Raw genomic sequence first — 54,334 nt, 5'->3', positions numbered from 1 at the left:
GCCCACAATTCAGCCCCGCGAACAGCCCCGACGAGGCGCCGCCCTTGCGGGTGAAGAAGCCATGCGTCGTGCCTGACAGCAGCGGATGGGTCAGTATTTCAAGCGTCGTCTGCATGGGCCTCCAGCGCCTCGAAACCGGGCACGGGCGGGGCGCCCGCGGGCCAGAACGCGATGGCCTTGAACAGGTGACCCATTTCGGACGGGTCGGTCAAGCGTCGAAGCGCCTGCAGCGCGCCCGCGTCCCCCGCCTGCGCCAGCCGTGCCGCCCGGGCGGGTGCGCCAAGCGCCGCCAGCCAGTCGCCCTGCCGCACCGGACGCGAGACGACCGCCCCGCCCCGCAGCCCCGCCGCCGCCAGCGCGGCGAAATCGACATGGGCGGTCAGGTCGGCCTCTCCGGGCCGGGCCAGGGGGTCCTCGGGGGCGTGGTTGCGCAGCGCCTGGAAGCTGTCGCCATAGCCGTTCCAGCCGCCGTAATCGATCAGGATCGCCGCCCCGCCCTGAGCGGCGATGCGCCGCGCCAGCGCCTCGGCGAAGGCGGCGCCCTCGGGGCAATCCTCGACGATGTCGCCGGGCTGGCCGGGGCGGTTCAGGGGGACGACGGGCCCCAGGCCCATGCGCAGGCCGGTATCGGACAGGCCGACCATGCGCTCGCGCCAGCCCTCGGGGGTCATCTGGAACTGCCGGATCGGCAGGGCGTCGATGAACTCGTTTCCGATCAGGAACAGGGGGTTGTCCGGCAGATCCTCGATTCCGTCGAGATGCCGGACATCGCCCAAACGCTCCCTCTGGACCTGCCGCAGATGGGGCGAGGCCTCGATCAGCGCCATCTGGGCCGCCTCCGCCATGCCCGGCACGACCCGGATCGCGCGCAGCATGTCGGCCATCAGCGTGCCGCGCCCCGGCCCCGGCTCGGCCAGGGTGAAGGGCGCGGGCCGTCCCTGATCCAGCCAGGCCTGCGCCAGGGCCAGCCCGCACATCTCTCCGAAAAGCTGATGGATCTCGGGGGCGGTGGTGAAATCGCCCGCAGCCCCGAAGGGATCGCGGGTGGCATAGTATCCGTGGCGGCTGTCCATCAGGCAGAGGCGCATGTACTCGGCCAGGCTCATCGGCCCGGTGGCCCGGATGCGCGCCGCGATGATCCCCGCCAGCGGCGTCATGCCGTGCGCGGCGGCCGGGCGCGGGCCCGCCAGATCAGCGCCAGCCCGATCAGCACCATCGGCAGCGACAGCACCTGCCCCATGGTCAGCCCGATCACTGGCCCGCCCAGCACATGCCCAAGCGGGTTGTCGGGCGTGATGAACTGCGCATCCGCGACCCGGAACAGCTCGACGAAGATGCGGGCAAGGCCATAGCCCGCCAGGAAGATCCCGAAGGCCAGCCCCAGGCGCCGCAGCCCGCCCGCGCGCACGACAGCCCACAGGATCAGGCCCAAAGCCAGCCCCTCCAGCCCGGCCTCGTAGAGCTGGCTGGGATGGCGGGCGCAGGGGCCGACCACGCCGGGGCAGGCCTGCGCGGCCTCGCCCGGAAAGACGACGCCCCAAGGCAGGTCGGTGGGGCGGCCCCACAGCTCGGCATTGATGAAGTTGGCGAGGCGCCCGAAGAGGATGCCGATCGGCGCCACCACGGCCATCGCATCGGCCAGCCGCAGGACCGGCACGCCCTGCGCCCGCGACCAGAGCCAGGTCGCCACGATCACCCCCGCGAAACCGCCGTGAAAGCTCATCCCGCCCTGCCAGACCATCAGGATCTGCGACGGATTGGCCAGATAATAGGCGGGCTCATAGAACAGCACGAATCCCAAGCGCCCGCCCAGGATCACCCCCAGGATCACCCAGGTCAGCAGGTCGTCGACCCGGTCGGCTTCGGTGGGGGGCGTGCCGCCCCAGATCGCCGGGCGGCGCATCATCGCCGCGATCACCCGCCAGCCGATGATCAGCCCTGCCAGATAGGCCAGCGCATACCAGCGCAGCGACAGCGAGAAACCCGCAAGATTGATCGTGAAGATCTCGGGGGCGATATCGGGAAAGGGGATCATGGGGCCTCGGGGTCAATTCGGGCGCACGCTAGTCGCGAAAGCCGCGGTGTCAACACATTGAACCCGGGCGCACGGCGGACCATATAGGACGCAACGCAAGCCAGAGGGCCTTTTACATGACCACGCAGAACCGTTTCTTCGACGACATGTCCAAGCTGATGACCAATGCCATGGGCGTGGCCCAGGGGGCCCGCACCGAGGCCGAGACCGCCATGAAGGGCTGGATCGACCGCTGGCTGGCCGACCGCGATTTCGTGACGCGCGAGGAATTCGAGGCCGTGCGCGAGATGGCGATCAAGGCCCGCACCGAGAATGCCGAACTGAAGGCGCGGCTGGACACGCTGGAAGCCGGGCGGACCACGCCTTAGGGCTGAAGCTGCAGCTGCCCGATCAGCCCGCCCGCGCGGTCATAGACCAGCACCTCGTCGGCTTCCGTGACCACCACGATGCGGTCGGCGGCGAAGGTGATCGCGGCGGGCCGGGCGCCCTCGGGCAAGGCGATGCTGCCCGGCAGATCCGGCAGGACCGGCTGGTTCAGCCGGATCCACAGCAGCGCCACGACGGTCACCATGCCAAGGCCCATGACGATCGTCAGCCCGGTGACCAGCATTTTCAGAAAGCGCAGCTCCGGGACCTCTTTCGCGGCGCGCTTCCAGTCGGTATCATCCTGCCCCATGTCGATCCTTTCCGTGACCATCCCGGCCAACCCGCCCGACCGGCTTGATAAGGCGCTTGCGCTGGCGGTGCCAGAGCAGGCGGCCCTGTCGCGTTCGCGCCTGATGCGCCTGATCGCCGAGGGGTCGGTCACCGGCCCCGACGGCCCGGCGCTCGACGGCAAGGCCCGCGTGACCGAGGGGCAGGAATACCACATCGCGCTGGCCCCGCCCGAGGATGTCGAGACCCGGCCCGAGGCCATCCCGCTGGTCGTCGCGCATGAGGACGATGACCTGATCGTGATCGACAAGCCGGCGGGCATGGTCGTCCATCCCGCGCCGGGCAGTCCTTCGGGAACGCTGGTCAATGCGCTTCTGGCCCATTGCGGCGCGACATTATCGGGGATCGGCGGCGAGAAGCGTCCGGGCATCGTGCACCGGATCGACAAGGACACCTCGGGCCTGCTGGTCGTGGCGAAATCCGACCGCGCCCATCACGGTCTGGCCGCCCAGTTCGAGGCGCATAGCGCCACCCGCCGCTATCTGGCGCTGGCCCATGGGGCGATCGACGCCGCAGATCCGCGCCTGCGGGCGACGCCCGGCGTCAGTTTCGAGGAGGGCGGCGTGCTGCGGATCGCCACCCATCTGGCACGGCACCCGACCGATCGTCAGAAGCAGGCCGTCCATGTCGACAAGGGCCGCCACGCCGTCACCCGCGCCCGCCTGCTGGAGCGGTTTGGGAAACCCCCGGTCGCCATGCTGGTCGAATGCCGGCTGGAGACGGGGCGCACCCATCAGATCCGCGTGCACATGGCCCATGCCGGGCTGGGGCTGATCGGCGATCCGGTCTATGGCGGCGCCCGGAAGGCCTCGACCAAGGTGCTGGGCTCGGTGGCCGGGGCGGTGCAGGCCTTTTCCCGACAGGCGCTGCACGCGGCGCATCTGGGCTTCGTCCATCCTGTCAGCGGCGCGGAGATGGCCTTCGACAGCCCCCTGCCCCCGGACATGCAGGAGCTTCTGGACCGGTTGCGGGGGGTCGGCGGCAGCGCCTCTTGACGGGTCGCCGGACCGCCCCCATAGTGATCGGTTCCCCTGATGCAAGACCCGGACCCGGAACATCTGCGGTCCGGGTGCGTTACGAGGGCTCTGTGAAAGGCATTCCTCATGGCCACCTATACCAATCTGCCCGCCCCCAGCCCCGAACAGGGGATGAACCGGTATCTGCAGGAGATCCGCAAGTTTCCCCTGCTGGAGCCCGAGCAGGAATACATGCTGGCCAAGGCCTGGGCCGACCATGAGGACAGCGAGGCGGCACATCAGCTGGTCACCAGCCACCTGCGGCTGGCCGCCAAGATCGCCATGGGCTATCGCGGCTATGGCCTGCCGCAGGCCGAGGTCATCAGCGAGGCCAATGTCGGCCTGATGCAGGCGGTCAAGCGCTTCGATCCCGAGCGCGGCTTCCGACTGGCGACCTATGCGATGTGGTGGATCCGCGCCTCGATCCAGGAATACATCCTGCGGTCCTGGTCCTTGGTCAAGATGGGCACCACCAGCGCGCAGAAGAAGCTGTTCTTCAACCTGCGCAAGGCCAAGTCCAAGATCGGCGCGCTGGAGGAGGGCGATCTGCGTCCCGAGAACGTCGCCCAGATCGCGACAGAGCTGAACGTGACCGAAAAAGAGGTCGTCGACATGAACCGGCGCCTGTCGGGCGGCGATGCCTCGCTGAACGCGCAGGTCGGTTCGGGCGACGGGGAATCGGCGGCGCAGTGGCAGGACTGGCTGGAGGATACCGACGCCAACCAGGCCGAGGCCTATGCCGAGACCGAGGAACTGGACACCCGCCGGCGCATGCTGGTCGCCGCGATGGACGTGCTGAACGACCGCGAAAAGGACATCCTGATGGAGCGGCGCCTGCGCGACGATCCGATGACGCTGGAGGATCTGTCCACCCGCTACAGCGTGTCGCGCGAGCGCATCCGCCAGATCGAGGTCCGCGCCTTCGAGAAGCTGCAGGAACGCATGCGCGTGCTGGCCCGGGAAAAGGGCATGCAGATCGCCGCCGAGGCGGAATGATCCCTGAAGGATAGGTCGCGCCGCATTGACCCGATGCGACGCGACGCTATGGTCTGGTCACGCCACAGGATGCGCCCCGATCATGCTGCCCCGATGACCTCCTCCACCGCCCTGACCGAGTTCCAGCGCCTGGAAGCGCAAGGATCGTGGCGCGAGCGTCCCGATGCGCGGTTGCGCGAGGTGATCGTCTCGGTCGGCGAGGCAACGCTGACCATGATGGACCCCAAATCCGACCAGCCCCTGTCGCATTGGTCGCTGCCGGCGGTCACCCGGCTCAATCCCGGGCGCCTGCCCGCGCTCTACACCCCCAGCAGGGATCTGCCCGACGAGACGGTCGAGATCGAGGACCCGGTGATGATCGAGGCGATCGAGCGGGTGCAGCGCGCCATCGCCTCGCATCGCGCGGTGCCGGGGCGGTTGCGCGGCGTGGTGACCGGGCTGGCCGTGCTGGCGATGCTGGGCGCGCTGATCTTCTGGCTGCCCGATGCGCTGATCCGCCATGCCGCCCGGATCGCCCCCCCCGCGCAGGCCCGCGATGTCGGGCTGGCGGTGCTGGCCGATCTGGAACGCAGCGCGGGCGCGGTCTGCCGGCGGACCTCGGGCCAGCAGGTGCTGGACTGGATGTCGCCCGACCTGATCGGCGCAGATGCTCTGGTTCAGGTCGTGCCCGGCCCCTTGAACGGCGCGCGGCGCCTGCCCGGCGATCTCTATGTGCTGGGCAGCGACCTGCTGACCGCCGCACCGGGACCCGAGGCCGCCGCCGGCCATCTGATCGCCGCGCGGATGGCTGTCGAGGACAAGACGGTGACCCTGCAGGCGCTGCGCCATGCCGGGCTGATGGCCTCGCTGCGGCTGATGACGCTTGGCACGCTGCCGCAGGGCGCGATGGAGGGTCTGGGCGAGGCGATGCTGTCCGAGGCCGTGCCCCGGCCTGATCTGGCCGCCCTGCCCCCGGCCTTTGCGCCCCTGGGCCTGTCGACCGAGCCCTATGCCCGCAGCATCGATCCGACCGGCGCCGCCGTCCTGCCGCTGATCGAGGCCGACCCGATCCGCGCCGGCGCGGCGCCTGCCGATCTGCTGACCGATGCGCAATGGCTGGCCCTGCAGCAGATCTGCGCGGGCTGATCCTCGGACGACCCGCGCGCGCAGCGGGCGCTAGACGAATTGCTCGCGCAGCAGGCGCTCGTCCAGCCCGTGGCCGGCATCGAAGAGAAGCCGGTGGCGGATCTCGCCGGCGCTGCGGATCTCGACCCGGGTGACATGGCGGACCGAGCGGCTGTCGGCATCGGCCATGACGGGGCGGCGTTCGGGATTGAGGACCTCGACCACCACCTCGGCGGATTTGGGCAGAAGCGCCCCCCGCCAGCGGCGCGGGCGGAAGGGCGCGATGGCGGTCAGGGCCAGCACCTCGGAGCCGATGGGCAGGATCGGACCATGGGCGGAATAGTTGTAGGCGGTCGAGCCCGCCGGGGTCGCGACCAGCACGCCGTCGCAGACCAGTTCCTCCATCCGCAGGCGGCCATCGACATGAATGCGCAGCTTCGCGGCCTGCGGGCCCTCGCGCAGCAGGCTGACCTCGTTGATGGCCAGCGCCTCGTGGCAGGTGCCGTCGGCGCAGGTGGCGCGCATGCGCAGCGGGTTGATGACGGTTTCCTCGGCGGCGGCGATGCGCTCGGGCAGGTCGTCCTCGGCATAGATGTTCATCAGGAAGCCCACCGTGCCCCGGTTCATGCCATAGACCGGCACGTCCCACCGGCGCGTCGCATGCAGCGTCTGCAGCATGAACCCGTCGCCGCCAAGCGCCACGACGACCTCGGCCCGGTCCGGGGTCACGCTGCCATAGCGCGCGGTCAGGGCCGTCAGCGCGGCCTGGGCGGCCTCGGCCTGGCTGGCGGTGAAATGGATCCTGAGGGTCATGGTCCTGTCCGGTGATGGACCCGCACCATCACGCCCCGCGCCGGCGAAGGCAACCCCGCCCGCAGGTCGCATCGGCGCCCGGGCGGGTCGTTTTGTCACTTTCCGCAGGGGCGTCGTTGCGGTAGAACGCGCCAACCCCGCCTTTCAGTCACAAAGGACGCAAGACCGATGAACGCACCCCACCGCGACAACGGCTTCTTCACCGAAACCCTGGCCAGCCGTGACCCCGACATCGCCAAGGCCATCACCCAGGAACTGGGCCGCCAGCGCGACGAGATCGAGCTGATCGCCTCCGAGAACATCGTCAGCCGCGCCGTGATGGAGGCGCAGGGATCCGTCCTGACGAACAAATATGCCGAGGGCTATCCCGGCAAGCGCTATTACGGCGGCTGCCAGTATGTCGACATCGCCGAGACCCTGGCGATCGAGCGCGCGAAGGAGCTGTTCGGCTGCGAATACGCCAACGTCCAGCCCAACAGCGGCAGCCAGATGAACCAGGCCGTGTTCCTGGCGCTGCTGCAGCCCGGCGACACCTTCATGGGCCTCGACCTGAACTCGGGCGGGCACCTGACGCATGGCAGTCCGGTCAACATGTCGGGCAAGTGGTTCAACGTGGTCAGCTATGGCGTGCGTCCGCAGGACCAGATGCTGGACATGGAGGCGATCGCGGAGAGCGCACGCGCCAACAAGCCCAAGCTGATCATCGCCGGCGGCACCGCCTATAGCCGCAGCTGGGACTGGGCCGCCTTCCGCGCCATCGCGGACGAGGTCGGCGCCTATCTGATGGTCGACATGGCCCATATCGCGGGTCTGGTCGCGGGCGGCGCCCATGCCTCGCCCATCCCCCATGCCCATGTGGTGACGACCACGACGCACAAGTCCCTGCGCGGACCGCGTGGCGGGATGATCCTGACCAATGATGCCGATATCGCCAAGAAGGTGAACTCGGCCGTCTTCCCGGGCCTGCAGGGCGGGCCGCTGATGCATGTGATCGCCGCGAAGGCCGTGGCCTTCGGCGAGGCGCTGCGTCCCGAATTCAAGACCTATGCCCATCAGGTCGTCAAGAATGCTGCCGCCATGGCGGACGAGCTGATGAAGGGCGGCATCGACATCGTCTCGGGCGGGACCGACAACCACCTCTGCCTGGCCGATCTGCGTCCCAAGGGCGTGACCGGCAAGGCCACCGAGGCGGCGCTTGGCCGCGCGCATGTCACCTGCAACAAGAACGGCGTGCCCTTCGATCCCGAGAAGCCCTTCGTGACCTCGGGCATCCGTCTTGGCGCCCCCGCCGGCACCACGCGCGGCTTTGCCGAGCCCGAGTTCCGCCAGATCGCCCGCTGGATCGTCGAGGTCGTCGATGGCCTGGCCGCCCATGGCGAGGACGGAAATGCCGAGGTCGAGGCCAAGGTTCGCGCGGAAGTGGCCGAGCTTTGCGCCCGCTTCCCGCTGTATCAGGGCATGTGATCCTCGTCTGAGCCCGTCCGGCCCGCCGCGCGTGCTTGTGCGGCGGGCTTTTTCATGGGCCGGCGGTGGGACGCGGGCCGGTGAGGGCGGAGGGGGGCCAGCCCCCCGCGCCTTGCGGCGCCCCCCCGGGGTATTTGGGCAAAGAAGAACTGGCTGGATGGTCAGCTTTGCCAGGCGGGCTTGCGTCTGTCGAAGAAGGCGCCGATCCCCTCGGCGGCCTCGGGGCCCTGCCAGGTGGCGACCAGACGGTCGATGCTGTCCTCGATGGCGGCGGCGTCGATGCGCGGGCCGAGCGCGCGGCATTGCGCCTTGGCGGCGGCCACCGCCTGCGGGGCGGCCTGCAGGAAGGGGGCGATCTCGGCCTCGATGGCGGCGTCCAGGTCCTCGGGGGCGACGGCGCGGGCGGCGAGGTTCAGCGTGACGGCCTCGGCCGCGTCGAAGATCCTGGCCGAGAAGAAGACCCGCCGCGCGGCGGGCTCGCCCATGCGGGCCAGAACATAGGGGCCGATGGTGGCGGGGATCAGGCCGAGGCGCACCTCGGTCAGGCCGAATTTCGCGGGGCTGGCGGCGATGGCGATGTCGCTGACCGCCATCATGCCGATGCCGCCGCCGAAGGCATTTCCGTGCACCCGGGCGATCAGGGGCTTGGGCAGGGTGTTCAGCGCCGAGAGCATCCCGGCCAAAGCGCGGGCGCCCTCGCGCCGGGTCGCCTCGTCGGCCTGCATCTGCTGGCGCATCCAGCCCAGATCGCCACCCGCGCAGAAGCTGGCGCCTTGGGCCGCCAGCACCACCACGCGGACCTGCGGGTCGGCACCGAGGCGGGCTGCGGCCTGGGTCAGCTCGTCCATCATCTGCCGCGACAGGGCGTTGTGCTTGTCGGGCCGGGCGAGCCAGAGGGTCGCCACGCCGCGCGGGTCGGTGTCAATGCGGATGGTGTCAGGCATGGGGGCCTCCCTGAGGCTGCGGGCCAAGGCGGCGGCGCGGTGAAGGATGGTCATGTCCAGCCCGTGATCGAAGCCCCGCGCGGTCAGATGGGCGGCCAAAGCCTCGGTCGCGACATTGCCTGCGGCACCGGGCGCATAGGGGCAACCGCCCAAGCCCCCCACGGCGGCGTCGAAGACCCGCAACCCGCGCGCGAGGCTGACATCGACATTCGCCAGCGCCCGGCCTGCGGTGTCGTGGTAATGCCCCGCCAGCCGGTCGGGCGGCAGGTCGTCCAGCACGGCGGCCAGCATGGCGTCGACGGTCTCGGGGCGGCCCTGCCCGATCGTGTCGCCCAGGCTGATCTCGCTGCAGCCCATGTCGCGCAGCGCGGCGGCGACGCGGGCCACGGCATGGGGCGGGGTCGGTCCGTCGAAGGGGCAGTCGGTGACCATGCTGACATAGCCGCGCAGCGTGATCCCGTCGGCCCGCGCGGCCTCGGCCACCGGGGCCAGACGCGCCAGGCTGTCAGAGATTGAGGCATTCAGGTTGGCCCGGCTGAAGCCCTCGGAGGCGCTGGCGAAGATAGCCACGATGTCAGCCCCCGCCGCCCGCGCCGCCTGATAGCCGCGCAGGTTGGGGGTGAGGACCGCGTAGCGCGTGCCGGGGCGGCGGGTGATGCCGGCCATGACCTCGGCCGCATCGGCCATCTGCGGCACCCATGCGGGGGGCACGAAGCTGGTCACCTCGATCCGCGCGAAGCCCGCACGGCTGAGCAGGTCGACCAGCGCGATCTTGTCCGCCGCGGGGATCAGGCGGGGTTCGTTCTGCAGCCCGTCGCGGGGGCCCATCTCGAAGATCTCGACCCGCTCAGCCATCGGGCTGGTCCTCCAGGCGGATGAGGGCGGCCCCGGCCTCGACCTGATCGCCGGCGCCCACCAGCACCTCGGCCACCACCCCGTCGCGGGCGGCGGTCAGGCTGTGTTCCATCTTCATCGCCTCCAGCACGGCAAGGCGGTCGCCGGCCGCGACCTGCTGGCCCAGGGTGACATGAACCGCCTTGACCAGCCCCGGCATGGGCGCGCGCGTCAGCCCGTCGCCGCCCTCGGCCGCGCCCGTCCGGGCCAGCGGATCGAGCGGGGTCAGATGCACGACCCGCCCGCCGAAGACGCTGACCCCCGCCGCATGGGTCACGATGCGCGCGCGACAGAGATCGCCATCGACCCACCAGCGCCCGCCCTGCCAGAGGACCTCGTGGGGCTGCACCAAGGTCACCCGGGCGGCGCCGGGGCCATGCACCTCGAGAAGCGCCGAGCCCCCCTCCCATGCGATGGTGCGGCGCAGGGGCTGCCACAGGGTCGTGCCGCCCTGCCGGGCGGGATCGGCCAGCCCCGCCAGCCCGATCACGCCCAGGACCAGCGCGCGGTCGTCGGGCGGGCCCGCGTCGATCAGCGCGTCCAGATCGCGGGCGATCAGGCCGGTATCGACCTCGCCCTGGCGAAAGCCCGCATGCCGGGTGAGGGCGGTCAGGAAGGCAAGGTTGGTGACCGATCCGGCCACCTCGGTGTCGACCAGTGCCTGTTCCAGCGCGCGCAGGGCGATGGCGCGGGTCGGCGCATGGGTCACGAGCTTGGCGATCATCGGATCGTACCAGGGGCTGATCGCGTCGCCGGGGCGCACGCCGGTCTCGATCCGGGCCTGATCGGGAAAGCGCAGATGCGACAGGCGCCCGGTCGCGGGCAGGAAGCCCGCCGGCACGTCCTCGGCATAGAGGCGCGCCTCGAAGGCATGGCCGGTGATGGACAGATCCTCCTGCCGGGCCGGCAGCGGCTCGCCCGAGGCGACGCGCAGCTGCCATTCGACCAGATCGATGCCGGTGATCGCCTCGGTCACGGGGTGCTCGACCTGCAGGCGGGTGTTCATCTCCATGAACCAGAAGCCGTCGGGGCGCAGGCCGTCGGCGCCATCGACGATGAACTCGATCGTGCCCGCGCCGGCATAGCCGATGGCCTCGGCGGCGCGGACGGCGGCGTCGCCCATGGCGCGGCGGACCTCGGGGGTCATGCCGGGGGCCGGGGCCTCCTCGATGACCTTCTGGTGGCGGCGCTGAAGGGAGCAGTCGCGTTCGTAGAGATGCACGGCGCGGGTGCCGTCGCCAAAGACCTGCATCTCGATATGGCGGGGCTGCAGGATGTATTTCTCGATCAGCACGGCGGGGTTGCCGAAGGCGCCCTGCGCCTCGGACCGCGCGCTGTCCAGCGCGTCGCGGAACTGCGCGGGATCGTCGACGCGCCGCATTCCCTTGCCGCCGCCCCCCGCCACCGCCTTGATGAGGACCGGATAGCCGATCTGTCCGGCCATCCGCGCCAGATGGTCGGGGTCCTGATCGGCGCCGTGATAGCCGGGCACGACCGGCACGCCGGCCTGTTCCATCAGCGCCTTGGCCGCGTCCTTGAGGCCCATCGCCCGGATCGCGGCTGCCGAGGGGCCGATGAAGACCAGCCCCGCCGCCACGATCGCATCGACGAAATCGGGGTTTTCCGAGAGAAAGCCGTAGCCCGGATGGATCGCCTGCGCGCCCGTGGCCCGTGCGGCGGCGATGACCCGGTCGGCGCGCAGATAGCTGTCGGCGGGGGCCGGCCCGCCCAGATGGACCGCCTCGTCGGCCATCTCGACATGGCGGGCGGCGCGGTCGGCGTCGGAATAGACGGCGACGGTGGCGACCCCCATGCGGCGGCAGCTGTCGATGACGCGGCAGGCGATCTCGCCCCGGTTGGCGATCAGGATCTTGTCGAACATGTCAGCACCTTCCGCGGGAGGCAGGAACAGGGGACGGGGGGAGAACGCCGGGGGCTTTGCGCCCCCGGACCCCCGCAGGATATTTGCGCCAAGATGAAAGGGCGCGGGCGGCGCACGCGGTCATCGCGGGTGTCCGGACGGTGGCATGGGCGATCCCTCACATCCGGAAGAGGCCGAAGCGGGTCGGCGCGATGGGGGCGTTCAGGCTGGCGCGCAGCGACAGGGCCAGCACCTCGCGCGAGCGGCGCGGGTCGATGATCCCGTCATCCCACATCCGCGCCGAGGCATAGAGCGGGTGGGACTGGCGTTCGAACATCTCGACGGTGGGGCGCTTGAATTCGGCCTCTTCCTCGGGCAACCAGCTGCCGCCCTGGCGCTCGATCCCGTCGCGGCGGACGGTGGCCAGCACGCCCGCCGCCTGTTCGCCGCCCATGACGCCGATGCGGCTGTTGGGCCAGGTCCACAGGAAGCGGGGGCTGTAGGCGCGGCCCGCCATGCCGTAATTTCCGGCGCCGAAGCTGCCGCCGACCAGCATGGTGATCTTGGGGACATTGGTGGTCGCCACGGCCGTCACCATCTTGGCGCCATGCCGGGCGATGCCCTCGTTCTCATATTTGCGCCCCACCATGAAGCCGGTGATGTTCTGCAGGAAGACCAGCGGGATGTCGCGGGCGCTGCAGAGTTCGATGAAATGCGCGCCCTTCTGCGCGGCCTCGCTGAAGAGGACGCCGTTGTTGGCGACGATGCCCACGGGGCAGCCCTCGACATGGGCGAAGCCCGTGACCAGCGTCTCGCCGAAGCGGGCCTTGAACTCGTCGAAGCGACTGCCGTCGACGATGCGGGCGATGACCTCGCGGATGTCATAGGGGGTGCGCAGGTCGGGCGGCACTACGCCCAGGATCTCGTCGGGGTCATAGGCCGGGGGTTCGGAGGGTTGCCAGAGCACCGTTTCAGGGCGGCGGCGGTTCAGGTTCAGGACGGCGCGCCGCGCCATGGCCAGGGCATGGGCGTCATCCTCGGCCAGGTAATCGGCCACGCCCGACAGTCGGGTATGCACGTCGCCGCCGCCCAGATCCTCGGAGGTCACGATCTCGCCGGTGGCGGCCCGGACCAGCGGCGGGCCGGCCAGAAAGATGGTGCCCTGATCGCGCACGATGATCGTCACGTCCGACATGGCCGGCACATAGGCGCCGCCCGCCGTGCAGGACCCCATCACCACGGCGATCTGCGGGATGCCCTTGGCGCTCATCCGGGCCTGATTGTAGAAGATGCGCCCGAAATGGTCGCGGTCGGGAAAGACCTCGTCCTGGTTGGGCAGGTTCGCGCCGCCGCTGTCGACCAGATAGAGGCAGGGCAGATGGCACTCCTCGGCGATCTCCTGCGCGCGCAGGTGCTTCTTGACGGTCATCGGGTAATAGGTGCCGCCCTTGACCGTCGCGTCATTGGCCACGACCATCACGTCCTGCCCCTGCACCCGGCCCACGCCCGCGATCACCCCCGCCGCCGGCGCGGCGCCGTCATAGAGGCCATGGGCCGCCGTCGCACCGACCTCGAGGAAGGGGCTGCCGGGATCGAGCAGGTTCGCCACACGCTCGCGCGGGGGCATCTTGCCGCGCCCGGTATGACGGGCCAGCGCCTTGGCGCCGCCCCCCTCGGCGGCGGTGCGGGCCACCTCGGCCACGGCCGCGATCATGTCGAGATGGGCCGCGCGGTTGGCGCGGAAGGCGTCGGACCCGGGAAGGGCGCGGGATTGCAGCTTCATGCAAGCTCCTGTTGCGGCGCGCGGCCTGCGTCAATGCGCCCCGGCAGATCCGGTGCGGCCAGGCCCTGGATTTGATCCACGTCAAGGCCGGGCCCGGCGGGGGGCGTAAGGCTGTGTCCAGTCAACACGAACGGGGCAAAGCCATGAAAACGAACATCCTTGTGCTGTCGGTCGCAGCCGCCTTGGGCAGCGCGACCCTGCCCGCGCTGGCGCAGTCGGCGGGCGACTGGACGGTGGGCCTTGGCGTTCACAGCGTCATGCCCAAGAGCGACAACGGCCAGTTGGCGGACCTTCGGTCGGATGTGGGCAGCAATGCGCGCCCGACCATCACCGGCGAGTATTTCATCCGCGACAACCTGGGCATCGAGGTGCTGGCCGCCCTGCCCTTCAAGCATTCCGTCAACCTGCAGGGGCTTGGCCGCGTCGGAGAGGTCCAGCATCTGCCGCCGGTCGTCTCGCTGCAGTACCACTTCAACGGCGGTGGGCAGGTGTCGCCCTTCATCGGGGCGGGCCTGAACTATACCGTGTTCTTCAAGGAGAAGACCACGGGCGCGCTGGCCGGCAACGAGCTGGAGCTGGAGGATTCCTTCGGCCTCGCCCTGCATGCCGGGCTGGACTACAAGATCAGCGACAGGGCGGCCCTGCGCACCGACATCCGCTGGATCGACATCGACAGCGAGGTCAAGCTGAACGGTGAGGTCATCGGAGAGGTCGAGATCGACCCGGTGGTGGTCGGCGTCGCCTATGTGATGACCTTCTGAACGAATGGGCGCAAGCTGACGGCGCAGGCCCGGATCCGCAAGGGTCCGGGCTTGTCGCGTCACGCGTGCGACCGATGGGGGCCGATTGCCCCAAGCCGGAACAGGCGTCGGCGCGACGGAGTGCATCTGGCCAAGCACCGGATCAGCGCCCCTCGACCAGATAACCGCCCAGCCACAGGGCCTGCCGGGCGGTCAGGGTCAGCGCGCATTGGGCCGCGGCCGGGCCCGCGCCGGTGCCGCCGCCCCATCGCACCGCCTCGTATTCGCAGGCCGCGTCGCGATAGGCGATCCAGTCCCGCTGCATCTCGCGCAGCGCGGGCGCCTGCGGGGCGGCGGAGGACCCCAGGCCGGTCATCTCGGCATCCGTGGCTTGGGCCCGCTCCATCAGCGCGCCATAGGCGGTGTTCAGGCGGTCGTCCCACAGATCCCGCTCGGCGCCGAGGCAGAAGCCCATGCCGACGGTGGTCTGGCCATCCGCACCCTCCATGCAGGCGGTCGCGGCCAGACCGATGCAGCTGTCCGCCGGGGCGTCGCCCTCAAGGCAGGCGGTCAGCGGGCCCGCGTCGAAGGGCGGCGGCCCGTCCTGAGCAGCCGCCGGGCCCGCCAGCAGCAGCGCCAGCGCGACGGCGCGCATCACACGAGGCCCATCAGCTCGCGCCCGATTAGCATCCGGCGGATCTCGCTGGTGCCGGCGCCGATCTCCATCAGCTTGGCGTCGCGGAAGAGGCGGCTGACGACGCTGTCATTGAGGAACCCCGCCCCGCCAAGCGCCTGCACGGCCTGATGGGCCTGCACCATCGCCTGCTCGCTGGCATAAAGGACGGCGCCCGCCGCATCCTGCCGCGTCACCTTGGCCGCGTCGCAGGCGCGGGCGACCTCGTAGACATAGGCCCGCGCGGTGTTCAGCGCGACATACATGTCGGCGATCTTGCCCTGCATCAGCTGGAAGGACCCCACCGGCTGGCCGAACTGCTTGCGTTCCGCCACATAGGGCAGGACCGCGTCCAGGCAGGCCGCCATGATGCCGGTGCCGATGCCGGCCAGGACCACCCTCTCGTAATCCAGGCCCGACATCAGCACCCGAACGCCCCGGCCCTCCTCGCCCAGGACATTCGCGGACGGGATCTCGACATTGTCGAAGATCAGCTCGCCCGTGTTCGATCCGCGCATCCCCAGCTTGTCGAAATGCGGGCCGGTGGTGAACCCCGCCATGCCGCGTTCGACGATGAAGGCGGTGATGCCCTTCGACCCCGCCTGAGGATCGGTCTTGGCATAGACCACCAGCACATGCGCATCGGGCGCGTTGGTGATCCAGTACTTGCTGCCGTTCAGCACATAGACATCGCCGCGTTTCTCGGCGCGCAGCTTCATGCCGACGACATCGCTGCCCGCGCTTTCCTCGGACATGGCCAGCGCGCCCACGGCCTTGCCGCTGCACAGGTCCGGCAGGTATTTCGCGCGCTGCGCATCGGTGCCGTTCAGCTTGATCTGGTTCACGCAGAGGTTCGAATGCGCGCCATAGGACAGGCTGACGCTGGCACTGGCGCGGGCGATCTCCTCGACGGCGATGACATGGGCCAGATAGCCCATGCCAGCCCCGCCCCATTCCTCGGCCACGGTGATGCCCAGCAGGCCCAGATCGCCCATCTCGGTCCAGAGCGCGTTGGGGAAGGCGTTGCTGCGGTCGATCTCGGCGGCCATCGGGGCGACACGCTCCTGCGCCCACCGATGCACCATGTCGCGCAGCGCGTTCACATCCTCGCCCAGATCGAAGTTCATGCCCTTGGTGAACATCGCGATCTCCCCCTCCCCGGTTATTGAACGCTTGTTCATTTCCTTAGCGCGAGGTGCCCCGCCACGTCAAGCAGGCTGAGCGGTCCGTGGCGATCCGTCAAGCCGGGGCTTGCCGCGCGTGGCCTGTCAGGCGATGGAGGGTCGAGATGTGACGGAGCACGGGATGAGGCTGACGATCCTGCGGCATGCGCCCAGTCTGGCCGGGGGCCGGATGGCCGGGCGGCGCGACGTGGCGGCCGATTGCAGCGACCTCGCCGGGCTGGCGCGTCAGGCCGCGCGGATCGGCGGCGGTGGCCGGATCATCGCCAGCCCCGCCTTGCGCTGCCGCCAGACCGCCGCCGCCCTAGGCCTGATCCCCGACCGTCTGGAGCCCGCTTTGTGGGAACAGGATCTGGGCGCATGGGAGGATCTGGCCGCCGAGGCGCTGCCCGATCTGGGGCCCCTGTCGATGTCGGCGCTGGCCCGGCACCGGCCCGAGGGCGGCGAAAGCTTCGACGACATGGCCGCCCGGGTGATCCCCGTCCTGCAGGCGCTGGAGCGCGATTCGGTGCTGATCGCCCATGCGGGCACCGTGCGCGCGGCCCTGTCGATGGTCGTGGGTCCGGCGGCGCTGTCCTTCGCAGTGGCGCCCCTGTCGCTGACCGTGCTGCGCCGGGCGGGCGAGGTCTGGGCGGTCGAGACCGTCAACCTGCGCGCCGGGGACTGAGGGCATGGCGATGATCGCGGTGCTGGCGCTGCTCCTGGATGCGCTGATCGGCTGGCCCGACGCGGTCTACCGGCGCATCGGGCATCCGGTGACATGGCTGGGGCGGCTGATCTCGGCACTGGACAGGGCGTTGAACAAGGGCGCGCTGCGGCAGGCCAAGGGGGCGCTGACCGTGGCGCTGGTCGTGGCGGCGGCGGCGATCCCGGCGGCGCTGGTGCAGGTCTGGCTGGGGCCTTGGGTCGCGGCGGTGCTGGCTTGGCCGCTGGTCGCGGCGCGGTCGCTGGACCAGCATCTGCGGGCGGTGGCGCGGCCCCTGGCGGCCGGCGACCTGCCCGCCGCCCGCGCCGCGACGGCGATGATCGTGGGGCGCGACGTGACGCGCGCCGATGCCCCCGCCTTGGCCCGCGCCAGCCTGGAGAGCCTGGCCGAGAATGCCAGCGACGGGGTCATCGCGCCGCTGGTCTGGGCGGCGATCGGCGGGCTGCCTGGGATCGCCGCCTACAAGGCGATCAACACGATGGATTCGATGATCGGCCACCGCACCCCCCGGCACGAACAGTTCGGCATGATCGCGGCGCGGCTGGACGATCTGGTGAACCTGATCCCCGCCCGGCTGACGGCGGTGCTGATCGCCCTGGCCTCGGGGCGGCGCGCGCGGGGGGCGCTGCGGGTCGCATGGCGCGATGCGCCAGCGCATCGCTCGCCCAATGCGGGCTGGCCCGAGGGCGCGATGGCGGGCGCCTTGGGCTGCCGCCTGTCGGGACCGCGCGTCTATGCCGACCGGGTCGCGGAGGAGCCTTGGCTGAACGCTGGCGCACCCGATCCGCAGGCGGCGGATCTGGCGCGCGGCATCGCGCTGACCCGCCGCGCCGTGGCGCTGGCGGGGGCGGCGTTGCTGGCCTTCGCGCTGATCTGAACAATCAGACCTCGGAGACCTCGACCAGCTGGGTCTTCAGCTCGGCCACCGAGGTGGTGGTCAGGAAGGCCACGTCCGTCGCATCGCGCCCGACCGCGACCAGCGCCATCTGATCGGCCTGCGCCATGCCGGTCGGATCGACCAGATGCCAGTCGTGGTCCAGATAGACCTGCACCACGGCGTGGAAATCCTGCGGATCGACCGGGGGGGCATAGACACTGGCGATGCGCGCCGGGATCTGCGCGGCGCGGCACAGCGCGATCATGAGATGCGCGTAATCCCGGCAGACCCCGCGCCGGTCCAGGAAGGTGTCGGCGGCGGTGGTGTCGCCGTCGCTGGCGCCCGCCACATAGTCCAGGTTGCGCTCGACCCAGTCCCGCAGGGCGGCGACCAGCGGCCCGCCGCTGAGCCCCTCGAAGCGCGAGGACACGAAATAGCCGAACCGCTCTGCCGGGCAATAGCGCGAGGGCAGCATGTAGCGCAGCGCGTCGCCGGGCATGTCCTCGACCTCGACGGCCGACAGGTGCTGCAGGTCGGGCCGCGGGCGGGTCACCTCGACCTCGGCCGAATAGCGGCAGGTCAGGCGGTCTTGCAGGCGCAGGATCAGGCGCTCGCCGATGCCTTCCTCTCCCGGCACGCGCGCCGATTTCAACGGCTGGCCCAGATCGATGGATACATTGTTCAGGATCTGACCCTCCACGCCGGCGGCTTCGACCAGCAGCAGGGCCGGTCCGGGGCTGTCCAGACCATAGTCCAGCGTCACGTCGATCTTCATCCGCATCGGCGGGCTCCTGTCGGTCAATAAAGCAAAACGGGGGTGTTCGGATCGCGGTCGATGCCTGCGATCGATTGCAATGTCAATTGCCGGACAGCCGGGAAGTTCCCGCGATGTCAGGATGCCGCAGGAGGATCCAGCCGCATCTCGACCGTGAAGGCCGCACCGCCCGTCTCGGAGGCACCGTGATGCAGATGGCCGTCCATCTGCTGGGCATAGATCAGGCAGATCTGCATCCCAAGTCCGGACCGCGCCTGCGGGTCGAACCCGTCGGGCAGGCCGGGGCCGTCGTCGGTCAGGGTCATCACCAGCCGGTCGCCGCGCTGCGACAGCGACAGGGCCAATTGCGGCTGGCCTCCGCCGCCCGCATGCTTGACCGCATTGCCGATCAACTCGGCCAGCACCTGGCCGATGGCGGCGGCCTGCGAGGGCGGGATGCGGACCTCGGACGGCAGCGCATCGCCGATGCTCAGACGCGCATCCAGCGCCTGCGTCAGGTCGGTGGCCAGCAGCGTCAGGTAATCCGACAGTGACACGTCGCGCCGCCCGGGGTCCAGATGCAGCTGTTCATGCACCCGCGCCAGGGTCGAGATGCGGCTGGCCGCATCGCCCAGCAGACCGCCCGCCGCCTGCCCCGCATGGACCCGCGCCTGCATCCGCAGCAGCGCGATCACGGCGGCGAAGCTGTTCTTCACCCGGTGGTCGATCTCGCCCATCAGCACCGCCTGGCGGGCGATGGCGTCATCCTTCTGCGCGACCTCCGAGGCCAGACGCTCGGCCTGATCCTCCAGCCGCTGCCGGGCCTCGACCGTCTCGGTGATGTCGCGCGACGAGGCCAGGATGCGATGCACCTCTCCGGTGCCGGCCCGCACCGGCGAGACGGTGACATGCCACCAGCGGGGCGTGCCCTTTGCGGTGGGGCAGAAGGCCTCGAACCGGGTCACCTCGCCGCGCCGCGCCGCCGCCATCGCCGCGTCCAGACGCTCATTGGCCTCGGACGGCCAGAGGCTGGGCCAGGCCTGCCGGTCGACCACGCGGAAATCGTCGATCTCCATCGCGCAGAGGCCGTTTCCGTTCATGAAGCGCAGCCGCCCCTCCAGATCCAGCAGCTTGATGCAATCGGGCGAGGCATCGAGGATCGACAGGGCAAAGCCCGCCTCGGCCCCGTCCAGCAGGTCCAGCACGGGCAGGTTGGGATCTTGCGACAGCATGGAGGGTTCGGACCTTGGACCAGAGTGAACGATTGACATCTACGGGGCAAAGCAGGGTCGTCTGCCCGGATGGAGCCAAAGCCCGTATCCTGTCAAGATCCGGGGCATGTGAACCGAGCGTTACTGTGCGGCGGGATCGCCCTGCAGGGGACGCAGGTGGGCCAGATCGCGCGCCGCATGCGACAGGCCGGGCAGCAGCGGCAAAAGATCAGCCTGCAGCGCGTGATAGAGATCGGGCTTGCCCGCGAATTGCCTGGCGTCGGGGCGGTCGTCGGGGCCCAGTTCGGGGAACCAGCCGCCGCTTGCCGGATCGATCAGCCGCAGGGCGGCAAATCGCCACAGGCGACGATAATCGTCCTCGTCCCCGGGCTGCGGGTCCAGCTTGATCAGGGCCGCCAGCGCGCCGATCGCCTCGGTGACCGGCCACCAGTAGCGGGTGGCATCGTCCATGACACCGTCCCGCAGCGTATAGGCCAGCCCCCCGCGTTCCGTGTCCCAGGCATCGTCCAGCGCCGTGCGGACCAGCGCGCGGGCCTGGGCGGGCGCCTCAAGGCCGGGGCGGCCCGCCAGATCCCACCACTGCAACAGCAGGCGCGCCATCTCGAAGCTGTGGCCCGGCGTGGTGCCCGGCGGGCGAAAGACCGGGTTCCCCCGGTAGTCGGGATCGGGCTGCCAGCACGCGTCGTAATGCTCGGGGATGCGCCAGCCGTGCCGGGCGGCCTGCCCGGCGATGAAGAAATCAAGGATGCGGCCCGCGCGCTGCAGGAACAGCGCCTCGCCCGTGGCCTCATGCGCGGCCAGCAGCGCCTCGACCCCATGCATGTTGGCGTTCATGCCGCGATAGGTCGAGAAGACCTGCCAGTCGCGGGTGAACTCGTCGCGGAAGAGGCCCGAGGATTCGTCCCAGAAGCGCGTCTCAAGGATCTCGCAGATGTCGGCCATCAGGCGGTCGGCATCGGGATGCCCCGCAAGTTTCGCGCTGGAGGCGGCCAGCAGCACGAAGACATGGCCATAGGCCAGCTTGGTGCCGTCCACGACCCCGGCCTCGTCCAGCGACCATAGATAGCCGCCGTGGCGGGTGTCGCGGTGCCGCGTCCACAGCTCGTCCATGCCCCGGTCGATCAGTCCCGCCCGGTCGTGCCGCCCGGCCATCTGCGCCAGCGCGTAGGAATGGACCAGCCGCGTGGTCGTGTGCAGTTCCTGCAGGCTGCCCGGCAGGGGGGCGCCCGCCAGGTCCAGCACCTGCAGCCCGCCGCCGGGGCGCAGGCTGGCATCGAACAGGTCCAACGCGCGATGCGCATCCTCGATCAGGAAGGCGCGGTGGGCGTCGTCCGCGATCCAGGGGCCGGACAGATCCTCGGGGCCGGGGATCATCACCGCTTCCTCAGCGCGTCGGCCAAGGCCGAGCCGAAGGCGCCCTGCCCCGATGCCCCCTTGGGCGCGGCCTGCCCCGACGCCCCCTTCGGACCGGCCTGGGCCGAGCGCGGGGCGCCCTTCGGGGCCTCCTTGCGGGGGCCTGCGTCGCGGGCGCTGTCGGCATTGTCCTTGCGCATGGTCAGGCCGATGCGCTTGCGGGGCACGTCGACCTCGGTCACGCGGACGCGGACCACGTCGCCCGCCTTGACGACCTCGTGGGGGTCCTTCACGAAGCGGTCGGCCAGCTGGCTGACATGAACCAGCCCGTCCTGATGCACGCCGATATCGACGAAGGCGCCGAAGGCCGCGACATTGGTCACCGTGCCCTCCAGCGACATGCCGGGGCGCAGGTCCTTGATGTCCTCGACCCCCTCGGCAAAGCTGGCGGTCACGAAGCCGGGGCGCGGGTCGCGGCCGGGCTTTTCCAGCTCGGACAGGATGTCGCGCACGGTGGGCAGGCCGAACTCGTCGGTCACGAAATCGCGGGCGTCCAGCGCCTGCAGCCTGGCCCCGTCGCCCATCAGCGTGCGCAGATCGCGTCCGCAGGCGGCCACGATCCTGCGCGCGATGCCATAGGCCTCGGGGTGGACGGCCGAGGCGTCCAGCGGCTCCTTCCCCTGCACGCGCAGGAAGCCCGCGCATTGCTGGAAGGCCTTGGGCCCCAGCCCCGCCACCTTCTTCAGCGCCGCGCGGGACGCGAAGGCGCCCTGGGCATCGCGATGCGCCACGACGGCCTGCGCCAGCGACGGCCCCAGCCCCGCGACATGGGCCAGAAGCGGCGCCGAGGCGGTGTTCAGGTCGACGCCCACGGCGTTCACCGCATCCTCGACCACCGCCTCCAGCGATTTCGCCAGCTGCCGCTGGTCCACGTCATGCTGGTACTGGCCCACGCCGATGGATTGCGGCGGCACCTTGACCAGTTCGGCCAGCGGATCCTGCAGGCGGCGCGCGATGGACACGGCGCCGCGCAGGGACACGTCCAGCCCCGGAAACTCCTTCGCCGCCAGTTCCGACGCGGAATAGACCGAGGCCCCGGCCTCGGACACGATCACCCGGGTGGGGGGCTTGGTGCCCTTGGGCAGGCGCCCGATCAGCCCGGCGACCAGGCGTTCCGATTCCCGGCTGGCGGTGCCATTGCCGATGGCGATCAGGTCGACGCCATGCTTGGCAATCAGGGCCAGCAGCGTGGCCTCGGCCCCGCGCAGGTCGTTCTTCGGCTGGAAGGGATAGATGGTGGCGGTGTCCAGAAGCTTGCCGGTGCCGTCCACCACGGCGATCTTGCAGCCCGTGCGGATGCCCGGATCCAGCCCAAGCGTCACCCGAGCGCCCGCCGGCGCCGCCAGCAGCAGATCGCGCAGGTTGCGGGCGAAGACGCCGATCGCCTCGGCATGGGCGCGGGCGCGCAGTTCGGACAGCAGATCGACATAGATCGTGTTGGACAGCCGCACCCGCCATGCCCAGCCCGCCACGCCGCGCAGCCAGTCGGCCCCCGGTCCCTGCCCCAAGGGGCCCAGAGCGCGGGCGACGATCCCCTCGGCCCGCGCGGTGCCGGTCTCGGGTTCGGGCGAGATGTCGATGGTGACCACGCCCTCGTTGGCGGCGCGCAGGATGGCCAGCGCCCGGTGGCCGGGGATCGAGGCCCAGCTTTCCGAATGGGCGAAATAGTCGCTGAACTTGGCGCCCGCCTCTTCCTTGCCCGCACCCACGCGGGCGGCGATCACCGCCTCGCGCCGCATCATCTCGCGCAGTCCGCCCAGCACCTCGGCGGTCTCGGCCAGCTCCTCGACCAGGATGTCGCGGGCGCCCTCCAGCGCGGCCTTGGGCGTCTCGACTGCGCCGGCCACATAGGCCGGGGCCAGCGCACCCGGGTCGCGCGACGGATCGGCTTGGATGGCGCGCAGCAGCGGCTCCAGCCCGTTCTCGCGCGCGATCATCGCCTTGGTGCGGCGCTTGGGGCGGAAGGGCAGGTAGATGTCCTCCAGCGCGGCCTTGGTGTCGGCCTGGTCGATGCGGCGGGCCAGATCGTCGGTCAGCTTGTCCTGATCGCGGACCGAGGCCAGGATCGCCGCGCGCCGCGCCTCCATCTCGCGCAGATAGGCCAGACGCTCGGCGAGGGTGCGCAGCTGGGTGTCGTCCAGACCGCCCGTCGCCTCCTTGCGATAGCGCGCGACGAAGGGGACGGTCGCGCCCCCGTCCAGGAGGGCCGCGGCGGCATCGACCTGCGCGGGGGCGGCGCCGATCTCGGTGGCGATGCGGCGGGCGATGCGTGCGGGCGTGCGGGTGTCGGTGGTCATGTGTGGGCCCCTGTCTTGGGTGGATCGGTCGGTCGCCGGGCCGGCGATCCGCCCGCAGGCGCGTCGGATCGGTCTTGGCCCGGGCCGCCATCGGCGGTGGCCAGTTCTGGCGCGGGTGCGGCGGCATTGGCCGGGGCCGGCGCTGCGGGTTCGGCCTTCGGGGCGGCCTTTTCGGGCGCGGGTGCGTTGGGGGATGGGACCTCGGAGGGCGGTGCCTCCGGGGATGGGGTGTCGGAGGGCGGGGCCCCGGACGCGGGAGGGTCTTCCTTGGGCGCGGCCTTGCCCGGCTTGCCGGCCTTGGCCTGCTTCACGCGGTCGGAATCGTCGACCTGCAATTCGGGCATGTCCATCACGTCACCCGCCAGCGCCTTGCCCGCCACGCTGTCCCGCACCGCCTGCCGCAGCGCGGCCGAGCGTTTCAGAAGCCGCCGGAACCCGGGCTCGTCCAGCACCAGAAGGCTGGTCGGCGTGATGGCGCGCACCTCGGTCCGGCGCAGGCGGGTGGTCAGCACGCCCATCTGCCCGAACATCTCGCCGCGCCCGAGGCGGGTCGTCTGGCCCGCGACCTCCTGTTCCACCGCGCCCGATGCCACGAAGAAGACCGACCGCGCGGGCGTGTCCTTGCGGGTGATCACATGGTCGGCATTGACATAGCGGGTGCGGACCTCGCGGCTGAGGCGCTTCAGCTCGGCATCGTCCAGATCGGCGAACAGCTTGAACTGGCGCACCAGCTCGTTCTTGCGCAGCGCCAGATCCAGCCGGGGGCGCCCCTCGGTCTGCTGCCGCCGCCGCGTCACGTCCTCCATCAGCTGGGTATAGACCTCGGAGCCGATCAGCCCGTCCTCGCGCATGGCGGTGTATTCGCGTTCCTCCAGCCGCAGGGCGGTGCGGCGGATGAAGCGGCGTTCCAGTTCCTCGGCATAGCCGGGATATTGCAGGCGCAGACCCTCCAGCGCGGTCTCGACCGCCTCGATCCGGCGGTTGAGCAATTCGTGCAGCAGCTCGGCCACGCGGCGGCCATGGATCCGGCGGATGCGGCGGTCGATGAAGCCGTGCAGGTCGCGCAAAATGAAGCGCTTGGCCAGCAGCATCTCGAACCGGTCGGCGGTCATGCGCCCCAGGGTGCCCGACAGGCCAAGCCGGTTGCGCAGGAAGGCCGCGAAGCGGAAGGCCGGGCCATAGCGCAAACTGGACCGCGCGCCGCGCTGATAGCCGGTGCGCCCGCCCGAGCGTGCGCCCTCGATCAGCCGGTCGGCGTCGAACAGCGCCTGTTCCGACAGCCGGGCCGAGATGGCGCGTTCGCGGAACCGCAGCAGGATCACCTCGCGTTCATGGCCCGCCAGCGCGATCAGGCCAAGCGTGATGCGGTCGCGGTCGAGGATCTCGGCATTGTCCTCGGCCTCGGCGCGTTCGACGGCCTCGTCCAGCCGCACGCCAAAGCGCTTGGCCTCGGACCGGACCGTCTCGCGCGTCAGGTCGTAATTCTCGGTGGCCGAGGCCACGCCCTCGCGCACAGTCTGCAGGGCGACGGCAACGACCTGGTTGGACAGCGCCCGGTCCAGCGGCGACAGCTTGTCCAGCCCCAGAAGGCCGATCACGCTGCGCAACGTCGTGCCCTGCACGATCAGCGTGAAGAGCGTGAAGCCGGTCGCCAGGATGCCTACCACGCGCTTGGTCTCGACCGGCACGCGCAGGCTTTCGGTCACCGCCAGCGCCAGCGCCAGCGTGACGGCCCCGCGCAGGCCCCCCCACATGATGGCGATGCGGTAGGGGCGCTTGATCTTGGGCGACAGGCGCAGGCCCGTCAGCACCGGCAGCAGCACGAACAGGATCAGCGCCCGGGCGACGAAGGCCGCGACCACCACGACGCCGATCAGGAACAGGTCGTTCAAGCGCACCTCGCCCAGAAGGCGCGGGATCAGCAGCGCGGCCAGGATGAAGATCAGCGCCCCGGCCCAATGCGCCAGCAGGCCCCAGACCTCGCGCAGGTTCACCCAGAAGGCCGGCGCCAGCCGCCCCGGTCCCATGAAGTTCAGGACCAGCCCCGCCGCGACCACGGCGATCACGCCGGACGCGCCCAGCAGCTGTTCCGCCCCGATATAGGCCAGATAGGGCACCGCGACCGAGACCGAGATCTGCGCCGTCTCGAAGCGCGCGAACATGCCCATCAGCACCAGCGCGATCCGCGCCACCAGCCAGCCCGCCACCACCCCGCCCAGGATCAGGGCGGGGAACTGGCCCAAGGCCTCGGCCAGGCTGGGATTCGGCACGCCCAGCATCACATAGCTCATGAACAAGCCAAACAGCGCGATGGCGGCGGCGTCGTTCAGCAGGCTCTCGCCCTCGACGATGCGGGCCAGGCGCTTGGGCGCCGACAGGCTGCGGAAGATGCTGACCACGGCCGAGGGATCGGTCGTCGACACGATCGCCCCGATCAGCAGGCCCACCATCAAGGGTAGCCCGCCGATCCAGGACAATGCAAAACCAATGGTCAGCGTCGCCGCGACCACGGCCACCACGGCCAGCGTCAGGATCGGCACCCAGTCATCCAGCATCCGGCGGATGTTCATCTCCAGCGTGGCCTGGAAGATCAGGGTCGGCAGGAAGACATACATGAAGACGCTGGACCGGATCGGCAGCGACAGGATCCCCTCGGCCACGGGGTTCAGCGTGTCCGTCAGCTCGGTCCGCAGCAGGAAGATCGCCCCGCCGCCGATCAGGATGCCCACCGCCGCCAGCATCACGCTGAAGGGGATCGACAGCCGTGCCGCCAGCGGCTCGGCCGCCGCGATCAGCAGGAACAGGATGGCGGTGAAGGTGGTCAGCAGCAGGATGTCCATGCTTTTGGAATAAGGGCAGATGTCGTCGTTGGGAAGCGCGACCCCGCCACATCTGGAAGGTTTTTGGTGCGCTGACGCCGATGTGACGGTGCGCGGCCTGCGGGCTTGAAAAGCGGCGGCGGGGCACACAGGTCAGCCCCTGAGGCCCCGACGGGCCCGACGACAACCTCATTGAAAGGAGGGCAGCATGTCCTCGATGTTCGACCCCGTGACCCTGGGCGCCGTGACCCTGCGCAACCGCATCGTCATGGCACCCCTGACCCGCAGCCGTTCCGGCGAGGCCCGGATTCCCAACGACCTGATGGTCGACTATTACCGCCAGCGCGCCGGCGCCGGGATGATCCTGTCCGAGGCGACCAGCGTCACCCCGATGGGCGTGGGCTACGAGGCAACGCCCGGCATCTGGAGCGACGAACAGGTCGCCGGATGGTCCAAGGTCACCCAGGCCGTGCACGAGCGCGGCGGCCTGATCTTCCTGCAATTGTGGCATGTGGGCCGCATCTCGGATCCGCAATTGCTGGGCGGTCAGCTGCCCGTGGCGCCCTCGTCCATCCAGCCGGCCGGCCATGTCAGCCTGCTGCGCCCGATGCGCGACTACGTCACCCCGCGCGCCCTGACCACCGACGAGATCCCCGGCGTCGTCGAGGCCTTCCGCAAGGGCGCCGAGAATGCCCGCCGCGCCGGCTTCGACGGGGTCGAGATCCATGCCGCGAACGGCTATCTGATCGACCAGTTCCTGCAGGACCGCAGCAACACCCGTACCGACCAGTATGGCGGCGGCATCGAGAACCGGGTGCGGTTCCTGAACGAGATCGCGGATGCGGTCATCGGGGTCTGGGGCGCGGACCGCGTCGGCGTCCATCTGGCGCCGCGGGGCGACAGCCATGACATCGGCGACAGCGATCCGAAGGCGCTGTTCACCCATGTCGCGCGCCAGATGCGCGACCGCGGCGTGGCCTTCCTGTGCCTGCGCGAACATCCCGGCCCCGACAGCCTGATGGGCGAGATCCGCGACGCCTTCGGCGGCCCGGTCATCGCCAACGAGGGCCTGACCTTCGACAGCGCGACCGAGCTGCTGGCCGGCGACAAGGCCGATGCCGTGGCCTTCGGGCGCGACTTCATCGCCACGCCCGACTTGCCCGAGCGGTTCCGCAAGGGCCTGCCCCTGAACGATCAGGACCCCTCGACCTTCTACGCGGGTGGCGCCGAGGGCTATGTCGACTATCCGACCGCCGAACAGGTCGCGGCCGAGTAATCCCGACCATGTGACAGGACGACGAAGGCCGGGCATCTGCCCGGCCTTTTTCATGGCGCGGGTCCGGAAACGCAAAAGGGGCGGCCCTGCGGCCGCCCCCCTGTCCGATCGCCGAAAGGCCGATCAGCAGCTGTAGTACATCGCGTATTCGATGGGATGGGGGGTATGCTCGTAGGCATAGACCTCTTCCCATTTCAGGGCGATATAGCCCTCCAGCTGGTCGCGGGTGAAGACGTCGCCCGCCAGCAGGAAGTCCATGTCCTTCTCCAGCTCTTCCAGCGCCTCGCGCAGGGACCCGCAGACGGTCGGGATCTCGGCCAGCTCTTCGGGAGGCAGGTCGTAGAGATCCTTGTCCGAGGCCGGGCCCGGATCGATCTTGTTCTTGATCCCGTCCAGACCGGCCATCAAGAGGGCCGCGAAGGCCAGATAGGGGTTGGCGGCGGGGTCCGGGAAGCGGGCCTCGACGCGCTTGGCCTTGGGGCTTTCCGTCCACGGGATGCGGACGCAGCCCGAGCGGTTGCGGGCCGAATAGGCGCGCAGCACGGGGGCCTCGAAGCCGGGGATCAGGCGCTTGTAGCTGTTGGTCGCCGGGTTGGTCAGCGCGTTCAGCGCCTTGGCGTGGCGCAGGATGCCGCCGATGAAGTACAGCGCCTCCTGGCTCAGGTCGGCATACTTGTCGCCCGCGAAGACCGGCTTGCCGTCCTTCCAGATCGACATGTTCACATGCATCCCCGAGCCGTTGTCGCCCTTCATGGGCTTGGGCATGAAGGTCACCGACTTGCCATAGGCATGGGCGACGTTGTGGATGACGTACTTGTACTTCTGGATGTTGTCGGCCTGCTCGACCAGACCGCCGAAGATCAGCCCCAGCTCGTGCTGCGCGCTGGCAACCTCGTGGTGGTGCTTGTCGACCTTCATGCCCATGCGCTTCATCGTGGACAGCATCTCGCCCCGGATGTCCTGCGCCGCATCGACCGGGTTCACCGGGAAGTAGCCGCCCTTGTGGGCCGCGCGGTGGCCGGTATTGCCCATCTCGTATTCGGTGTCGGTGTTCCAGGCGGCATCGGCCGCGTCGATCTGGAACGACACCTTCTGCGGCGTCACCGAATAGCGCACGTCGTCGAAGATGAAGAACTCGGCCTCGGGGCCGAAATAGGCCACGTCGCCGATGCCCGACGCCTTCAGATAGGCCTCGGCCTTGGCGGCAGTACCACGCGGGTCGCGGCTATAGGGCTCGTTCGTGTCCGGCTCGACCACGTTGCAATGCACGCAGAGCGTCTTCTCGGCATAGAACGGGTCGATATAGACCGACGAGGGATCCGGGATCAGCTTCATGTCCGACTGGTCGATCGACTTCCAGCCCGCGATCGAGCTGCCGTCGAACATGAAGCCTTCCTCGAAGAAATCCTCGTCGATCAGGTCCACGTCCAGCGTCACGTGCTGCAGCTTGCCCTTGGGATCGGTAAAGCGGACGTCGACATAGGCGACATCCTCGTCCTTGAGCAATTCCAAGACGTCCTTGATTTCCATCTCTTCCCTTTCTTCACAGTTGCGACCCGGTGGCCGTGGCCGACCGGGTGCGGAGAGTTTCACGTGCCGGAGGCGTTCAGACCGCGTCGTCGCCGGTCTCGCCCGTGCGGATGCGGATCGCCTGCTCGACGGGCAGAACGAAGATCTTGCCGTCGCCGATCTTCTCGGTCCGCGCGGCGCTGACGATCGCCTCGATGGCGGCCTCGACCTGGTCGTCGGGCAGCACCATCTCGATCTTCACCTTGGGCAGGAAGTCGACCACGTATTCCGCGCCGCGATACAGTTCGGTATGTCCCTTCTGACGACCGAAGCCCTTGACCTCGGTGACGGAAAGACCCTGCACGCCGACCTCTTGCAGCGCCTCCTTCACATCGTCCAGCTTGAACGGCTTGATGATCGCCTCGATCTTCTTCATCGCACTTGGTCCTTCCTCGCGGCTTGCCTGAAGTCTGATTGGCGCGTTTGATGCATGGCGTAAATGCAGAGCCGCGATCTTGGAAGACCCCAAACGGATTGCGGGGCCGAACTGCCTATAATTTATACATCTAGCACAAGGATTAGACAATGACGAGGCTGCACGGCACCGAAATTGTCACAGCCGCCCAAATGCGCGCCATCGAATCCGCCGCAATGGGCAGTGGTGCGGTCACGGGGCTGCAGCTGATGACCCGCGCCGGCGCGGCGGTCGCCGGGCTGATCCGGCTGCGCTGGCCCAGGCCCCGGCGGGTTACGGTGCTCTGCGGTCCGGGTGCCAATGGCGGCGACGGCTTCGTGATCGCCCGGCTCCTGGCGGGGGCCGGCTGGACGGTCCGCCTGCTGGGCGCGGAGCCGGCACCGGGCACGGATGCCGCCGCCGCCCGCGCCGCCTGGCAGGGCCCGGTCCTGCCGCTGACCCGTCAGGTCTTCGACGCGGGCCCCCGGCCCGATCTGTGTGTCGACGCGATCTTCGGCACCGGACTGTCGCGCCCGCCCGAGGGCGAGGTCGCCGCCCTGCTGCACCGCCTGGGGGATCCGGACCTGCAGGGGCGACTGGTCGCCGTGGACGCGCCAAGCGGGCTCTGCCTCGACTGCGGCGTGCTTCTGGGCCAAGGGCGCGGCGCCCTGCCCGCCGGGGCCGCCCGGGCCACGCTGACCGTGGCCTTCGACAGCCCCAAGCCCGGCCATCTGCTGGAACATGGCCCGCTGGTCTGCGGCGATCTGATCTGCGCGGATATCGGGCTGGCCGAGATCCGCCCCCAAGGCCACTCGCAGACCGTCGCCATCGGCCCGGGCTTCGCCCGCCCCGACCCGTCCGAGGGCGATTGGCTGCGCAAGACGCATCTGGCGCAGGGCCACAAGTTCACCCATGGCGCGGCGCTGATCGTGGCGGGCGGCCCCGCGCAGGGCGGCGCGGCCCGCCTCGCCGCCCGCGCCGCCCTGCGGGTCGGCGCGGGGCTGGTGACCCTCTGCCCGCCCGCCGAGGCCCTGTCCGAACATGCCCTGCCCCCCGATGCGCTGATGCGCCGCGCGATCGGGACCGGTGCCGACCTGACGGGGGCGCTTCAGGATCCCCGGCCCCTGGCGCTGTGCCTGGGGCCGGGCTGCGGCATCGACCGGGCGACCGCCCTTCTGCCGGCGGCGCTGGCGGCGGGGCGTCCCCTGGTGCTGGACGCCGACGCGCTCACAGCGCTGGCCCGCAGCCCCGCCGCGCCCCTGCCCCCGGACTGCGTCCTGACCCCCCATGCCGGAGAGTTCGCGCGCCTCTTCCCCGACCTTGCCGGTGCCCTGAAGGAGGACGGGCGCAGCACCCCCTGCCTCTCGCGCGCCGAGGCGGCCCGGCAGGCCGCCCAGAGGATCGGCGCCGTCCTGATGCTGAAGGGCCCCGATACGGTGATCGCCGCGCCCGCCGGGCAGGTCGCGATCCATTCCGACATGGGCCTGCCCTGGCTTGCCACGGCGGGATCGGGCGATGTGCTGGCGGGCCTGATCACCGGCCTGATGGCGCGCGGCCTGCCGGCCTTCGAGGCGGCCTGCCTCGGGATGCGCCTGCATGCAGCCGCCGCCCGGCGCCACGGCCCCGGCCTGATCGCCGACGACCTGATCGACCAGCTGCCCGCGCTGATCGCCGCATGGCCGCCATCACTGGGGAGGTGATTTTCCCCTCGCCCCGCCCCCCGGGCTTTGCTAGAAGACGCGCCGATGCGGGTGTGGCGAAATTGGCAGACGCACCAGATTTAGGTTCTGGCGCCGCAAGGCGTGGGGGTTCAAGTCCCTCCACCCGCACCACCTCCCGATAGGCCTGCAGGCCCTCTCAAGATCCCCGCCCTTTCATCTTGGCCCAAATATCCCGGGGGAGTCGCGCCCTGCGCGACGGGGGCAGCGCCCCCTGCGGCGCCAGCCACAGGCGCATCCCTCACCCCTCCCCGGTCGTCAGCCCCAGCTCGGCCATCAGATCCGCATCCAGCACGTTGATCTCGGCCGGCGGGGTGCGCAGGGCATGGGTCATCAGGCGCAGGTCCACCCCCATCTGCACCAGATAGTCCATCACCCCGGCCTGGGCGCGCTGCAGGTCGCTGACGGCCATGAAGGCGGGCAGGATCGTGCTCTGGCCGAAATAATGCTGGTGCACGCCCACCACGCCCTGCCCGGCCACCTGCCGCGCGACCCCGCCCGCCAGGATGTAGGGACAGGCCGACAGGCACACCGCTCCGTCCTCGACCACCGTGTCATAGCCCGCCGTCCGGATCGTCCGTCCAAGCGCCAGCGCGTCCGAGACCGAGCCGCCCGAACTGTCCAGCGCCACGCGCAGGCTTTCGGGGCGGGTGCGCTCCAACCAGTCGGCGAAGCGGTCGGCATCGCCGGGCGCGATCTGGCCGCTCAGGCGGATGGCGCCCTCGGTCTCGTCGAACTCCAGCGCCTCGGGCATGGGGCGCATCGCGGGGGCGCCGGGACGCGCGGGATCGGGGGCGCGCAGGTCGGGGCGATAGGGCCGCACGTTCGGCCCCTCGGCGGGTGGCGCATAGAGGCCCGGCGCCTCGCGGCCCGGGGCGCCCATCACGTCCAGCCCGACGATGGCCGCGGCCATCGCCACCTGGGACAGCAGCACCGCCCGGATCGCCTTGCCCGGCGTGGAGAAGAGCCCCATCCTCAGACCCCGCGCCCGCTATCCCCACCCGGGACGGGCGGTCCACCCGGCGCGACCGCACCGGGCGCCGGGCTGAACACCGCCTCGTGCTGGCGCAGCATCTCGGAGGCGGCCAGCGCCGCGCGCAATTCGCCCACGGTCATGCGGTCGTCGCTGTGCTCCTCGCCCCGTCCCGACCGGATCGCCGCCTGCACGACCATGATGATGAAGACCAGCACCGCCGGCAGAAGGTCGATCGAGATCGCCCCCGCCCAGGCCGGCACGAAATTCCCCGCATAGGCGATGACCGCATCCGCCGCGGACATCGGCGTGTAGAGCGCGTCGTCGGGCGGCGGCAGGGCCATCACCTCGGCGCTGGCGGTGGTCAGGGTCTGGGCCCGCTGCGCCACCAGCGTCAGCACCGCCTCGATGGTGCTGGACTGCCCCGCCCGCGTCGCCGCCGTGGCGCCGTCCAGTTCCGGCAGGATCACCGCATCGGCCAGATCCTGCGCCGCGCGGCTGACCAGCGGCGCGGGGTTCAGCTGGCGCAGCTGGGTGATCAGCCCGGCCAGCTCGACCGCATCCTCGGAGAAGCTGACCGTGCGATCCTCCAGCGGTCCCGGCATGACCGAGGTGCCGCGCATCCGCGACAGGATCGTGTTGCCTTGGGCAAAGGTCTGCTCGACAGGCCCCAGGGTCGAGACCAGTTGTTCCTCCAGCGCTTGCAATTCGGCGCTTTTCTGGGTCAGGACGCGAAAGACCGCGCCGCGCCCGGAGAATCCCGACAGGGTGCCACCCGCCTCCTGCTCGGACAGGTCCTGGAAACTTTGCCGCACCCGGGCCACGTCGCGCGACAGGGCCTGCCCGGCCACCGCATTGGCATGGGCCCGTTCCAGCGAGGTCTGATAGTTCTGCACCGTGGTGGCCATGTGCGTTTCCACCGCCGCCCCCCCGGCCAGCGCCGCCGCGTTCAGCCAGGAGGACATCGCGATGATCGCCACCGAGCCGAGCGCCATGGTCAGCATCAGCCCCACGCGCGAGGCCGCGCTGCGCACCGCCGGCAGCAGCCGCAGCAGATAGGACCAGAAGACGAAGATGCCCACCGACACGGCGATCGCATAGGCCAGCGCCGCGAAGGTCGTCCACAGCCCGGGATCGTCCAGCAGCGTGCACACGCCCAGATAGGTATAGATCCCCGAGGCCGCAGACAGCACGCCGAGCGCGGTCGAGGTGAAGCTGTCCAGCCAGTCCAGATGCCGCTCCAGCTCGCGGGCATAGCGGTCGCCGGCGCGGCCGGCGCGCGGGTCCGGAACGCGCGGATCGGGGGAGGCGGGAGGGGCGTCGGCCAGGGGGGGCTGGGGTCGGTCGGGATTGGCCATGCGGTCTCCGGTCGCTGAAATGCTGGCATCAGATAAGCCGAAAGCGCGACCGATCTCAGCCCCCCGGACCGGGGCCGGCGGTCACGCTTTCGGCATGCCGGGGCCGGCCCCGTGCGGCCGGCCCGGATCGGCCATGACCGGATCGGAGGGAACCGGACCGGGTGCGGAGGGCCTACCGGACCCGGGCGGGACCGACCGGAGATCCTCGTCGGGCAGTCCCTTCACGGTCTGCGGACGGGTCCCCTCCAGCCGGGCGCGGTCCAGCACCCGGATGGCGCCCCGGCCCATCTGCACGATCCCCTCGGCCCGCAGGGCCGACAGCGTCTTGTTCACCGTCTGGCGCGAGCATCCGGCAAACCCGGCAAGCTCGGTCTGGCTGAGGCGGACCTCGGGCGCCGCGACCGAGGTCAGGGACAGAAGATGGATACGGACCCGGTCCTCAGCGGCATAGAACAGGGCCACCGAGCGCTGCCGGGTGTCGCGGACCAGCCGGTCGTGAAAGATGCCCGCCAGATTGCGCAGCAGCAGGGGCGCGGGCAGATGGCGCAGGATCAGATTGGCATCGAAGACCATCACGGTCGTCTCCGGCAGGGTCGTGCAACTGGCCGCGCAGGTCCGGCCCGAGAACTGCTCGACCTCGCCCAAGGCCTCGCCGGGCCCGGCCAGATGCGCCAGCACCCGGTTTCCGTCGGTGTCGATGAAGCTGACCTCGATCCGCCCGCGAAGGATCAGATAGCCCTTTCGGGCGGTCTCTCCCTGGCGCAGGACCTGCCGGGGGCGGCGCAGATGCAGGATCTGCGCCTCGTCCAGCATTGCGGCCATGGCATCAAGCGTCATCCCCGCGATCAGCGAGGGCTGCGCGGCGATCAGCACCGACAGCCACTCCGTGCCATTGCCCGATCCGGACTCCCTCTGGGGCGGCTGCATGTCCAAGACCCCCTCACCTGAGACACTTTTGTCGATGATACACTCTAACCACGAAACCTGACGAGAGGTTTCGCGCCGCGCGGCGAAGATCGCGCGAATCATCGGCGCGGGACGGCGTCGGGAAGGTGTCATGCGAACGGGCGGGACCCGAAGATCCCGCCCGTCCGATGCCGCGCCGTGCGTCCTGTCAGCCGGTCATCCGCATTTGGAATGGCCGCAGCTGGGGCAGGTCATGCAGCCCTCGACCATGCGCATCCCGTATTGACCGCAGGCCGAGCAGGCGGGCCCGCGCGGGGCCTCGCCCACCGCCACGACCTCGGCCTTGGGGTCGGATTTCAGGCCCAGCCCCTCGCCCGCCATGAAGCCCGTCTCGACCAGATGGCGCTCGATGACGCCGCCGATGGCCGCCAGGATCGAGGGCACGTAGCGCCCCGACATCCAGGCCCCGCCGCGCGGATCGAAGACCGCCTTCAGCTCCTCGACCACGAAGGACACGTCGCCGCCGCGGCGGAACACGGCCGAGACCATGCGCGTCAGCGCCACCGTCCAGGCGTAATGCTCCATGTTCTTCGAGTTGATGAAGATCTCGAAGGGGCGGCGGTGGTTGCCCTGCACGATGTCGTTGATGGTGATGTAGATGGCGTGCTCGCTGCCCGGCCATTTCAGCTTGTAGGTCGCACCTTCCAGGGCCGCCGGACGGTCCAGCGGCTCGGTCAGATAGACCACGTCGGCGCCCTTGTCGGCCTCGGGGGCCTTCTCGGTCGTCTCGCTGACGGACAGGACGGACCCGGTGACCGCGTTCGGACGATAGGTGGTGCAGCCCTTGCAGCCCAGATCCCACGCGGCCAGGTAGACGTCCTTGAATTCCTCGAAGCCGATATCCTCGGGGCAGTTGATGGTCTTGGAGATCGAGCTGTCCACCCATTCCTGCGCCGCCGCCTGCATGGCCACGTGGTCGCGCGGCGCCAGGGTCTGCGCGTTCACGAAATAGGCGGGCAGCTCAGCATCGCCCTTCAGGTCGCGCCACATCTGCACGGCATAATCGACGACCTCTTCCTCGGTGCGGCTTCCGTCCTTCTGCAGGACCTTGCGGGTATAGGCATAGGCGAAGACCGGCTCGATCCCCGAGGACACGTTGCCCGCATAGAGGCTGATCGTCCCGGTGGGCGCGATCGAGGTCAGCAGCGCGTTGCGGATGCCATGCTCGCGGATCGCGTCGCGCACGTCCTCGTCCATCTTCGACATGAAACCGGATGCCAGGTACTTCTCGGCATCGAACAGCGGGAAGGCGCCCTTTTCCTTGGCCAGATCGACCGAGGCCAGATAGGCCGAGCGCGCGATGGCCTTCATCCAGACGCGGGTCTGCTCGACCGCATCATCCGCGCCATAGCGCAGGCCCAGCATCAGCAGCGCGTCGGCAAGGCCGGTGACGCCCAGACCGATGCGGCGCTTGTTGCGCGCCTCCTCGGCCTGCGCCTCCAGCGGAAATTTCGACGCGTCGACGACGTTGTCCATCATCCGCACGGCGGTGCGGACCAGATCGTCCAGACCCTGCGGATCCAGCTGCGCCGCATCGGTGAAGGGATCCGTCACCAGCCGCGCCAGGTTGATCGAGCCGAGAAGGCAGGCGCCATAGGGCGGCAGGGGCTGCTCGCCGCAGGGGTTGGTCGCGGCGATGGTCTCGACATAGTTCAGGTTGTTGGCAGTGTTGATCCGGTCGATGAAGATCACGCCCGGCTCGGCGAAATCGTAGGTCGCCTTCATGATCCGGTTCCACAGGTCCAGCGCCTGCACGGTGCGATAGACGCGCCCGTCGAACTTAAGCTCCCACGGGCCATCGGCGCGGACGGCCTCCATGAAATCGTCGGTGATCAGCACGGACAGGTTGAACATGCGCAGCCGGGCGCTGTCCTGCTTGGCCTCGATGAACTGCTCCACATCGGGGTGGTCGCAGCGCATCGTGGCCATCATGGCGCCGCGGCGCGAGCCCGCCGACATGATCGTGCGGCACATCGCGTCCCAGACATCCATGAAGGACAAGGGCCCCGAGGCATCCGCCGCCACGCCCTTCACCACCGCGCCGCGCGGGCGGATGGTCGAGAAGTCATAGCCGATTCCGCCGCCCTGCTGCATGGTCAGCGCGGCTTCCTTGAGCATGTCGAAGATGCCGCCCATGCTGTCGGGCACGGTGCCCATGACGAAGCAGTTGAACAGCGTGACCGAGCGGCCCGTCCCCGCGCCCGCCAGGATGCGGCCGGCGGGCAGGTACTTGAAATCCTCGAGCGCGGCAAAGAACCGGTCTTCCCACAGCGCGGGGTCGTTTTCCACGCGCGCCAGATCGCGGGCCACGCGGCGCCAGCTGTCCTCGACCGAGGCATCGACGGGCTGCCCCTCGGCATCCTTCATCCGGTACTTCATGTTCCAGATCTGTTCGGCAATAGGGACAGCAAAGCGGGTCATTACGCAGATTCCTTGGCAGCTTTTCAAGAGTTAACACCAGATATAGCGTCAGATCATGCCAATCAAGTCAAGATATAGGGTTGACAGGCAATCTGTGCTTCGATGTGTCATCGGCTGGAAAATCCAGCATTATCGCCTTGTGGCATAACGCGGAAAGGCTTTTGCGGTCATGCCCCGCGACAGGAATCGGCGGGTGAAGCCGGACGGTCACAGTGCCGTGTCGCTTTGCCGCAAGGACGGTCAGCAGATGCGGGCCCAGGGACATGTCCGCCCACCAGCCGTAGAATCGGGCATCCTCGCCCGGCGGCGCCACATAAAGCGCCGAGACCGGCTGGATCGCCAGACCGCCCGGCAGATCCGCATCCAGAAAGCCCTGGAACAGCGTCGGCTTGAAAGGCAGCACGCGGCGGCCATCGGTCGAGGTGCCCTCGGGGAAGAACAGCAGCCGGTGCCCGGCGCGCAGGCGGGCGGCGAATTCGGCGGCCTGCGCCCGGGCCAGTTTCGGATCGCGGGTGACGAAATGCGTGTCGGTCACGCGGGTCAGGATGTTGATGCCCGGCCACGAGGCGACCTCGGCCTTGCTGACGAAGAAGACCGGCAGCGCCGCGTTCAGGACCAGGATGTCCAGCCAGCTGGAATGGTTGGCCACCACCGCGCCGGGGCCGCGCAGCGGCACGCCCTCGCGCCGCCAGCCGATCCCCAGGCAGGCCAGCACCAGACGGCAGACGATCTGCACATGCGGGCCGGTCCAGGGGCGGCGGCGGCCATGAAGCAGCCGCTCGACCCCGCGCAGCGGCAGGATCAGCACCACGCCCAGCAGCAGGACCAGAATGGCGGGCACGGCGCGGCGCAGCACCCGCTGCCACTCGCGCAGGCCCTGCGGCCCAGGCAACGGCGGCGGCGCGCCCTCGCGCCAGGTCGGGTTCATCGGGGCAGGCTCATCGGGTCGGGCTCATCTGGGTCATCGGATCGACATCATCGGCGGGGGCTCATGACGGCTGCCAGCGGCTTTCGTAGAACTGCTTGTGCTTGGCCGACATGGCCGCCGTGTCCATCAGCAGGAACACGTCGGTGGTGTTGAAGGCATGGTCGGTGAAGGCCCCCAGGCCCACCTGTCCGCCAAGCCGCAGATAGGCCTTGATCAGCGCCGGCATGGCGACCATCGCCTCGCGCCGGTCCAGCCGCTCGGGCGCGATCAGGTCCATCGTCTGGAACCCCGGGGCGCGGGCGCGCGGGCGCAGCGCCTCGGGGGCCAGGTGATGATGGTGCAGCCAGGACAGCGAGGGGGCCAGAAGCGAGGCGTCGGTGCCGTGAAAGCTGGCCACCCCGAACAGGATCTGGATGCCGTGATCCAGCACGTAATCGGCCAGCGCGTTCCACATCAGGAACATCGCCGCCCCGCCCCGGTGATCGGCATCGACGCAGGACCGCCCCAGCTCCAGCAGGGGCCGCCTGCTGTCGCGCAGGGGCGCCAGATCGTATTCGCCGTCGCAATAGAAGCGCCCGAAGCGCGCCGCCACATCGCTGCGCAGCAGGCGATAGACGCCCACGACATGATCCAGCGCCGCCGGATCGCGGCGGGTGTCGATCAGGCACAGATGGTCGACGACCGGATCGAACTCGTCGCGTTCCAGCCGCGCGTCGTGATCGACCAGCGGGCCGGTGCCGCCCAGTTCCTCGACGAAGACCCGATAGCGCAGGCGCTGTGCGGCCCGCAGATCCTGCGGATCGGTCGCCAGACGGATCTGGAAGAAGGCGGGGTCGGCGCGGGTCACGGGGCCTCGGGGGTCAGGACTGGGCACTGTCTAGAAAAGCCCCGGGCCCATTGCAACATGCAGCGCCAAGAACCTCTTGCGTCATGCAATCCAAGGTTGCATCAAGGAACAAATGTTATGCGGAGTTCACATGCTGTTGAATCGCAGGATCTGTAAGGCCACGCGGCGGCCGTCGATCACCTGCTTGCCGACCTCGGGAAACATGACCGTGATGCGGTCGCCGATGCGGGACTGGACCTGTCCCTCGCCCCATTCGGGCGCGCCGGGATGGCGCACGATCATGCCGGGTTCCAGGATTTCGTTCACCGCGATGCCTCCGTGTGTCGGACATAGGGTAGCGGCTCATGGGACATGACACAACGCGCATCGCCCCGGGCGATCTGGCGGCCCTGCTGGGATCGCGGCTGTGCCACGATCTCGTCTCGCCTCTGGGGGCCATCGGCAACGGCGTCGAGCTGCTGGAGATGTCGCCCGATTTCCCCGGCCTGTCGCGCTCGCCCGAACTGCGGCTGATCGTCGACGCGGTGACGGCGGCGCGGGCGCGGATCCAGGCCTATCGCATGGCCTTCGGCACGGCCTCGGAGGATCAGCGCATCGGGCAGGCGGAACTGGCGGATCTGCTGAAGGGCATCGCCGCGCAGGGGCGGCTGCAGATCGCGCTGGACGCCTCGGGCGATTTTGCCCGGCCGCAGATCCGCATGGTGATGCTGGCGCTGATGTGTCTGGAAACCGCCATGCCCTGGGGTGGGCGGGTGACCGTGCAGCATGTTGCGCCGGGCTGGCGGCTGGTGGCGGCTTGCGAGCGCAGCCGGATCGACCCCTGCCTCTGGGCCTGGCTGGGCGGGGACATGGCCCGCAGCCCTGCCGCGGCCGAGGTGCATTTCCCCCTGCTGGCCGAGGCTGCCCGGGCGCAGGGCCGCCCGTTGCGCCACAGCTTCGACATGACTGGCGAAGAGATCGCCTTCTAGGGCCGGATCGTGCCGTCGCCGGTGACCAGATACTTGAAGCTGGTCAGCTGCTCGGCCCCCACCGGGCCGCGCGCGTGCATCTTGCCGGTGGCGATGCCGATCTCGGCCCCCATGCCGAATTCGCCGCCATCGGCGAACTGGGTCGAGGCGTTGCGCATCAGGATCGCGCTGTCGAGGCCCACGAAGAACCGCGCGGCCACGGCGTCATCCTCGGTCAGGATCGATTCGGTGTGCTGGCTGCCGTGGCGGCGGATATGGGCGATGGCGCCATCCACCCCGTCCACCAGTTTCGCGGCGATGATCATGTCCAGGAACTCATGACCGAAATCCTCGGGCGTGGCGGGCACGGTGCCGGGGATCTGCGCCAGCTCGCCCTCGGCGCGGACCTCGACGCCCGCCTCCAGCAGGGCACGGATCAGGATGTCGCCGTGGCGGGCGTGGAAGGCGCGGTCGATCAGCAGGCATTCCGCCGCCCCGCAGACGCCCGTGCGGCGGGTCTTCGCGTTCAGGATCACCCGCCGCGCCTTGTCGGGATCGGCGGCCCCGTCGGCATAGACGTGGCAGATCCCTTCCAGATGCGCGAAGACCGGCACCCGGGCCTCGGATTGCACCAGCCCCACCAGCCCCTTGCCGCCGCGCGGGATGATCACGTCGATCAGCCCCTGCGCGCCCAACATCGCGCTGACGCAGGCGCGGTCGCGATTGGGCACCATCTGGATCGCCGTCTCGGGCAGGCCGGCGGCGCGCAGCCCCTCGACCATGCAGGCATGGATCGCCGCGCTGGACTGCAGGCTTTCCGAGCCGCCGCGCAGGATCACCGCATTGCCGGATTTCAGCGCCAGCGCGCCCGCATCGGCGGTGACATTGGGGCGGCTTTCATAGATGACGCCGATCACCCCGATGGGCGTGCGCACACGCTGGATATGGATGCCCGAGGGACGGTCCCATTCGGCGATCACCTGCCCCACCGGATCGGGCTGTGCGGCCACCTCGCGCAGGCCCTGCGCGATGGCCTCGATCCGGGCCGCATCCAAGGCCAGCCGGTCCAGCATCGCCCCAGACAGGCCCTTCTGCCGGGCCATGTCCAGATCGCGGGCATTGGCGGCGAGGATCGCGGGGGTCTGGTCGGTGACGGCCTGCGCGGCGGCCATCAGGGCCGCCGTCTTGACCGGGGCCGGGGCCTGCGCCAGCTGGGTGGCCGCCGCGCGGGCGGCGGTGCCAAGGGCCTCAATCAGCTGCCGGGCCTGAACCATATCCGTCATCACATCCTCCGAACCGCAAGATCGAGCCCGTCTTAGCGACTTTCCCCCGTCAGGGGAATGCCAAGGTCTGCGAAGGGGGGAGGGAAGGGAAATGGCGCGGTTGACGGGGCTCGAACCCGCGACCCCCGGCGTGACAGGCCGGTACTCTAACCAACTGAGCTACAACCGCGCATTTCCTTCGGGCGAATGATGAGTTGTGGCGCGGTTGACGGGGCTCGAACCCGCGACCCCCGGCGTGACAGGCCGGTACTCTAACCAACTGAGCTACAACCGCCCAACTCATCCCCCGGACGATCGCCCGCCGGGGTGAGGCGGGGTTTACGCATGGGTCGCACCCCCGTCAAGGGCAGCATCGGGGTTTTTGACAGAAATCCGACATGCGGCGCGAAACGGCCCGCGCCGGCGCCCGCAAACGAAAACGGGGCGCCCCGAAGGGCACCCCGTCTTACGTCCGATCCGGCAAGGATCACTCGAGAATATAGTCCATCTCGACTTCCGGCAGGGCTTCCAGTTCTTCCTGCGTGTAGTTGGTGGCGAAGACCGTATCGTCGCCCCACAGCACGTTGGCGTCGAAATCGACCAGGTTGGCCACGTCGGGGCTGAGCATGACCGTGTGCTCGCCCAGACCCAGGAAGCCACCAATGTCGACGATGTAGCCCATCACCTGACCGTCGCCGGACAGCACGACGTCGCTGACCTCACCGATCTGGTTCCAGTCGCCCGGCAGCTCGGTGCCCCAGTCGGCATTGTCGTCCCATGCGGTGGTCGAGGGCTGGTTCGTCGTGTAGATCGCCTTGTCCTGGAACCACGAGGCCGAGATGCCCGGGTTGGTGTCCGACATCGGCACGACGGCCTCTTCCATCGCCGGGTCCATGGCCGCGTCCGTCGCCATCGGGTCCGTCGCCATCGTGTCTGCGGGCATGGTCTCTGCCGGCATGGTTTCGGCGGGCATCGTTTCCGCCGGCATGGTCTCGGTGGTCATCGGCTCGGTCGGGGCGGCGGTCTGAGCGAAGGCTGCGGTGCTCAGGGTCAGGGCGGCTGCGGTCGTCATCATAAGGGTTTTCATAAGAATCTCTTTCAATCTTTGGTTTTGACGGCACTTTCTGCCATCTTCACCGTCACAACGCCCCGCCCTCCGTCACGTTCCAAACAGTTTCGTGAGGCTGCCCCGAGGATGGCTGATGCGCCCGCCGCAGACGGGGTCCGGCACCCCCGTCGTCATCGGCCCCGAGATCGGCAACCCCCGCAGCACCCGCACCGCCAGCCATCCGAAGGCCTGCGCCTCCAGCATGTCGCCGTCCAGCCCGATGCTGTCGACCGGGGTCACCGGCATCGGCAGCGCGCGGGTCAGGGCCGCCATGATCGCCCGGTTGTGCCGACCCCCGCCGCAGACCAGCAGCTGCGCCGGCGGGGAGGGCAGCCAGTCCAGCGCCGCCGCGACCGAGGCCGCCAGCGCCGCCACCAGCGTCGCCGCCGCATCGGCATCCCCCAAGCGCGCCACCGCCTGCGAGAGGTCCGCGAAATGGTCGCGGTCCAGGGATTTGGGCGCGGGCCGGGCGAACCACGGATCCTGCAGGAAGGCCGCCACGATCGCCGCATCTGGGGTGCCCTGCGCCGCCAGCGCGCCACCCTCGTCGCGGGACTGGCGGCGGCGGGCGCGCATCAGGTCGTTCAGCGGCGCATTGGCGGGGCCCGTGTCGAAGGCCAGGCAGGCGCCCGGCGCCTCGGGGGATGGGGCGGTCGGATCGACCCAGCTGATGTTGCCGACCCCGCCCAGGTTCAGGAAGGCCACCGGCGCGGGGGGCAGCGCGCCCTGCCCCACCGCCCACTCGGCGCAGGCCCAATGGAAGAACGGCACCAGCGGCGCGCCCTCGCCGCCCTGCCGCACATCCTCGGATCGGAAATCCCAGACCACCGGGCACCCAGTCGCGCGCGCCAGCGTCGCGCCGTCGCCCGCCTGATGGGTGCCCCGCCCGCGCGGGTCATGGGCCAGCGTCTGGCCGTGAAACCCGATCAACTGCGCATCGGGAAAGCTCGCCGCCAGATCGGCATGCGCGGCCTCGACCAGCCGCGCCACGTCGGGCACCGCGGGCGCGTCGGGCCAGAGGCCCAAGCCCCCATGCAGCACCGCCGATTCGTTGTCCGAGAAGGCCCGGAAGGCGCTGGCGCCGAACCCACCGATGCGGATGCCGTCGGTCTCGATCAGCGCCGCATCCACCCCGTCCAGCGAGGTGCCCGACATCATCCCCAAAGCCCGGATCATCGCTTTTCCTTTATGGCGCCAGACTGTATAGCGCGGCCCATCAGAAGGATGAACCCCATGACCCACCAGCCCAAGTCCGACTTCCTGCACATCATGTCCGAACGCGGCTATCTGGCCGACTGCACCGACCTGGCCGCGCTGGATCAGGCGCTGCTGGCGGGGCCGGTCACGGCCTATATCGGCTATGACGCGACGGCGGCCAGCCTGCATGTGGGCCATCTGCTGAACATCATGATGCTGCGCTGGTTCCAGAAGACCGGCAACCGCCCCCTGACCCTGATGGGCGGCGGCACCACCAAGGTGGGCGATCCGTCCTTCCGCAGCGACGAACGCCCGCTGCTGGACGATGCCGCGATCCAGTCCAACATCGACGGGATGGGACGGGTCTTCGCCCGCTACCTGGATTACGGCCCCGGCAAGGCCAGCATGCTCAACAACGCCGAATGGCTGGACGGGCTGAACTACCTGACCTTCCTGCGCGACATCGGGCGGCATTTCAGCGTCAACCGGATGCTGTCCTTCGAATCCGTGAAATCCCGGCTGGACCGCGAGCAGTCGCTGTCCTTCCTGGAATTCAACTACATGATCCTGCAGGCCTACGACTTCCTCGAACTGAACCGCCGCCACGGCTGCATGCTGCAGATGGGCGGGTCGGACCAGTGGGGCAACATCGTCAACGGCATCGACCTGACGCGCCGGGTGGACGATGCGCAGGTCTTCGGCCTGACCTCGCCGCTGCTGACGACCAGCGACGGGCGCAAGATGGGCAAGTCGGCGGGCGGCGCCACGTGGCTGTCGGCGGACATGCTGAGCCCCTACGAGTTCTGGCAGTTCTGGCGCAACACCACCGACGCGGATGTGGGCCGCTTCCTCAAGCTCTATACCGAACTGCCGGTCGAGGAATGCGAGCGCATGGGCGCGCTGCAGGGGGCCGAGATCAACGAGGCCAAGACGCGGCTGGCAAACGAGGTCACCACCCTGCTGCACGGCGCGGAGGCCGCCGCCCGTGCCGAGGCCACCGCCCGCGAGGTCTTCGAGGAAGGCGGCGCGGGGGGCGAGCTGGAGATCGCGCGCCTGCCCGCCGACACTGCCCCGGGCGTGACCATCGCGCAGGCGCTGGTCCAGTCGGGTCTGGTCGCCAGCGGCAAGGAGGCCAAGCGCCTGATCGCCGAGGGCGGATTGCGCGCGGACAACATCGCCGTCACCGATCCGCAGATGGCGCTGGACCCCGTGGCGCTGGAGCGCGGCATCAAGATCTCGATCGGCCGCAAGAAGCACCAGATGCTGCAACTGGCCTGACCTGCTGTCGCTGCATGGCAGCCTTGCACCCGCCCTGACCCCACGTCAGGGCGGTTTTATTTTGACCGGGCAGTCAATATCTAGGGTCCGTGGGAGCGAAACATCCCTGACCCGGAGAATGACAATGCCGACCGACACCAACCGACCGCTGAGCATTGCGGACCGCAAGCGCAACATCGAGGCCGATGCCGCGCTGGACCAGATGTACAGCTACTTCACCCGCGACGAGATGCCCCGTCCCGTGATCAGCGAACTGGATGCCCGCAAGGCCGCCTGATCCCCGCACCGGACATCGATCGATCAAAGGGGCCCGAGGGCCCCTTTCTCATGCGCGGGTTTCGTGCGAGGGTAAGACCCGCACCGCCATCGCGCCTTCGGTCCCGGACGCCCGGATGGCGGCACCCGGCCACACCACCGGCCTGCGCAGAGCCTCCGCGCCCGCTCGCGTCGCACTGCACCCCGCACACGGGATCGCCCCGGCCCACTCCCACGGATTGCTTGGCGTCAACGTGGCCCTTTGCGGCCATCCTTCAAGGCCGGAGGCAGCGAACCGAGCGCTTGGGTTGAGCGGGTTTCGAAAATAATGGCGGAGACGAAGTCTGCAAAGGCATCGTTTCACTAGTTCTCAGGACTTCCTAAATCACCAGCAATCGCAGGCGTTTAGCGCGTTTATTCTTCTTGCGCGTTCTCATAATGTCCCATACCTTCTCGATCAGGCTGGGGGGACGTTTGGGGGGTCGAATGCAGGAAACCACAACCCGGAGAGTCGCGGCAAGGTTGTCAGCGATGCAAGTCAAATCGCCCTTGGCACCGGGCAAGTATCACGACGGCGGCGGCCTGGGTCTATACCTGCTTGTGAAGCCAAGCGGTGCCCGGTCGTGGATGCAGCGCATCATGGTCAAGGGCAAGCGTCGCGAGATCGGCCTTGGCAGCCCGCCGGTGGTGACCCTCGCCCGGGCGCGCGAGGTCGCTCTGGAAAACAAGCGCCAAGTGTACGAGGGCATGGACCCGCTACAGGCCCGCAAAGAAGCCGAAGCGGTGCCGACCTTCGAGGAAGCTGCACGAACGGTCCACCAGCTGCACGAACCGACATGGCGCAACAAGAAGCACGCCGCGCAGTTCATTGCCACGCTGGAGACATACGCTTTCCCCCGGATGGGCAAGACCAAGATCGGGGACGTGACGACCAGCGACGTTCTGGCTGTCCTGTCACCGATCTGGAACGAGAAGCGCGAGACAGCCAAGCGCGTGAGGCAGCGCATTGGCACGGTGATGAAGTGGGCCGTGGCGAAGGGCTGGCGACAGGACGATCCGTCCATGGCAATCGCTCAGGCTCTGCCCAAGGACCGGCAAGAGAAAGAGCATCGAAAGGCCCTGCCCTACTCTGAGGTTTCAACCTGCATGGCGGCGATCGAGAACAGCGGCGCCGGCATCGTCACCAAGCTGGCCTTCCGGCTGCTTGTGCTGACCGCCAGCCGATCGGGCGAGGTCAGGCTTGCCCGGTGGGGCCAGATCGACTGGAAGGCCGAGGGAGGGCCTGTATGGACGCGCCCGGCGTCGGTGATGAAGGCCAAGAAGGCGCACAGCGTGCCCCTCTCCGCAGCGGCTGTTACGGTAATTGGTCAAGCACAGGAGATATCCGACAGCGACGATCCCGAGGCGCTGATCTTCCCCGGCACCGTGAAGGGCAAGCCACTGTCGGACGCCACGCTTCTGAAGCTTGTGCGAGAGAACGGCTACGACATCGACATCCACGGCTTCAGAACGAGCTTCCGCACCTGGACGCAGGAAAAGACCACGTTCCCGCGCGAAGTGGCCGAAGCCGCACTAGCACATACGATCAAGGACAAAGCCGAAGCTGCTTATGCAAGGTCGGATCTGATGGAGAAGCGCCGCGCGCTGGGCGAGGCTTGGGCAGTGTATCTGGCGCATTGACGCCATGATGCCGTCATACGCGTCGCAATAGTCGATATCTAGAGCGCGCACTTCTCGTGGATGGGCGCAGTTCCGTCAGGGTGCCACGCAATTAATTCGTTCTATTGCGCAGTGATTTAAAGGGATCTGACCTCCCGAATGCTCATCAGGACGCTGGAAGCCTGCGCGCGAATATCTTGTGAGTTTGTGCAAGAATCAGTAGGTCTTACCAAGAAGACACCAGTTGAGAAATACACCCATGACAGGCAGCGCCAACAAGGTCTGCAAACTAACGGGTCGGAAACGACAAGCATAGATAGCCTGTCAACCCTATACTGTTCGTTGCGAGGTTACGCAGCAAGGAGTAGATTCTTAATAGAAGGCCCAAGACTTAGGGACGCCCGCAGCACCAATCTACCACAAAAGGTGCTGCGGGTTTGGTTGGAAGAACTTTGCGAGCCACTTCCAACCCCTTCTTACACGTTCCGTGGATGCCTTGTCCACGGTCATATCAGCGCCGCATTCGCGGCACGATGGCGCTTGCGCCTCTGAAGGGAATAGCCAATGCCTGCCAAACTTCTCCGCCTGCCTGATGTCAAAGATCTGACCGGGATGAGCACGTCCACCATTTACGCGAAAATGAGCCGAGGCGAGTTCCCCAAGCCGATCAAGCTGGGCGCCCGTGCCGTAGCCTGGCGTATTGCTGATATCTCTGAATGGATTGAATCCCGTCCGGTCGCGGCATGAGGTCCAATCATGAACGATCAGACATGGAATGACCCCGGAGCGCTGGCAAGCGCATCCGAGGTCGATATGCAATCCGGGCGGGATTGCAGTGATAATACCCTGAACCGAGTGCTTTCGGCAAGGGATTTCAGCGAAGCCCTGGTTGATTGCGATCCTGAAGATCGCCTCGATCTACTTGAAGACGCCCATGAATTTTTGCGGGCAGGCTTCCCGATGGTGCTCATGGGCAGCATCATGGAGCAGGCGACGTTCTGGGCTGACCGGGCGAGCCGGTCCGAGTGTAAGGCCTATGGTCTTGCCTGCTTTAATCGGCTTTCGCTCCAGGATCAGGAGGCGTTCCTAAATCACGTCCGGCCAGGGCGCGCGCATGAATGAGTTTGCAGAACTGGGGCGACTAGATGCGGCACATCGCACGGCTAGAGCCAATGCGCATCCCTCTGATTTAGTCGGTCGAGCAAGCGATATTGCCGTCGCCATCCGACCATTGAAGCGCGTCCTTCCAGCACTTCGATCGCGTTATCTGGTCAAGGGATGGCTGGATCGTGGAGCTTTCAGCGTAATATATGGCGAGTCCAACGTGGGTAAGACGTTCTTCGCGATGGACCTTGGCCTGCATGTCGCTGCTGGTGAAAATTGGCATGGGCACCGAGTTCCAGCAGGCGCCAAATACGCAGGTCCGGTTTTGTACGTAGCGGCAGAGGGCGGCAGCGGTATCAACAACCGCATTGAGGCCATGCGTCGTGAATATCCCAATCTGATGAAGCGGATCGAGGATGCAGGTAATTTCAGCCTTCTTGCAGCGCCGCTGGACCTCTGCACATCAAACGACGCGGATTACTTGATCGACGCCATCCGCGAGGGCTTTTCCGCCATGCCATCGCTGATCGTAATCGACACCTTGGCGCGCACCATGGGCAACGGCGACGAAAACACGGCTAAAGATATGGGTCTGTTCGTCCGCAACATCGACATGCTGCGCGAAGTTACCAACGCGCACGTCATGGTCGTCCATCACAGCGGCAAGGACGCAAGCAAGGGTGCACGCGGCTCTGGCAGCCTACGGGCGGCGGCAGACAGCGAGATCGAGTTGACCCGATCTGATGACGTCGTGATGGCCGAGGCACGCAAACAGCGGGATATGCCCTGCGAGGGTGTCTTTGCTTATCGCCTCAAGTCGGTTTTCCTGGGCACGGATGATGACGGCGACAAGGTGACAAGCGCCGTTGTCGAACAGGCGGACATTCAAAGGACGGACAAGCGCGAACGTGTGTCCGGACGTGTCCAAGTGGCGCTGACCGCGCTGCATGACGCACTCCGTGATAAGGGCCGGATCATCAGATCCTCCGAGCTGCCCAATGTACCCGTGGTCGAACTGACCGAATGGCAGGCCTGCTGCGACCGCGTCGGCCTTACGGACAGTGATAATGCCGATACCAAGGCCCGGACGTTCCGGCGCCACCGTGATGCGCTCATGGACAAGAACCGGATACGCATTTTCGACAACTATGTCTGGGTAACGGACAAAGCGGACAAGTCACGGACAGCCTCGGACTTGTCCGCGACAGATCCGGACGGACACGGACACCCCCCTATAAGGGTGTCCGTTTGTCCGTCCGTGGCGCCTGTCCGTGGCAGTAATGATGCTGCGGAATTTGATGACCCCAATTCGGCCTATTGGCAAAGGAATGAATCATGACGGGCATACCCGACTTCACCATCTCCAAGCTGACCGTCATCGATGGACAGCCAAACACACGCGGCAATCGATTGCTGGCATCGTTCAACCTCAACATGCCCATCACGGCTGTGACCGGTTGCGTTCTGATCGAGAAGGCTGAGGGTATCGTTGCCGCCTATGGCCCCACTGGAAAGACACCAGGGGGACACAAAGCAAGCGCAAACATCACTGACCCTGTGTTGGCACGTGCGGTCACTCGCAGGGCTGCTGTGATCTATGGTGCGTTTACTGGTCGGGAGATGAGCGATGAGTGATCCCATCAAGGCAGGCGACGTGGTGCGCCTCAAGAGCAGCGGGCCGAAGATGACGGTGGTCCATGTCGATGAACACCTGCCGATCTGTAGCTGCGCATGGTTCGCAGGGTCAGAGGTGCAGCGCGGCGAGTTCTATGCCGTAGCCCTCAAGCTGGATGATGGCAGCAGCTCGATTGGGTTCATCGGATGAGTAACGCAGCTTCAGGCGGTCAGAACATTTATCTCTCGGAGCTTGTCTTTAACGATCGCATAGCTCTCATCAACCGTGATCGAGTTACCATCACTGAGATAGATGGCAGTCTGATCGCCGTCCATGCTGGCCAGTCGCACGATGTACTTGGTGTTCACAATGGTGGGGCATTCATCCGCGTGGTCCATCAGTTCAATAAACATTGGCGCCTCATGCTGGAAATGTCCGGTCAGCCAAGCTGCGCCGCGCAAGTTGATTTGGCAACAGCTGATATCGAACACGGGGGGGTGGTCGCTAACTTTGCCCCATTAGCGGGGACCGGCGCGTGGGGGCGCGTGCAAGATATGACCGAATTGGAGATTTTGGGATGACTGAAGAACCGTTGCACGACGCCCCGCCGATTGACCGCTGGCGCCTCGACGCTTTGCTGGAGGCGCCTGTAAAGGGCAAGTTGTGGGGACTGCCTCAGATCGCGGCCTTTCTCGGCGTGAGCGTGGACACGGCGAGGCGCTGGGCGCGGCTGCCTGATGTGCCGATTTATCGGCCACCCGGCACGACCAGCTATTGCGCATTCCAGAGCGAACTGCGAAGCTGGCTAAGGTCGAAGCCCACAGATTAAGCCAACGATTTGCTAGGCTTATATAGGTTTTGCCAACTGCCGCTTTGACCCTGGCCCCCGTATTGTGGGGCCATGAAACTTTGGCCCTTCTCTCGCAAGTCCCTCGCCTCGCCCGATCCGGCGCTTGAGGCGATCCTCGGCATTACCCCGACCGCCAGCGGCATCTCTATCAGCGTCCTTGAGGCCCTGAAGGTGCCCGTGGTTGCCAATGCGATCCAGCTCATCTCCGAAGCCGTGGCATCGCTGGACGTGCATGTGAAGTTCCACGAGGGCGGCACAGAGATCAACGTGACCGATCATCCCGTGCTGACCCTGCTGCGTGGCGACGCCAACGATTGGACATCAGGCTTTGAACTGATCCGCCAGATCATGGTCGATGCTCTGGTGTCCGATGCCGGGGGCATGGCGTGGGTCAACCGGGTGAACGGCAGGCCGGTGGAGATCATCAGCTACCGCCAGGGCGTCATGACCTTCGACGCCGATACCGACACTCTGGAGCGCACATACCGTCTCGGCAACAATCCCATCCCGGCGCGTGACGTGATCCACCTGATGCCGCCGCTCTATCGGTCTCCCCTGAACCTCGCCCGTGACGCCATCGGCGTTGCCGTCGCTCTGGACCGCCACGCGGCCCGGCTGTTCACGCGCGGCGCAAAGCCTTCTGGCCTGCTGAAGTTCCCGAAAACCATGGGGGAGGACGCCGTGAAAAAGTCTCGCGCAGCATGGCGCGAAGCTCATGAAGGCGAAGATACCAGCGGCAAGACCGCGATCCTTTACGATGGAGCCGAGTTCGAGGCCCTGACCCTGAACAGCACCGACAGCCAGTTCCTCGAAAATCGCCGTTTCCAGATCGAGGAAATTGCCCGAGCCTTCAACATCCCCGCCCCGATGGTGGGCGATCTGAGCCGCGCCACCTGGTCGAACAGCGAACAGAAGGGCCGTGAGTTTCTGTCCTACACTCTGGAGCCGTGGCTGCGCGGGCTGGAGGGCGCCCTGAACCGTGCCTTGTTCAGCGACGACGAGCGGGGCCGCTACGTGGTCCGCTTCGACCGTGACGACCTGACCCGCGCCGATCTGGCGACCCGCGCCACCGTCATCAATTCCCTGATCGCCAGCCAGACCCTGAACCCGAACGAGGGCCGCAACTGGCTTGGCCTGCCCCCGCGCGTGGGCGGCGATCAATTCCTGAACCCCAACATCACCACGGCCCCCGTGAGCGGAGATACCCAAGCATGAGCACCGAGAACGCATCCTTTGACGCAATCCCATCGCAGGGCAAACCGCTGGCCGTGGTGATCCGGATGACACCCTTCGCCCCCAACTGGCCCGCCAGCAACGTGCGTACCCAGGTCGAGAAGGCATTCCCTGGCGTTCCGGTCATCACCGTGGATCAGGGCACGGATGTCGAGGTGATCCATGCAGTTGAATGACATTCTGGCCGACGCGCAGGATCAGGACCGTGGCCGCGACTTCGAGCTGGCCGATCCGGTGACAGGAAAGCCCACGGGCATCGTCCTGCGCATCGCAGGCCCTGACAGCGCCACACAAGCCCGCGCACGGCTGCAATTCACTGACGAGCTGGCCGAGGCCATGGATGCCGAGGGACGTGTCTCTGGCGCTGACAGAGAGCGCGCACGGCTTAACAACCTCGCCCGCTGTGTTCTGGGCTGGACGATCACCGAAGACGGCCAGCCGGTGCCCTACAATCACGCCAGCGTCCTGCGGCTGCTTAAGGCGGCGCAATGGGTGCAGGTGCAGGTGGATGGCTTCGCCGCCGACCGCGCAGCATTCCGGGGGACGGTGCAATGAGCCAGATCGAAGTCAAAGCCAACTTCACCGTGGACGAGGCGGGCGTGATCGAGGGCATCGCGTGGCCTTTCGGCAGCCCTGATCGCGTGGGCGACCTGATCGAGTTGGGGGCCTTCGCCAAGGCCATGCCGCCGATCCCGATGCTGGCCTTCCACGAGCAGCGGGAAACCGTTGGCGTGTGGGACTCAATCGAAGAACGCCCGGACGGCCTGCACGTGAAGGGGCGACTTCTGATCGAGGATCTGCCCCGCGCCCGTGAGGTCCGGGCGATGATCCGGGAACGCGCCCTGTCGGGCCTGTCTATCGGCTTCGCCTCGACCAAGGCGGCGCCCCGGCGCGGCGGTGGTCGCACCATCTCTGCCCTCGATCTTCTGGAAATCAGCGTGGTGGCCGTGGGCGCACACCCCGGCGCCCGCATCACCTCTGCAAAGGACTATGACATGACTGACGACACGCAGACCCCGGACATCGCGGCACTGGAAGCCAAGATGACCGCCATCGAACAGAAGGCCGACAACTCGGCTTTGGTCGCGCGCCTGGATAAGCTGGAGGCCAAGAGCAACCGGCACCAGGGCACGACCGAGGCCAAGGACGAGCTGACGGCAGAGCGCAAGGCGTTCGCGTCCTACCTGCGCCACGGCGACAAGCTGGCCGAAGAGGACCGCAAGGCCCTGAACGTCACCAGCGACACGCAGGGCGGGTTCCTGGCCCCCCCGGAAATGTCCTCCGAGGTCATCCGCGACCTGATCGAATACAGCCCGATCCGCAGCTATGCGAGCGTGCGCAACACCGGCGCCGACAGCGTGATCTTCCCGACCCGTGGCGATATCACCAACGCCCAATGGGTGGGCGAGATGGAGCCGCATAACGAATCCACTATCACCTTCGGCCAGCGTGAGGTCGAGGTGCATGAACTGGCGACGTTCGTGGATATCTCCAACCGCCTGCTGCAAGACGCGCCCATCGCGGAAACCGAAGTGCGCGCCGCCCTGGCAGAGGACTTCGGCAAAAAAGAGGCCGAGGCGTTCCTGTGGGGCACGGGCGTCAAGATGCCCGAGGGCGTGATGGTCAACACCGCCATTCCCGAGGTTGCCAACGGCCACGCCGCCAACCTGTCCACCGATGCCCTGATCCGGCTGATGTATGACCTGCCGCAGGCTTACCGGTCGCGCGGGGCATGGGCCATGAACGGCACCACCCTGGGCATCCTGCGCACCCTCAAGGACACGCAGGGCCAATACATCTGGCAGACCTCGCTGCAAGCGGGCCAGCCCGAGACGATCCTGGGCCGCCCGGTGATCGAGATGGTGGATCTGGAGGACATCGCAGCCAACCAGAACCCGATCATCTACGGCGATTTCCAGGCCTATCGGATCGTGGACCGCCTGAGCATGTCGATCCTGGTCGATCCCTACAGCCGCGCCCGTGAGCGCATCACCCGCATTCACGCCACCCGGCGTGTCGGCGGTGCGGTTCTGCAACCGGCCCGCTTCCGCAAACTGAGAATGTCCACCACCTGAGGAGCATGACCCATGCGTGATATATATGCGAACATCGATGCCGTCTCTGCCCTCGCCCCAGCGGTGCAGGCTGCAGCGGCCCAAGGCGAAGCCATCGACCTGAACGGCAAGGGCGGCGTGGCCTTCCTGGTCAACACCGGCGCCATCGCCGGGTCGGGCGACTATGCCCTGACCCTTCAGGAAAGCGACACCGGCACTTCGGGCTGGACCGCTGTGGCTGGCACGCAGATCGACAGCAACGCCCCTGCCACGCTGGCCGCCGACAGCACCTATCGCTTGGGCTATCGCGGCTGGAAGCGGTACGTGCGCGTGTCGCTGACCAAGGCCGGCGGCACCAGCATCATCGCGGGTGCTGCGGCAGTCTTCGTCCCGCTGACCCGACCGGCTGCCTGATGCCCGTCCGCGCGCCCCGGATCTGTTCTTGTGGTCAACTGGTGCCTTCGGGCGCACAGTGCCCTTGCCAGATCCAGCGCGCGGCGGCCCGCAAGGCCCGTTTCGACAAGACCCGGCCCAACAGCAGCCAGCGTGGCTACAATCGGGAATGGGACAAGGCCCGCGCCCGCTTCCTGCGCCAGCATCCCTACTGCACGGCCTGCGGTGCCCCGGCATCGCTGGTCGATCACAAGACCCCCCATCGCGGCGATCAGACCATCTTCTGGGACAAGTCCCGGTGGCAGTCGCTCTGCACCCCCTGCCATTCAGGCGCCAAGCAACGATTGGAGCGCCGCCAGCTTAGGACACCCTCGCCATGACCATCTTCACCACCGCAGGCACGCGCCTCTATATCGGCGGCCCCCTGGCTGCCAAATCCACTGACTTCGTTGAGGCAGACTTTGTAGGCCAAAGCGCCCTGTGGGTCGAGATCGATGAAACCGAGGGCCTGGGCTCTGCCGGTGACACGTCTTCGGAAGTCACCTTCGATGGCATCAATTCCGGCCGCACCCGCCGCCTGAAGGGCACCCGCAGCGCAGGCACCATGGATATC

54 protein-coding genes, 3 tRNA genes and 1 pseudogene (2 of these 58 only partly in view) are annotated in these 54,334 nt (G+C 68.3%); 27 read left to right on the top strand and 31 right to left on the bottom strand.

What is annotated here, in order from left to right; genetic code table 11:
- The 3 genes in view from pgeF to lgt are tightly spaced (each overlapping or abutting the next) and all read right to left on the bottom strand, a layout consistent with a single transcriptional unit that may run on beyond the window.
- Nucleotides 1-115, bottom strand: the 5' portion of a protein-coding gene (gene pgeF / locus FA743_RS01095) for a peptidoglycan editing factor PgeF (RefSeq protein ID WP_136884040.1). 650 nt of this gene lie to the left of the window's left edge; only the first 115 of its 765 coding nucleotides appear in the window; its start codon is at nucleotides 113-115; its stop codon lies beyond the left edge, outside the window.
- Nucleotides 99-1,157: a class I SAM-dependent methyltransferase gene (locus tag FA743_RS01090; RefSeq protein WP_136884039.1), complete on the bottom strand. Its 1,059-nt coding sequence runs from the start codon at nucleotides 1,155-1,157 to the stop codon at nucleotides 99-101. Before FA743_RS01090 ends, pgeF begins: the two co-directional genes overlap by 17 nt.
- A complete protein-coding gene (gene lgt / locus FA743_RS01085) occupies nucleotides 1,154-2,035 on the bottom strand; it encodes a prolipoprotein diacylglyceryl transferase (protein ID WP_136884038.1) in 882 nt (293 codons plus the stop codon). Before lgt ends, FA743_RS01090 begins: the two co-directional genes overlap by 4 nt.
- Nucleotides 2,036-2,151: 116 nt before the next feature.
- Between lgt and FA743_RS01080 the strand changes: the two genes are divergently transcribed.
- On the top strand, nucleotides 2,152-2,403 hold the full coding sequence (locus FA743_RS01080) for an accessory factor UbiK family protein (protein ID WP_136884037.1): 252 nt from the start codon (nucleotides 2,152-2,154) through the stop codon (nucleotides 2,401-2,403).
- Here FA743_RS01080 and FA743_RS01075 read toward each other — a convergent pair.
- A complete protein-coding gene (locus FA743_RS01075) occupies nucleotides 2,400-2,711 on the bottom strand; it encodes a DUF6476 family protein (protein WP_136884036.1) in 312 nt (103 codons plus the stop codon). The two genes, FA743_RS01080 and FA743_RS01075, sit on opposite strands and share 4 nt — an antisense overlap.
- Between FA743_RS01075 and FA743_RS01070 the strand changes: the two genes are divergently transcribed.
- The 3 genes from FA743_RS01070 (at nucleotide 2,710) to FA743_RS01060 (ending at nucleotide 5,886) form a co-directional block, all read left to right on the top strand.
- Complete coding sequence (locus FA743_RS01070) at nucleotides 2,710-3,744, top strand: RluA family pseudouridine synthase (protein WP_136884035.1); 1,035 nt, start codon at nucleotides 2,710-2,712, stop codon at nucleotides 3,742-3,744. The two genes, FA743_RS01075 and FA743_RS01070, sit on opposite strands and share 2 nt — an antisense overlap.
- A 108-nt stretch (nucleotides 3,745-3,852) precedes the next feature.
- Nucleotides 3,853-4,761 (top strand): RNA polymerase sigma factor RpoH, encoded by a 909-nt coding sequence (rpoH, locus tag FA743_RS01065; protein ID WP_136884034.1) that lies wholly within the window; start codon nucleotides 3,853-3,855, stop codon nucleotides 4,759-4,761.
- A 93-nt stretch (nucleotides 4,762-4,854) separates the two neighbouring features.
- Nucleotides 4,855-5,886, top strand: a complete 1,032-nt coding sequence (locus FA743_RS01060; RefSeq protein WP_136884033.1) for a hypothetical protein — start codon at nucleotides 4,855-4,857, stop codon at nucleotides 5,884-5,886.
- Nucleotides 5,887-5,916: 30 nt separating this feature from the next.
- On the opposite strand, the gene FA743_RS01055 is transcribed toward FA743_RS01060, so the two are convergent.
- Nucleotides 5,917-6,678 (bottom strand): NAD kinase, encoded by a 762-nt coding sequence (locus FA743_RS01055; RefSeq protein WP_136884032.1) that lies wholly within the window; start codon nucleotides 6,676-6,678, stop codon nucleotides 5,917-5,919.
- Between the two features lie 168 nt (nucleotides 6,679-6,846).
- On the opposite strand from FA743_RS01055, the gene glyA reads away from it, so the two are divergent.
- Nucleotides 6,847-8,142 (top strand): serine hydroxymethyltransferase, encoded by a 1,296-nt coding sequence (glyA, locus tag FA743_RS01050; protein ID WP_136884031.1) that lies wholly within the window; start codon nucleotides 6,847-6,849, stop codon nucleotides 8,140-8,142.
- Between the two features lie 161 nt (nucleotides 8,143-8,303).
- Here the strand turns inward: glyA and FA743_RS20425 are convergent, their stop codons facing one another.
- From FA743_RS20425 to FA743_RS01035, 4 genes and pseudogenes are all read right to left on the bottom strand, one after another.
- Nucleotides 8,304-9,086 (bottom strand): crotonase/enoyl-CoA hydratase family protein, encoded by a 783-nt coding sequence (locus tag FA743_RS20425; protein WP_211242183.1) that lies wholly within the window; start codon nucleotides 9,084-9,086, stop codon nucleotides 8,304-8,306.
- A gap of 9 nt (nucleotides 9,087-9,095) precedes the next feature.
- Nucleotides 9,096-9,941: pseudogene (locus tag FA743_RS20420) on the bottom strand (hydroxymethylglutaryl-CoA lyase); the annotation flags it as partial.
- Nucleotides 9,934-11,862, bottom strand: coding sequence for an acetyl/propionyl/methylcrotonyl-CoA carboxylase subunit alpha (locus FA743_RS01040; protein WP_136884029.1), 1,929 nt, complete (start codon nucleotides 11,860-11,862; stop codon nucleotides 9,934-9,936). The gene FA743_RS01040 and the pseudogene FA743_RS20420, both read right to left, overlap by 8 nt.
- 157 nt (nucleotides 11,863-12,019) lie before the next feature.
- Complete coding sequence (locus tag FA743_RS01035) at nucleotides 12,020-13,624, bottom strand: carboxyl transferase domain-containing protein (protein WP_136884028.1); 1,605 nt, start codon at nucleotides 13,622-13,624, stop codon at nucleotides 12,020-12,022.
- Between the two features lie 143 nt (nucleotides 13,625-13,767).
- Here FA743_RS01035 and FA743_RS01030 point away from each other — a divergent pair, with 143 nt between their 5' ends.
- Nucleotides 13,768-14,385 carry an OmpW/AlkL family protein gene (locus FA743_RS01030; protein WP_136884027.1) on the top strand — a complete coding sequence of 206 codons (618 nt, stop codon included), beginning with the start codon at nucleotides 13,768-13,770 and terminating at the stop codon, nucleotides 14,383-14,385.
- A gap of 142 nt (nucleotides 14,386-14,527) precedes the next feature.
- Here FA743_RS01030 and FA743_RS01025 read toward each other — a convergent pair whose 3' ends face one another.
- Both FA743_RS01025 and FA743_RS01020 read right to left on the bottom strand, forming a co-directional pair.
- A complete protein-coding gene (locus FA743_RS01025; protein WP_136884026.1) occupies nucleotides 14,528-15,019 on the bottom strand; it encodes a lysozyme inhibitor LprI family protein in 492 nt (163 codons plus the stop codon).
- A complete protein-coding gene (locus tag FA743_RS01020; protein WP_136884025.1) occupies nucleotides 15,019-16,179 on the bottom strand; it encodes an acyl-CoA dehydrogenase family protein in 1,161 nt (386 codons plus the stop codon). Before FA743_RS01020 ends, FA743_RS01025 begins: the two co-directional genes overlap by 1 nt.
- A 163-nt stretch (nucleotides 16,180-16,342) precedes the next feature.
- Between FA743_RS01020 and FA743_RS01015 the strand changes: the two genes are divergently transcribed.
- Both FA743_RS01015 and cbiB read left to right on the top strand, forming a co-directional pair.
- On the top strand, nucleotides 16,343-16,885 hold the full coding sequence (locus FA743_RS01015) for a histidine phosphatase family protein (RefSeq protein WP_136884024.1): 543 nt from the start codon (nucleotides 16,343-16,345) through the stop codon (nucleotides 16,883-16,885).
- A gap of 4 nt (nucleotides 16,886-16,889) precedes the next feature.
- Nucleotides 16,890-17,801 (top strand): adenosylcobinamide-phosphate synthase CbiB, encoded by a 912-nt coding sequence (gene cbiB, locus FA743_RS01010; protein ID WP_136884023.1) that lies wholly within the window; start codon nucleotides 16,890-16,892, stop codon nucleotides 17,799-17,801.
- 4 nt (nucleotides 17,802-17,805) lie between these two features.
- Here the strand turns inward: cbiB and FA743_RS01005 are convergent, their stop codons facing one another.
- From FA743_RS01005 to FA743_RS00985, 5 genes are all read right to left on the bottom strand, one after another.
- Entirely contained in the window at nucleotides 17,806-18,582 is a 777-nt protein-coding gene (locus FA743_RS01005) for a transglutaminase-like domain-containing protein (RefSeq protein ID WP_136884022.1), read from the bottom strand.
- Between the two features lie 110 nt (nucleotides 18,583-18,692).
- Entirely contained in the window at nucleotides 18,693-19,787 is a 1,095-nt protein-coding gene (locus FA743_RS01000; RefSeq protein ID WP_169308727.1) for a sensor histidine kinase, read from the bottom strand.
- Between the two features lie 120 nt (nucleotides 19,788-19,907).
- On the bottom strand, nucleotides 19,908-21,161 hold the full coding sequence (locus FA743_RS00995; protein WP_136884020.1) for an AGE family epimerase/isomerase: 1,254 nt from the start codon (nucleotides 21,159-21,161) through the stop codon (nucleotides 19,908-19,910).
- On the bottom strand, nucleotides 21,161-23,497 hold the full coding sequence (locus tag FA743_RS00990; RefSeq protein WP_136884019.1) for a Tex family protein: 2,337 nt from the start codon (nucleotides 23,495-23,497) through the stop codon (nucleotides 21,161-21,163). Before FA743_RS00990 ends, FA743_RS00995 begins: the two co-directional genes overlap by 1 nt.
- Nucleotides 23,494-26,337 (bottom strand): cation:proton antiporter, encoded by a 2,844-nt coding sequence (locus tag FA743_RS00985; protein WP_136884018.1) that lies wholly within the window; start codon nucleotides 26,335-26,337, stop codon nucleotides 23,494-23,496. The genes FA743_RS00990 and FA743_RS00985 overlap by 4 nt, the downstream gene beginning before the upstream one ends.
- A 187-nt stretch (nucleotides 26,338-26,524) precedes the next feature.
- Here FA743_RS00985 and FA743_RS00980 point away from each other — a divergent pair, with 187 nt between their 5' ends.
- Entirely contained in the window at nucleotides 26,525-27,592 is a 1,068-nt protein-coding gene (locus FA743_RS00980; RefSeq protein WP_136884017.1) for an alkene reductase, read from the top strand.
- A 123-nt stretch (nucleotides 27,593-27,715) separates the two neighbouring features.
- Here the strand turns inward: FA743_RS00980 and glnA are convergent, their stop codons facing one another.
- Both glnA and FA743_RS00970 read right to left on the bottom strand, forming a co-directional pair.
- Nucleotides 27,716-29,122 (bottom strand): type I glutamate--ammonia ligase, encoded by a 1,407-nt coding sequence (gene glnA / locus FA743_RS00975; RefSeq protein WP_136884016.1) that lies wholly within the window; start codon nucleotides 29,120-29,122, stop codon nucleotides 27,716-27,718.
- A 76-nt stretch (nucleotides 29,123-29,198) separates the two neighbouring features.
- Nucleotides 29,199-29,537 (bottom strand): P-II family nitrogen regulator, encoded by a 339-nt coding sequence (locus FA743_RS00970; protein ID WP_111301053.1) that lies wholly within the window; start codon nucleotides 29,535-29,537, stop codon nucleotides 29,199-29,201.
- Nucleotides 29,538-29,686: 149 nt separating this feature from the next.
- Between FA743_RS00970 and FA743_RS00965 the strand changes: the two genes are divergently transcribed.
- Both FA743_RS00965 and FA743_RS00960 read left to right on the top strand, forming a co-directional pair.
- Nucleotides 29,687-31,255 carry an NAD(P)H-hydrate dehydratase gene (locus FA743_RS00965; protein WP_136884015.1) on the top strand — a complete coding sequence of 523 codons (1,569 nt, stop codon included), beginning with the start codon at nucleotides 29,687-29,689 and terminating at the stop codon, nucleotides 31,253-31,255.
- Nucleotides 31,256-31,302: 47 nt separating this feature from the next.
- A tRNA-Leu gene (locus FA743_RS00960) sits at nucleotides 31,303-31,387 on the top strand.
- Nucleotides 31,388-31,514: 127 nt separating this feature from the next.
- Here the strand turns inward: FA743_RS00960 and FA743_RS00955 are convergent.
- From FA743_RS00955 to FA743_RS00925, 7 genes are all read right to left on the bottom strand, one after another.
- Nucleotides 31,515-32,246 carry a COG3904 family protein gene (locus FA743_RS00955; RefSeq protein WP_136884014.1) on the bottom strand — a complete coding sequence of 244 codons (732 nt, stop codon included), beginning with the start codon at nucleotides 32,244-32,246 and terminating at the stop codon, nucleotides 31,515-31,517.
- A 2-nt stretch (nucleotides 32,247-32,248) separates the two neighbouring features.
- On the bottom strand, nucleotides 32,249-33,604 hold the full coding sequence (locus FA743_RS00950) for a hypothetical protein (protein ID WP_246054761.1): 1,356 nt from the start codon (nucleotides 33,602-33,604) through the stop codon (nucleotides 32,249-32,251).
- A gap of 81 nt (nucleotides 33,605-33,685) precedes the next feature.
- The gene (locus FA743_RS00945) at nucleotides 33,686-34,531 is read right to left on the bottom strand and encodes a Crp/Fnr family transcriptional regulator (protein ID WP_169308726.1); all 846 of its coding nucleotides are present in this window, start codon (nucleotides 34,529-34,531) and stop codon (nucleotides 33,686-33,688) included.
- A gap of 195 nt (nucleotides 34,532-34,726) precedes the next feature.
- Nucleotides 34,727-36,991 (bottom strand): adenosylcobalamin-dependent ribonucleoside-diphosphate reductase, encoded by a 2,265-nt coding sequence (locus FA743_RS00940; protein WP_136884012.1) that lies wholly within the window; start codon nucleotides 36,989-36,991, stop codon nucleotides 34,727-34,729.
- A 67-nt stretch (nucleotides 36,992-37,058) separates the two neighbouring features.
- The gene (gene olsA, locus FA743_RS00935; RefSeq protein ID WP_136884011.1) at nucleotides 37,059-37,919 is read right to left on the bottom strand and encodes a lyso-ornithine lipid O-acyltransferase; all 861 of its coding nucleotides are present in this window, start codon (nucleotides 37,917-37,919) and stop codon (nucleotides 37,059-37,061) included.
- A 61-nt stretch (nucleotides 37,920-37,980) separates the two neighbouring features.
- Entirely contained in the window at nucleotides 37,981-38,766 is a 786-nt protein-coding gene (gene olsB, locus FA743_RS00930) for an L-ornithine N(alpha)-acyltransferase (protein ID WP_136884010.1), read from the bottom strand.
- Nucleotides 38,767-38,892: 126 nt separating this feature from the next.
- Nucleotides 38,893-39,072 carry a DUF3553 domain-containing protein gene (locus tag FA743_RS00925; RefSeq protein WP_136884009.1) on the bottom strand — a complete coding sequence of 60 codons (180 nt, stop codon included), beginning with the start codon at nucleotides 39,070-39,072 and terminating at the stop codon, nucleotides 38,893-38,895.
- Between the two features lie 38 nt (nucleotides 39,073-39,110).
- Between FA743_RS00925 and FA743_RS00920 the strand changes: the two genes are divergently transcribed.
- The gene (locus tag FA743_RS00920) at nucleotides 39,111-39,734 is read left to right on the top strand and encodes a histidine phosphotransferase family protein (RefSeq protein WP_136884008.1); all 624 of its coding nucleotides are present in this window, start codon (nucleotides 39,111-39,113) and stop codon (nucleotides 39,732-39,734) included.
- Here the strand turns inward: FA743_RS00920 and FA743_RS00915 are convergent.
- From FA743_RS00915 to FA743_RS00895, 5 genes are all read right to left on the bottom strand, one after another.
- Nucleotides 39,731-40,987 carry a glutamate-5-semialdehyde dehydrogenase gene (locus FA743_RS00915; protein ID WP_425467160.1) on the bottom strand — a complete coding sequence of 419 codons (1,257 nt, stop codon included), beginning with the start codon at nucleotides 40,985-40,987 and terminating at the stop codon, nucleotides 39,731-39,733. The two genes, FA743_RS00920 and FA743_RS00915, sit on opposite strands and share 4 nt — an antisense overlap.
- Nucleotides 40,988-41,088: 101 nt before the next feature.
- A tRNA-Asp gene (locus FA743_RS00910) sits at nucleotides 41,089-41,165 on the bottom strand.
- A 28-nt stretch (nucleotides 41,166-41,193) separates the two neighbouring features.
- Nucleotides 41,194-41,270: transfer RNA gene (locus tag FA743_RS00905), tRNA-Asp, on the bottom strand.
- A 192-nt stretch (nucleotides 41,271-41,462) separates the two neighbouring features.
- The gene (locus FA743_RS00900; protein ID WP_136884006.1) at nucleotides 41,463-42,062 is read right to left on the bottom strand and encodes a PRC-barrel domain-containing protein; all 600 of its coding nucleotides are present in this window, start codon (nucleotides 42,060-42,062) and stop codon (nucleotides 41,463-41,465) included.
- Nucleotides 42,063-42,134: 72 nt separating this feature from the next.
- The gene (locus FA743_RS00895) at nucleotides 42,135-43,259 is read right to left on the bottom strand and encodes an anhydro-N-acetylmuramic acid kinase (protein WP_136884005.1); all 1,125 of its coding nucleotides are present in this window, start codon (nucleotides 43,257-43,259) and stop codon (nucleotides 42,135-42,137) included.
- 57 nt (nucleotides 43,260-43,316) lie between these two features.
- Between FA743_RS00895 and tyrS the strand changes: the two genes are divergently transcribed.
- The 8 genes from tyrS (at nucleotide 43,317) to FA743_RS00860 (ending at nucleotide 49,401) form a co-directional block, all read left to right on the top strand.
- Complete coding sequence (gene tyrS, locus FA743_RS00890; RefSeq protein ID WP_136884004.1) at nucleotides 43,317-44,558, top strand: tyrosine--tRNA ligase; 1,242 nt, start codon at nucleotides 43,317-43,319, stop codon at nucleotides 44,556-44,558.
- 124 nt (nucleotides 44,559-44,682) lie between these two features.
- Complete coding sequence (locus tag FA743_RS20195) at nucleotides 44,683-44,835, top strand: hypothetical protein (protein WP_169308725.1); 153 nt, start codon at nucleotides 44,683-44,685, stop codon at nucleotides 44,833-44,835.
- Nucleotides 44,836-45,344: 509 nt separating this feature from the next.
- Nucleotides 45,345-46,493 carry a tyrosine-type recombinase/integrase gene (locus FA743_RS00885; RefSeq protein ID WP_246054760.1) on the top strand — a complete coding sequence of 383 codons (1,149 nt, stop codon included), beginning with the start codon at nucleotides 45,345-45,347 and terminating at the stop codon, nucleotides 46,491-46,493.
- Between the two features lie 543 nt (nucleotides 46,494-47,036).
- Nucleotides 47,037-47,219, top strand: a complete 183-nt coding sequence (locus tag FA743_RS00880; RefSeq protein ID WP_136884002.1) for a helix-turn-helix transcriptional regulator — start codon at nucleotides 47,037-47,039, stop codon at nucleotides 47,217-47,219.
- 9 nt (nucleotides 47,220-47,228) lie between these two features.
- Nucleotides 47,229-47,594, top strand: a complete 366-nt coding sequence (locus FA743_RS00875) for a hypothetical protein (protein WP_136884001.1) — start codon at nucleotides 47,229-47,231, stop codon at nucleotides 47,592-47,594.
- The gene (locus FA743_RS00870) at nucleotides 47,587-48,915 is read left to right on the top strand and encodes an AAA family ATPase (protein ID WP_136884000.1); all 1,329 of its coding nucleotides are present in this window, start codon (nucleotides 47,587-47,589) and stop codon (nucleotides 48,913-48,915) included. Before FA743_RS00875 ends, FA743_RS00870 begins: the two co-directional genes overlap by 8 nt.
- The gene (locus FA743_RS00865) at nucleotides 48,912-49,211 is read left to right on the top strand and encodes a hypothetical protein (RefSeq protein ID WP_136883999.1); all 300 of its coding nucleotides are present in this window, start codon (nucleotides 48,912-48,914) and stop codon (nucleotides 49,209-49,211) included. The genes FA743_RS00870 and FA743_RS00865 overlap by 4 nt, the downstream gene beginning before the upstream one ends.
- Entirely contained in the window at nucleotides 49,204-49,401 is a 198-nt protein-coding gene (locus tag FA743_RS00860; RefSeq protein ID WP_136883998.1) for a YodC family protein, read from the top strand. The genes FA743_RS00865 and FA743_RS00860 overlap by 8 nt, the downstream gene beginning before the upstream one ends.
- An 11-nt stretch (nucleotides 49,402-49,412) precedes the next feature.
- Here the strand turns inward: FA743_RS00860 and FA743_RS00855 are convergent, their stop codons facing one another.
- Nucleotides 49,413-49,682: a hypothetical protein gene (locus FA743_RS00855; protein ID WP_136883997.1), complete on the bottom strand. Its 270-nt coding sequence runs from the start codon at nucleotides 49,680-49,682 to the stop codon at nucleotides 49,413-49,415.
- 410 nt (nucleotides 49,683-50,092) lie between these two features.
- Between FA743_RS00855 and FA743_RS00845 the strand changes: the two genes are divergently transcribed.
- The 7 genes in view from FA743_RS00845 to FA743_RS00815 are tightly spaced (at most 12 nt apart) and all read left to right on the top strand, a layout consistent with a single transcriptional unit that may run on beyond the window.
- Nucleotides 50,093-51,256: a phage portal protein gene (locus FA743_RS00845; protein WP_136883995.1), complete on the top strand. Its 1,164-nt coding sequence runs from the start codon at nucleotides 50,093-50,095 to the stop codon at nucleotides 51,254-51,256.
- Complete coding sequence (locus FA743_RS00840; protein WP_136883994.1) at nucleotides 51,253-51,450, top strand: hypothetical protein; 198 nt, start codon at nucleotides 51,253-51,255, stop codon at nucleotides 51,448-51,450. Before FA743_RS00845 ends, FA743_RS00840 begins: the two co-directional genes overlap by 4 nt.
- Nucleotides 51,437-51,829 carry a hypothetical protein gene (locus tag FA743_RS00835; protein WP_136883993.1) on the top strand — a complete coding sequence of 131 codons (393 nt, stop codon included), beginning with the start codon at nucleotides 51,437-51,439 and terminating at the stop codon, nucleotides 51,827-51,829. The genes FA743_RS00840 and FA743_RS00835 overlap by 14 nt, the downstream gene beginning before the upstream one ends.
- Nucleotides 51,826-53,349, top strand: coding sequence for a phage major capsid protein (locus tag FA743_RS00830; protein WP_136883992.1), 1,524 nt, complete (start codon nucleotides 51,826-51,828; stop codon nucleotides 53,347-53,349). The genes FA743_RS00835 and FA743_RS00830 overlap by 4 nt, the downstream gene beginning before the upstream one ends.
- 12 nt (nucleotides 53,350-53,361) lie before the next feature.
- Entirely contained in the window at nucleotides 53,362-53,742 is a 381-nt protein-coding gene (locus FA743_RS00825) for a hypothetical protein (protein WP_136883991.1), read from the top strand.
- Nucleotides 53,742-54,101 (top strand): HNH endonuclease, encoded by a 360-nt coding sequence (locus tag FA743_RS00820; protein ID WP_136883990.1) that lies wholly within the window; start codon nucleotides 53,742-53,744, stop codon nucleotides 54,099-54,101. Before FA743_RS00825 ends, FA743_RS00820 begins: the two co-directional genes overlap by 1 nt.
- On the top strand, nucleotides 54,098-54,334 hold the 5' end (the start) of the coding sequence (locus FA743_RS00815; RefSeq protein WP_136883989.1) for a hypothetical protein. The gene runs 246 nt beyond the window's last position; 237 of the gene's 483 nt are visible here — the first part of the coding sequence; it begins with the start codon at nucleotides 54,098-54,100; its stop codon lies off the right edge, out of view. The genes FA743_RS00820 and FA743_RS00815 overlap by 4 nt, the downstream gene beginning before the upstream one ends.

It is taken from the genome of Paracoccus gahaiensis (genome assembly GCF_005048225.1).
In the GTDB taxonomy this organism is placed as follows: domain Bacteria; phylum Pseudomonadota; class Alphaproteobacteria; order Rhodobacterales; family Rhodobacteraceae; genus Paracoccus; species Paracoccus gahaiensis.
Note: the sequence above shows the minus strand (reverse complement) of the source record. Positions and strands in the feature narration are given on the sequence as shown.

What these genes read in the sequence shown, in the direction of transcription:
- olsA (WP_136884011.1), bottom strand. Translation starts at nt 37,919, where the DNA reads ATGAACCCGACCTGGCGCGAGGGCGCGCCGCCGCCGTTGCCTGGGCCG.
- FA743_RS01080 (WP_136884037.1), top strand. Translation starts at nt 2,152, where the DNA reads ATGACCACGCAGAACCGTTTCTTCGACGACATGTCCAAGCTGATGACC.
- FA743_RS00900 (WP_136884006.1), bottom strand. Translation starts at nt 42,062, where the DNA reads ATGAAAACCCTTATGATGACGACCGCAGCCGCCCTGACCCTGAGCACC.
- FA743_RS01030 (WP_136884027.1), top strand. Translation starts at nt 13,768, where the DNA reads ATGAAAACGAACATCCTTGTGCTGTCGGTCGCAGCCGCCTTGGGCAGC.
- FA743_RS20195 (WP_169308725.1), top strand. Translation starts at nt 44,683, where the DNA reads ATGCCGACCGACACCAACCGACCGCTGAGCATTGCGGACCGCAAGCGC.
- FA743_RS01005 (WP_136884022.1), bottom strand. Translation starts at nt 18,582, where the DNA reads ATGCGGATGAAGATCGACGTGACGCTGGACTATGGTCTGGACAGCCCC.
- FA743_RS01040 (WP_136884029.1), bottom strand. Translation starts at nt 11,862, where the DNA reads ATGTTCGACAAGATCCTGATCGCCAACCGGGGCGAGATCGCCTGCCGC.
- FA743_RS00880 (WP_136884002.1), top strand. Translation starts at nt 47,037, where the DNA reads ATGCCTGCCAAACTTCTCCGCCTGCCTGATGTCAAAGATCTGACCGGG.
- FA743_RS00865 (WP_136883999.1), top strand. Translation starts at nt 48,912, where the DNA reads ATGACGGGCATACCCGACTTCACCATCTCCAAGCTGACCGTCATCGAT.
- FA743_RS00985 (WP_136884018.1), bottom strand. Translation starts at nt 26,337, where the DNA reads ATGGACATCCTGCTGCTGACCACCTTCACCGCCATCCTGTTCCTGCTG.
- FA743_RS01055 (WP_136884032.1), bottom strand. Translation starts at nt 6,678, where the DNA reads ATGACCCTCAGGATCCATTTCACCGCCAGCCAGGCCGAGGCCGCCCAG.
- FA743_RS00950 (WP_246054761.1), bottom strand. Translation starts at nt 33,604, where the DNA reads ATGGCCAATCCCGACCGACCCCAGCCCCCCCTGGCCGACGCCCCTCCC.
- FA743_RS01060 (WP_136884033.1), top strand. Translation starts at nt 4,855, where the DNA reads ATGACCTCCTCCACCGCCCTGACCGAGTTCCAGCGCCTGGAAGCGCAA.
- FA743_RS01015 (WP_136884024.1), top strand. Translation starts at nt 16,343, where the DNA reads ATGAGGCTGACGATCCTGCGGCATGCGCCCAGTCTGGCCGGGGGCCGG.
- FA743_RS00990 (WP_136884019.1), bottom strand. Translation starts at nt 23,497, where the DNA reads ATGACCACCGACACCCGCACGCCCGCACGCATCGCCCGCCGCATCGCC.
- FA743_RS00965 (WP_136884015.1), top strand. Translation starts at nt 29,687, where the DNA reads ATGACGAGGCTGCACGGCACCGAAATTGTCACAGCCGCCCAAATGCGC.
- FA743_RS20425 (WP_211242183.1), bottom strand. Translation starts at nt 9,086, where the DNA reads ATGCCTGACACCATCCGCATTGACACCGACCCGCGCGGCGTGGCGACC.
- FA743_RS01075 (WP_136884036.1), bottom strand. Translation starts at nt 2,711, where the DNA reads ATGGGGCAGGATGATACCGACTGGAAGCGCGCCGCGAAAGAGGTCCCG.
- cbiB (WP_136884023.1), top strand. Translation starts at nt 16,890, where the DNA reads ATGGCGATGATCGCGGTGCTGGCGCTGCTCCTGGATGCGCTGATCGGC.
- lgt (WP_136884038.1), bottom strand. Translation starts at nt 2,035, where the DNA reads ATGATCCCCTTTCCCGATATCGCCCCCGAGATCTTCACGATCAATCTT.
- FA743_RS01025 (WP_136884026.1), bottom strand. Translation starts at nt 15,019, where the DNA reads ATGCGCGCCGTCGCGCTGGCGCTGCTGCTGGCGGGCCCGGCGGCTGCT.
- FA743_RS00895 (WP_136884005.1), bottom strand. Translation starts at nt 43,259, where the DNA reads ATGATCCGGGCTTTGGGGATGATGTCGGGCACCTCGCTGGACGGGGTG.
- FA743_RS00980 (WP_136884017.1), top strand. Translation starts at nt 26,525, where the DNA reads ATGTCCTCGATGTTCGACCCCGTGACCCTGGGCGCCGTGACCCTGCGC.
- tyrS (WP_136884004.1), top strand. Translation starts at nt 43,317, where the DNA reads ATGACCCACCAGCCCAAGTCCGACTTCCTGCACATCATGTCCGAACGC.
- FA743_RS01090 (WP_136884039.1), bottom strand. Translation starts at nt 1,157, where the DNA reads ATGACGCCGCTGGCGGGGATCATCGCGGCGCGCATCCGGGCCACCGGG.
- FA743_RS00860 (WP_136883998.1), top strand. Translation starts at nt 49,204, where the DNA reads ATGAGTGATCCCATCAAGGCAGGCGACGTGGTGCGCCTCAAGAGCAGC.
- FA743_RS00920 (WP_136884008.1), top strand. Translation starts at nt 39,111, where the DNA reads ATGGGACATGACACAACGCGCATCGCCCCGGGCGATCTGGCGGCCCTG.
- FA743_RS00885 (WP_246054760.1), top strand. Translation starts at nt 45,345, where the DNA reads ATGCAAGTCAAATCGCCCTTGGCACCGGGCAAGTATCACGACGGCGGC.
- FA743_RS00955 (WP_136884014.1), bottom strand. Translation starts at nt 32,246, where the DNA reads ATGGGGCTCTTCTCCACGCCGGGCAAGGCGATCCGGGCGGTGCTGCTG.
- FA743_RS00835 (WP_136883993.1), top strand. Translation starts at nt 51,437, where the DNA reads ATGCAGTTGAATGACATTCTGGCCGACGCGCAGGATCAGGACCGTGGC.
- FA743_RS00845 (WP_136883995.1), top strand. Translation starts at nt 50,093, where the DNA reads ATGAAACTTTGGCCCTTCTCTCGCAAGTCCCTCGCCTCGCCCGATCCG.
- FA743_RS00825 (WP_136883991.1), top strand. Translation starts at nt 53,362, where the DNA reads ATGCGTGATATATATGCGAACATCGATGCCGTCTCTGCCCTCGCCCCA.
- FA743_RS00875 (WP_136884001.1), top strand. Translation starts at nt 47,229, where the DNA reads ATGAACGATCAGACATGGAATGACCCCGGAGCGCTGGCAAGCGCATCC.
- FA743_RS01070 (WP_136884035.1), top strand. Translation starts at nt 2,710, where the DNA reads ATGTCGATCCTTTCCGTGACCATCCCGGCCAACCCGCCCGACCGGCTT.
- FA743_RS00915 (WP_425467160.1), bottom strand. Translation starts at nt 40,987, where the DNA reads ATGGTTCAGGCCCGGCAGCTGATTGAGGCCCTTGGCACCGCCGCCCGC.
- FA743_RS00830 (WP_136883992.1), top strand. Translation starts at nt 51,826, where the DNA reads ATGAGCCAGATCGAAGTCAAAGCCAACTTCACCGTGGACGAGGCGGGC.
- FA743_RS00940 (WP_136884012.1), bottom strand. Translation starts at nt 36,991, where the DNA reads ATGACCCGCTTTGCTGTCCCTATTGCCGAACAGATCTGGAACATGAAG.
- FA743_RS00995 (WP_136884020.1), bottom strand. Translation starts at nt 21,161, where the DNA reads ATGATCCCCGGCCCCGAGGATCTGTCCGGCCCCTGGATCGCGGACGAC.
- FA743_RS00870 (WP_136884000.1), top strand. Translation starts at nt 47,587, where the DNA reads ATGAATGAGTTTGCAGAACTGGGGCGACTAGATGCGGCACATCGCACG.
- glnA (WP_136884016.1), bottom strand. Translation starts at nt 29,122, where the DNA reads ATGGAAATCAAGGACGTCTTGGAATTGCTCAAGGACGAGGATGTCGCC.
- FA743_RS01020 (WP_136884025.1), bottom strand. Translation starts at nt 16,179, where the DNA reads ATGTTCACCAAGGGCATGAACTTCGATCTGGGCGAGGATGTGAACGCG.
- FA743_RS01035 (WP_136884028.1), bottom strand. Translation starts at nt 13,624, where the DNA reads ATGAAGCTGCAATCCCGCGCCCTTCCCGGGTCCGACGCCTTCCGCGCC.
- FA743_RS01000 (WP_169308727.1), bottom strand. Translation starts at nt 19,787, where the DNA reads ATGCTGTCGCAAGATCCCAACCTGCCCGTGCTGGACCTGCTGGACGGG.
- rpoH (WP_136884034.1), top strand. Translation starts at nt 3,853, where the DNA reads ATGGCCACCTATACCAATCTGCCCGCCCCCAGCCCCGAACAGGGGATG.
- FA743_RS00820 (WP_136883990.1), top strand. Translation starts at nt 53,742, where the DNA reads ATGCCCGTCCGCGCGCCCCGGATCTGTTCTTGTGGTCAACTGGTGCCT.
- FA743_RS00970 (WP_111301053.1), bottom strand. Translation starts at nt 29,537, where the DNA reads ATGAAGAAGATCGAGGCGATCATCAAGCCGTTCAAGCTGGACGATGTG.
- FA743_RS00945 (WP_169308726.1), bottom strand. Translation starts at nt 34,531, where the DNA reads ATGCAGCCGCCCCAGAGGGAGTCCGGATCGGGCAATGGCACGGAGTGG.
- glyA (WP_136884031.1), top strand. Translation starts at nt 6,847, where the DNA reads ATGAACGCACCCCACCGCGACAACGGCTTCTTCACCGAAACCCTGGCC.
- FA743_RS00840 (WP_136883994.1), top strand. Translation starts at nt 51,253, where the DNA reads ATGAGCACCGAGAACGCATCCTTTGACGCAATCCCATCGCAGGGCAAA.